Annotated in this window: 59 protein-coding genes and 2 tRNA genes (2 of these 61 only partly in view); 20 read left to right on the top strand and 41 right to left on the bottom strand. The window is 61.0% G+C overall.

The features are described 5' to 3' along the window. From FHS69_RS06730 to FHS69_RS06715, 4 genes are all read right to left on the bottom strand, one after another. A protein-coding gene (locus FHS69_RS06730) for a hypothetical protein (protein ID WP_166776997.1) crosses the window boundary here: on the bottom strand, window positions 1-31 show its beginning. Its footprint begins 392 nt before the window's first position; only the first 31 of its 423 coding nucleotides appear in the window; its start codon is at window positions 29-31; the stop codon falls past the left edge of the window. Between the two features lie 77 nt (window positions 32-108). Then, window positions 109-726 (bottom strand): hypothetical protein, encoded by a 618-nt coding sequence (locus FHS69_RS06725; protein ID WP_166776996.1) that lies wholly within the window; start codon window positions 724-726, stop codon window positions 109-111. Between the two features lie 2 nt (window positions 727-728). Next, a complete protein-coding gene (locus tag FHS69_RS06720) occupies window positions 729-1,223 on the bottom strand; it encodes a hypothetical protein (protein ID WP_166776995.1) in 495 nt (164 codons plus the stop codon). 610 nt (window positions 1,224-1,833) lie between these two features. Further along, window positions 1,834-2,190, bottom strand: a complete 357-nt coding sequence (locus FHS69_RS06715) for a thermonuclease family protein (RefSeq protein WP_166776994.1) — start codon at window positions 2,188-2,190, stop codon at window positions 1,834-1,836. 545 nt (window positions 2,191-2,735) lie between these two features. Here FHS69_RS06715 and FHS69_RS06710 point away from each other — a divergent pair. Further along, window positions 2,736-6,506, top strand: a complete 3,771-nt coding sequence (locus tag FHS69_RS06710) for an SIR2 family protein (protein ID WP_166776993.1) — start codon at window positions 2,736-2,738, stop codon at window positions 6,504-6,506. A gap of 477 nt (window positions 6,507-6,983) precedes the next feature. Here FHS69_RS06710 and FHS69_RS06705 read toward each other — a convergent pair whose 3' ends face one another. The 5 genes from FHS69_RS06705 to FHS69_RS06685 all read right to left on the bottom strand — a co-directional run bounded on the left by FHS69_RS06705 (window position 6,984) and on the right by FHS69_RS06685 (window position 13,284). Next, window positions 6,984-7,604, bottom strand: coding sequence for a TetR family transcriptional regulator (locus FHS69_RS06705; RefSeq protein ID WP_166776992.1), 621 nt, complete (start codon window positions 7,602-7,604; stop codon window positions 6,984-6,986). A 222-nt stretch (window positions 7,605-7,826) separates the two neighbouring features. Further along, window positions 7,827-9,278, bottom strand: a complete 1,452-nt coding sequence (locus FHS69_RS06700; protein WP_166776991.1) for an efflux transporter outer membrane subunit — start codon at window positions 9,276-9,278, stop codon at window positions 7,827-7,829. Beyond that, entirely contained in the window at window positions 9,278-10,873 is a 1,596-nt protein-coding gene (locus tag FHS69_RS06695) for a DHA2 family efflux MFS transporter permease subunit (RefSeq protein ID WP_166776990.1), read from the bottom strand. Before FHS69_RS06695 ends, FHS69_RS06700 begins: the two co-directional genes overlap by 1 nt. Continuing rightward, window positions 10,873-12,090, bottom strand: coding sequence for an HlyD family secretion protein (locus FHS69_RS06690; protein ID WP_166776989.1), 1,218 nt, complete (start codon window positions 12,088-12,090; stop codon window positions 10,873-10,875). Before FHS69_RS06690 ends, FHS69_RS06695 begins: the two co-directional genes overlap by 1 nt. Before the next feature lie 228 nt (window positions 12,091-12,318). Further along, window positions 12,319-13,284, bottom strand: coding sequence for an SDR family oxidoreductase (locus FHS69_RS06685; RefSeq protein WP_166776988.1), 966 nt, complete (start codon window positions 13,282-13,284; stop codon window positions 12,319-12,321). Window positions 13,285-13,452: 168 nt separating this feature from the next. Between FHS69_RS06685 and FHS69_RS06680 the strand changes: the two genes are divergently transcribed. The 4 genes from FHS69_RS06680 to FHS69_RS06665 all read left to right on the top strand — a co-directional run bounded on the left by FHS69_RS06680 (window position 13,453) and on the right by FHS69_RS06665 (window position 15,899). After that, entirely contained in the window at window positions 13,453-14,346 is an 894-nt protein-coding gene (locus FHS69_RS06680) for an AraC family transcriptional regulator (RefSeq protein ID WP_166776987.1), read from the top strand. 491 nt (window positions 14,347-14,837) lie between these two features. Then, window positions 14,838-15,053 carry a hypothetical protein gene (locus FHS69_RS06675; RefSeq protein WP_166776986.1) on the top strand — a complete coding sequence of 72 codons (216 nt, stop codon included), beginning with the start codon at window positions 14,838-14,840 and terminating at the stop codon, window positions 15,051-15,053. Window positions 15,054-15,372: 319 nt separating this feature from the next. Next, entirely contained in the window at window positions 15,373-15,609 is a 237-nt protein-coding gene (locus tag FHS69_RS06670; RefSeq protein WP_208380111.1) for a hypothetical protein, read from the top strand. Between the two features lie 29 nt (window positions 15,610-15,638). Next, window positions 15,639-15,899: a hypothetical protein gene (locus FHS69_RS06665; RefSeq protein WP_166776984.1), complete on the top strand. Its 261-nt coding sequence runs from the start codon at window positions 15,639-15,641 to the stop codon at window positions 15,897-15,899. Window positions 15,900-16,347: 448 nt separating this feature from the next. Here the strand turns inward: FHS69_RS06665 and FHS69_RS06660 are convergent, their stop codons facing one another. The 12 genes from FHS69_RS06660 to sppA all read right to left on the bottom strand — a co-directional run bounded on the left by FHS69_RS06660 (window position 16,348) and on the right by sppA (window position 25,202). Next, window positions 16,348-16,527: a hypothetical protein gene (locus FHS69_RS06660; protein WP_166776983.1), complete on the bottom strand. Its 180-nt coding sequence runs from the start codon at window positions 16,525-16,527 to the stop codon at window positions 16,348-16,350. 158 nt (window positions 16,528-16,685) lie between these two features. Continuing rightward, window positions 16,686-16,880: a hypothetical protein gene (locus FHS69_RS06655; protein ID WP_166776982.1), complete on the bottom strand. Its 195-nt coding sequence runs from the start codon at window positions 16,878-16,880 to the stop codon at window positions 16,686-16,688. 73 nt (window positions 16,881-16,953) lie between these two features. Continuing rightward, window positions 16,954-17,205 carry a cold-shock protein gene (locus FHS69_RS06650; protein WP_166776981.1) on the bottom strand — a complete coding sequence of 84 codons (252 nt, stop codon included), beginning with the start codon at window positions 17,203-17,205 and terminating at the stop codon, window positions 16,954-16,956. A gap of 275 nt (window positions 17,206-17,480) precedes the next feature. Continuing rightward, window positions 17,481-19,292: a relaxase/mobilization nuclease domain-containing protein gene (locus FHS69_RS06645; protein ID WP_166776980.1), complete on the bottom strand. Its 1,812-nt coding sequence runs from the start codon at window positions 19,290-19,292 to the stop codon at window positions 17,481-17,483. Further along, a complete protein-coding gene (locus tag FHS69_RS06640) occupies window positions 19,289-19,627 on the bottom strand; it encodes a plasmid mobilization protein (protein WP_166776979.1) in 339 nt (112 codons plus the stop codon). The genes FHS69_RS06645 and FHS69_RS06640 overlap by 4 nt, the downstream gene beginning before the upstream one ends. Before the next feature lie 268 nt (window positions 19,628-19,895). Then, window positions 19,896-20,567, bottom strand: a complete 672-nt coding sequence (locus tag FHS69_RS06635) for a hypothetical protein (RefSeq protein ID WP_166776978.1) — start codon at window positions 20,565-20,567, stop codon at window positions 19,896-19,898. After that, window positions 20,564-21,283, bottom strand: coding sequence for a P-loop NTPase family protein (locus FHS69_RS06630; protein ID WP_166776977.1), 720 nt, complete (start codon window positions 21,281-21,283; stop codon window positions 20,564-20,566). The genes FHS69_RS06635 and FHS69_RS06630 overlap by 4 nt, the downstream gene beginning before the upstream one ends. Window positions 21,284-21,332: 49 nt before the next feature. After that, complete coding sequence (locus FHS69_RS06625; RefSeq protein WP_166776976.1) at window positions 21,333-21,653, bottom strand: hypothetical protein; 321 nt, start codon at window positions 21,651-21,653, stop codon at window positions 21,333-21,335. A gap of 88 nt (window positions 21,654-21,741) precedes the next feature. After that, window positions 21,742-21,984, bottom strand: coding sequence for a helix-turn-helix domain-containing protein (locus FHS69_RS13970; RefSeq protein ID WP_208380109.1), 243 nt, complete (start codon window positions 21,982-21,984; stop codon window positions 21,742-21,744). Between the two features lie 53 nt (window positions 21,985-22,037). After that, on the bottom strand, window positions 22,038-22,802 hold the full coding sequence (locus FHS69_RS06615) for a hypothetical protein (protein ID WP_166776975.1): 765 nt from the start codon (window positions 22,800-22,802) through the stop codon (window positions 22,038-22,040). A 366-nt stretch (window positions 22,803-23,168) separates the two neighbouring features. Further along, window positions 23,169-23,243, bottom strand: a tRNA-Val gene (locus FHS69_RS06610). A gap of 78 nt (window positions 23,244-23,321) precedes the next feature. Beyond that, window positions 23,322-25,202: a signal peptide peptidase SppA gene (gene sppA / locus FHS69_RS06605; RefSeq protein ID WP_166776974.1), complete on the bottom strand. Its 1,881-nt coding sequence runs from the start codon at window positions 25,200-25,202 to the stop codon at window positions 23,322-23,324. A gap of 103 nt (window positions 25,203-25,305) precedes the next feature. Between sppA and FHS69_RS06600 the strand changes: the two genes are divergently transcribed. Next, window positions 25,306-26,331, top strand: a complete 1,026-nt coding sequence (locus tag FHS69_RS06600) for an aspartate carbamoyltransferase catalytic subunit (RefSeq protein WP_166776973.1) — start codon at window positions 25,306-25,308, stop codon at window positions 26,329-26,331. Continuing rightward, window positions 26,328-27,557, top strand: a complete 1,230-nt coding sequence (locus FHS69_RS06595) for a dihydroorotase (RefSeq protein ID WP_166776972.1) — start codon at window positions 26,328-26,330, stop codon at window positions 27,555-27,557. Before FHS69_RS06600 ends, FHS69_RS06595 begins: the two co-directional genes overlap by 4 nt. 60 nt (window positions 27,558-27,617) lie before the next feature. Here the strand turns inward: FHS69_RS06595 and FHS69_RS06590 are convergent, their stop codons facing one another. Genes FHS69_RS06590 through FHS69_RS06580 form a run of 3 tightly spaced genes read right to left on the bottom strand, consistent with a single transcriptional unit; the run spans window position 27,618 to window position 30,261 of the window. Further along, the gene (locus FHS69_RS06590) at window positions 27,618-28,943 is read right to left on the bottom strand and encodes an SPOR domain-containing protein (protein ID WP_166776971.1); all 1,326 of its coding nucleotides are present in this window, start codon (window positions 28,941-28,943) and stop codon (window positions 27,618-27,620) included. 35 nt (window positions 28,944-28,978) lie between these two features. Next, complete coding sequence (locus FHS69_RS06585) at window positions 28,979-29,521, bottom strand: hypothetical protein (RefSeq protein WP_166776970.1); 543 nt, start codon at window positions 29,519-29,521, stop codon at window positions 28,979-28,981. A gap of 23 nt (window positions 29,522-29,544) precedes the next feature. After that, window positions 29,545-30,261, bottom strand: a complete 717-nt coding sequence (locus tag FHS69_RS06580; protein ID WP_166776969.1) for a ParA family protein — start codon at window positions 30,259-30,261, stop codon at window positions 29,545-29,547. A 232-nt stretch (window positions 30,262-30,493) separates the two neighbouring features. Between FHS69_RS06580 and FHS69_RS06575 the strand changes: the two genes are divergently transcribed. The 4 genes from FHS69_RS06575 to bfr all read left to right on the top strand — a co-directional run bounded on the left by FHS69_RS06575 (window position 30,494) and on the right by bfr (window position 33,856). Beyond that, entirely contained in the window at window positions 30,494-31,630 is a 1,137-nt protein-coding gene (locus FHS69_RS06575) for an SPOR domain-containing protein (RefSeq protein WP_166776968.1), read from the top strand. A 65-nt stretch (window positions 31,631-31,695) separates the two neighbouring features. Then, on the top strand, window positions 31,696-32,985 hold the full coding sequence (locus FHS69_RS06570) for a DUF418 domain-containing protein (protein ID WP_243844536.1): 1,290 nt from the start codon (window positions 31,696-31,698) through the stop codon (window positions 32,983-32,985). A gap of 66 nt (window positions 32,986-33,051) precedes the next feature. Continuing rightward, window positions 33,052-33,240: a (2Fe-2S)-binding protein gene (locus tag FHS69_RS06565; RefSeq protein WP_067462624.1), complete on the top strand. Its 189-nt coding sequence runs from the start codon at window positions 33,052-33,054 to the stop codon at window positions 33,238-33,240. A gap of 124 nt (window positions 33,241-33,364) precedes the next feature. Beyond that, window positions 33,365-33,856, top strand: coding sequence for a bacterioferritin (gene bfr / locus FHS69_RS06560; protein ID WP_067462627.1), 492 nt, complete (start codon window positions 33,365-33,367; stop codon window positions 33,854-33,856). A gap of 51 nt (window positions 33,857-33,907) precedes the next feature. Here the strand turns inward: bfr and FHS69_RS06555 are convergent, their stop codons facing one another. The 3 genes from FHS69_RS06555 to der form a co-directional block, all read right to left on the bottom strand. Next, window positions 33,908-34,114, bottom strand: coding sequence for a hypothetical protein (locus FHS69_RS06555; protein ID WP_166776967.1), 207 nt, complete (start codon window positions 34,112-34,114; stop codon window positions 33,908-33,910). A gap of 117 nt (window positions 34,115-34,231) precedes the next feature. After that, a complete protein-coding gene (locus FHS69_RS06550) occupies window positions 34,232-34,726 on the bottom strand; it encodes a DUF2721 domain-containing protein (RefSeq protein WP_067462633.1) in 495 nt (164 codons plus the stop codon). An 8-nt stretch (window positions 34,727-34,734) separates the two neighbouring features. Then, on the bottom strand, window positions 34,735-36,135 hold the full coding sequence (gene der, locus FHS69_RS06545) for a ribosome biogenesis GTPase Der (protein ID WP_166776966.1): 1,401 nt from the start codon (window positions 36,133-36,135) through the stop codon (window positions 34,735-34,737). Window positions 36,136-36,257: 122 nt separating this feature from the next. Here der and FHS69_RS06540 point away from each other — a divergent pair, with 122 nt between their 5' ends. Continuing rightward, on the top strand, window positions 36,258-36,836 hold the full coding sequence (locus FHS69_RS06540; protein WP_166776965.1) for a CHAP domain-containing protein: 579 nt from the start codon (window positions 36,258-36,260) through the stop codon (window positions 36,834-36,836). Here FHS69_RS06540 and FHS69_RS06535 read toward each other — a convergent pair whose 3' ends face one another. From FHS69_RS06535 to FHS69_RS06525, 3 genes are read right to left on the bottom strand one after another with little or no spacing between them, the layout of a single operon-like run. Continuing rightward, window positions 36,837-37,121 (bottom strand): DUF3297 family protein, encoded by a 285-nt coding sequence (locus FHS69_RS06535; RefSeq protein ID WP_067462640.1) that lies wholly within the window; start codon window positions 37,119-37,121, stop codon window positions 36,837-36,839. It lies immediately after the preceding gene. A 39-nt stretch (window positions 37,122-37,160) separates the two neighbouring features. Continuing rightward, the gene (locus tag FHS69_RS06530; protein WP_166776964.1) at window positions 37,161-37,334 is read right to left on the bottom strand and encodes a hypothetical protein; all 174 of its coding nucleotides are present in this window, start codon (window positions 37,332-37,334) and stop codon (window positions 37,161-37,163) included. 21 nt (window positions 37,335-37,355) lie between these two features. Beyond that, window positions 37,356-37,562, bottom strand: a complete 207-nt coding sequence (locus FHS69_RS06525) for a hypothetical protein (RefSeq protein WP_151885363.1) — start codon at window positions 37,560-37,562, stop codon at window positions 37,356-37,358. A gap of 133 nt (window positions 37,563-37,695) precedes the next feature. Here FHS69_RS06525 and FHS69_RS06520 point away from each other — a divergent pair. Then, window positions 37,696-37,780, top strand: a tRNA-Leu gene (locus FHS69_RS06520). 63 nt (window positions 37,781-37,843) lie between these two features. After that, window positions 37,844-39,415 (top strand): trigger factor, encoded by a 1,572-nt coding sequence (tig, locus tag FHS69_RS06515; RefSeq protein ID WP_166776963.1) that lies wholly within the window; start codon window positions 37,844-37,846, stop codon window positions 39,413-39,415. Between the two features lie 80 nt (window positions 39,416-39,495). On the opposite strand, the gene FHS69_RS06510 is transcribed toward tig, so the two are convergent. Further along, complete coding sequence (locus FHS69_RS06510; protein ID WP_341801728.1) at window positions 39,496-40,854, bottom strand: cation:proton antiporter; 1,359 nt, start codon at window positions 40,852-40,854, stop codon at window positions 39,496-39,498. Between the two features lie 53 nt (window positions 40,855-40,907). Next, on the bottom strand, window positions 40,908-42,953 hold the full coding sequence (locus tag FHS69_RS06505; protein ID WP_243844535.1) for a TonB-dependent receptor plug domain-containing protein: 2,046 nt from the start codon (window positions 42,951-42,953) through the stop codon (window positions 40,908-40,910). A gap of 305 nt (window positions 42,954-43,258) precedes the next feature. Here FHS69_RS06505 and FHS69_RS06500 point away from each other — a divergent pair, with 305 nt between their 5' ends. Together FHS69_RS06500 and clpX are read left to right on the top strand one after the other, a co-directional pair. Then, on the top strand, window positions 43,259-43,954 hold the full coding sequence (locus FHS69_RS06500) for an ATP-dependent Clp protease proteolytic subunit (RefSeq protein WP_067462652.1): 696 nt from the start codon (window positions 43,259-43,261) through the stop codon (window positions 43,952-43,954). A gap of 187 nt (window positions 43,955-44,141) precedes the next feature. Further along, window positions 44,142-45,407: an ATP-dependent Clp protease ATP-binding subunit ClpX gene (gene clpX / locus FHS69_RS06495; protein WP_067462655.1), complete on the top strand. Its 1,266-nt coding sequence runs from the start codon at window positions 44,142-44,144 to the stop codon at window positions 45,405-45,407. 166 nt (window positions 45,408-45,573) lie between these two features. Here the strand turns inward: clpX and FHS69_RS06490 are convergent, their stop codons facing one another. The 5 genes from FHS69_RS06490 to mtgA form a co-directional block, all read right to left on the bottom strand. Then, the gene (locus tag FHS69_RS06490) at window positions 45,574-46,143 is read right to left on the bottom strand and encodes a fasciclin domain-containing protein (protein WP_166776962.1); all 570 of its coding nucleotides are present in this window, start codon (window positions 46,141-46,143) and stop codon (window positions 45,574-45,576) included. Window positions 46,144-46,237: 94 nt separating this feature from the next. Next, window positions 46,238-46,972 carry an anti-sigma factor gene (locus FHS69_RS06485; protein WP_166776961.1) on the bottom strand — a complete coding sequence of 245 codons (735 nt, stop codon included), beginning with the start codon at window positions 46,970-46,972 and terminating at the stop codon, window positions 46,238-46,240. Beyond that, the gene (locus tag FHS69_RS06480; RefSeq protein ID WP_067462660.1) at window positions 46,969-47,538 is read right to left on the bottom strand and encodes a sigma-70 family RNA polymerase sigma factor; all 570 of its coding nucleotides are present in this window, start codon (window positions 47,536-47,538) and stop codon (window positions 46,969-46,971) included. Before FHS69_RS06480 ends, FHS69_RS06485 begins: the two co-directional genes overlap by 4 nt. After that, window positions 47,538-48,461, bottom strand: a complete 924-nt coding sequence (locus tag FHS69_RS06475) for a cation diffusion facilitator family transporter (RefSeq protein WP_166777088.1) — start codon at window positions 48,459-48,461, stop codon at window positions 47,538-47,540. Before FHS69_RS06475 ends, FHS69_RS06480 begins: the two co-directional genes overlap by 1 nt. A 4-nt stretch (window positions 48,462-48,465) precedes the next feature. Then, window positions 48,466-49,134: a monofunctional biosynthetic peptidoglycan transglycosylase gene (gene mtgA / locus FHS69_RS06470; protein WP_166776960.1), complete on the bottom strand. Its 669-nt coding sequence runs from the start codon at window positions 49,132-49,134 to the stop codon at window positions 48,466-48,468. 110 nt (window positions 49,135-49,244) lie between these two features. On the opposite strand from mtgA, the gene FHS69_RS06465 reads away from it, so the two are divergent. Then, window positions 49,245-50,582, top strand: coding sequence for a M20 metallopeptidase family protein (locus FHS69_RS06465; protein ID WP_166776959.1), 1,338 nt, complete (start codon window positions 49,245-49,247; stop codon window positions 50,580-50,582). Window positions 50,583-50,652: 70 nt separating this feature from the next. On the opposite strand, the gene rpoH is transcribed toward FHS69_RS06465, so the two are convergent. Both rpoH and FHS69_RS06455 read right to left on the bottom strand, forming a co-directional pair. Next, entirely contained in the window at window positions 50,653-51,558 is a 906-nt protein-coding gene (rpoH, locus tag FHS69_RS06460) for an RNA polymerase sigma factor RpoH (protein WP_172603143.1), read from the bottom strand. A 122-nt stretch (window positions 51,559-51,680) separates the two neighbouring features. Then, complete coding sequence (locus FHS69_RS06455) at window positions 51,681-52,625, bottom strand: RluA family pseudouridine synthase (protein WP_166776958.1); 945 nt, start codon at window positions 52,623-52,625, stop codon at window positions 51,681-51,683. Window positions 52,626-52,641: 16 nt separating this feature from the next. Here FHS69_RS06455 and FHS69_RS06450 point away from each other — a divergent pair, with 16 nt between their 5' ends. From FHS69_RS06450 to FHS69_RS06440, 3 genes are all read left to right on the top strand, one after another. After that, entirely contained in the window at window positions 52,642-53,037 is a 396-nt protein-coding gene (locus FHS69_RS06450; RefSeq protein WP_166776957.1) for a M67 family metallopeptidase, read from the top strand. Between the two features lie 34 nt (window positions 53,038-53,071). Continuing rightward, the gene (locus FHS69_RS06445; protein ID WP_166776956.1) at window positions 53,072-53,731 is read left to right on the top strand and encodes a histidine phosphotransferase family protein; all 660 of its coding nucleotides are present in this window, start codon (window positions 53,072-53,074) and stop codon (window positions 53,729-53,731) included. A 98-nt stretch (window positions 53,732-53,829) separates the two neighbouring features. Continuing rightward, window positions 53,830-54,480 carry an N-acetylmuramoyl-L-alanine amidase gene (locus FHS69_RS06440; protein WP_067463126.1) on the top strand — a complete coding sequence of 217 codons (651 nt, stop codon included), beginning with the start codon at window positions 53,830-53,832 and terminating at the stop codon, window positions 54,478-54,480. Window positions 54,481-54,519: 39 nt separating this feature from the next. On the opposite strand, the gene FHS69_RS06435 is transcribed toward FHS69_RS06440, so the two are convergent. Beyond that, window positions 54,520-54,954: a BLUF domain-containing protein gene (locus FHS69_RS06435; protein WP_166776955.1), complete on the bottom strand. Its 435-nt coding sequence runs from the start codon at window positions 54,952-54,954 to the stop codon at window positions 54,520-54,522. 17 nt (window positions 54,955-54,971) lie between these two features. Next, window positions 54,972-55,008 carry the final stretch of a putative bifunctional diguanylate cyclase/phosphodiesterase gene (locus tag FHS69_RS06430; RefSeq protein ID WP_166776954.1) on the bottom strand. The gene runs 2,003 nt beyond the window's last position, so 37 of the gene's 2,040 nt are visible here — the last part of the coding sequence; the start codon falls outside the window, past its right edge — the gene reads right to left on this strand; it ends in the stop codon at window positions 54,972-54,974.

Below are 55,008 nucleotides of genomic sequence, written 5' to 3'. Positions count from 1 at the left end.
TCTGCCTGGCCAAATCGACGGTAGCCTGCATTTGCTGGATAGCGTCAGCTCCTCTTGCAGCAAGACGGCTTGCAGCTGCATGTGACGCCTCACTGGTGCTTGAAGTCCTCATGCTGCGCTACTCCAGGCGATCTTGTGCTCACGCCATGCGTCGAGCGCACTGGCGTAGCCCTTGTCGGAGCAGAGCCGCGCATCGACCTCGGTAAGACCATTGAGTGTAAGCCCTCGCGGAAGCACAACGACATGCACATGGCTCCCATTGCCGTGAAGCCCTGCGCAACTTGGAACATGGCCAATCAAGATCACTGGGAACCGGTGAGCAAAGTGCGACCGCGCGAATGCGCGAATCCGTTCATAAGCGTGGTGCCATGCCTCGTTCGGATCGAGGTAGATCTTGGTCTGGATCATGGCATGCTTCTCGAAGCTCGGCAGCGCTTCGTCGAAGCGCCGAGTAAGGAAAGCGAGGTTGACGTAATCAGCAGGCGCTGTTGGAGGCAGCAGGACTTCCACTTTCGTGGCTTGGCCGAACTTCGGATCATCGCCCAAGCGCACCTTGCGATCGATCCAACCGGAGATGCCCTCGCGATCCTTTTTGTCCTGGTACCAATACCGCGTGAAAGCAAAGTCTGGGTGCTCTTCGCGTACGTCATGCAGGAACGAGTTGAGCTTCCCCGGGGCAGGCGTTTTCTTGGCTGCGCTGCGCTTCTTTGCTGTTGAAGTAGCCATGCTCAGTACCCTCCTTCGAAGGAGGGTTTTTCGGCCGCTCGCATGATGCCGGCGTAACGCTGACATCCCGTCTGGAACGGGGGCAGTTCGCACGGTTCGAGCCCATCGGAACTCAGGCGAAAATAGGGGCCTGAGCCAGCGCACGGGATGAGCCACAGACCGCTAAGGTCGAGCCGCCACGCGACATAATGGTGCAGCCATTCGCCAGCCTCATTCAACAACACATCGAACGAGGCGCCGTACAAGGCATCGAAGCGAAGCAAGACAAGATCCATACCCGTGATCTGCGCCATGAGCTCGCATTCGGGATAAAGCAGCGGACGATCGCACGAGGTTGCAGCGAGCGCCATGTTCGCTGCCGAAGAGGTAACCACTCCGTGATTGAGCTGCTCGCCGAGAGGCTCGTCTCCTCGCAGCGACACGCCGCAGGCTTCGACGAGCGCCGCTAGGCGACTGCGCGTTCTGTGTGCTGTTTGCGGGAGCAGGGGTTCGCCCATCACCGGGCGTTTGAGTGTGACCAGATTCATATTCTATCTTCCTTGGAAAGAAGCCGTTCTGGCCGAGGGCGGCTTCCCCTATTTTCATCATCTTCTCGGCCTTACAGCCGATCACTTCCTCCATTGGATAGTTCGACGCGCCGGCTCTCGGCGCGCGAGGATCAATTGCACCTCTCTTTCGCGGAACGGACTACTGGCGCTGACTTAAGGCACCGCTTGCTGGCGCTGAGCCTCGCGTATGCGCAGTTCTGTCGGGGGGTGAAACGACAGATCACCGAAGAGGCTAGCCTCACAGCGCGGGGTCGCATTTCACACTGGATGATCTGCCGTTCCTCTATGAGGTAAGCGCGGTGATCACGCTTCACCACCTAGGTGTTCTGCACAGTGTCCCGATGTCGAACACCACGGCGACAGCCCTGCGAGCGCGTACGAATTGTTGTGTCCGCGTCTAAGCGGCAACCCCGCTCGACGGCGCGGTTTAAGCAGGAAGTTCGAACTGCGCAGAAGCCTCTAGGTGAACCACCAAGCCAGCCCTACGCCTACTGCAGCGAGGTGAAGGCTCAGGAGCACAAAGAACTCCAGCTTGGTTCCAAAGCGATCGCGGCTACGCTTAGCCAACGGGACACCACGGCTCGCGTCGGCCGGACCAGGTTCGCGCGAGACCCTCTGCGACTAATTGAGCACCAATAGAGCGGCCTGAACGATGTAGAGTAGCGAGCGTACGACCGTAGCGATCCTGGCCGGTACGGGCGATCTCGAAGGCGCCGGCATTTAGGAGCTGAATGAGCCTGTTCCTGGCCCGCAGGGCCAGCGCCCTCTCGTATTCGCAAGCTCCGTTTAGCTCAGGCGTATCGATATCAGCGATGCGGATTTTCTCGCCTTCAAGCCAAACTGTGTCGCCATCGTGGACGCAATGGTCGCGAGGACCGGGAGCACAGACGGCGAGCGCGGCAGCAATCAAAAGCATGTGTCCACTCTAGCTTGAAAGACAGCATTTTCCTACTTGGAACAAATATGGAACATGGTGCTCATCGAGTCGGAGATTTCCATGATCGTTCTAAGCCCATCGATGCTCGCGGCTATAGCGTGCATCATCACTGCCTGTGCTGCCCTCGTTTGGTCAGTGCGACGAAAGCCATGAGCTCGAAGCGTCTCGATACGATCGCCGATTATTCACGTCACGGCTACGCGCTGCGGGTGGACTGTCGTCACTGCCGCAGGGTAGCTGTGCTCAATCCACTCAGCATCGTGTTGCTCTGTCAGCAGCGCGGTTGGTCGAAGCAAATGTCTGCGCTCGAAGGTCGCTTACGCTGCTCTCGGTGTGGAAGCCGTGATACGAGGCTGGGACCAGCGTTCGGTCAATGAGAAAGCTTTTCATGAGTGACAGCTTTGCGCCCTAATTTCAGACGTTCGGACTCTCCCAGAGAATGCCTGAAAGCGGACGTCAGAATCGCGCAGGTGAAATTGCAGGAATCCTATCGAAAGAATTCAGGTTGTTGCTAATAGTCGGGAATGCGTTTCCTTTCTAATGGCCCGGTAATTCCTTCTCACCTGCTGACACAGCGAAAGGAGGGCAATGTCATCTTCTTTTGCGGGGCGGGGATTTCCCGGCGCGCCGGACTTCCTGACTTCGGCGGGCTGACACAGAAGGTGGTGGAGAAGCTGGGCGCAGAAAGGGCGCTCGCCGCGATGGAGCGCGGAGATAGTTCGGATCGCGTCTTTAGCCTTCTGGTTCGCGAGTTTGGCCAGTCTGAGATTGATCGAGAGATTTATGCTGCGCTGAAAGCGGCCAAAAAGCCTGACCTCTCCTGTCATCAGACGATTCTTGATCTTTCTAGAGGTGTGGACGGACGCCCTCAGTTGGTCACCACGAACTTCGATCTTCTTTTCGAAGCCGTCAAAAAACGCATTTCACGGGTTGTTCCTCCGGCACTGCCTGACCTGTCGCTACAGCAATCCATAGATGGCGTAGTTTACCTGCATGGCCGCCTCCGTAAGCCAGAAGTAGGCGTGCCGTCCGGCTACGTTATCAGCAGTGCGGACTTCGGTCGGGCATATCTGTCCGAAGGTTGGGCTACCCGCTTCGTCAAGGCTTTGCGGGAAAGATACACCATCGTTCTGCTGGGCTATCGAGCGGAAGATCCGCCGATGCGCTATCTGCTGGAAGGCCTCAACGCTGCTGATGGGGTCAGCTACAATTCACCGATCTATGCATTTACTCAAGGCGATGAGGGTGATGCGGAAGAGGAATGGCAGGATCGGGGCGTAACCCCGATATGCTATCGGAAAAGCGACGATCATGCCGCGCTGTGGGACACACTGTCAGCGTGGGCGGATGCTGTGCGAAATCCCGAAGGATGGACCGACAAGGTAATTGGCATAGCCCAAAAGCGTCCCATTGAGGTCAAGCCGCACGAGCGCGGGCAAGTGGTGGAACTGGTTAGCAGCAAACTCGGGGCAAAGCGTTTCGCTGATGCAAAGCCAGCTCCTTCTGCGGAATGGATGTGCGTCTTTGACCCAAATGTCCGTTATGCCGAGCCGAGGAAGCGGTCGTGGAACGATGAAGAGGAAATCGACCCGCTCGACCTTTTCGGCCTAGATGATGATCCGCCTCGCCCTCCCAAGGAGGCCAATGGCCAGCGGACCATTCCCGGCTTTAATCCGCTCAATTGGAAACTTGGCGATGCCAGCTTTCCCGAGAGGACCGGGCTGAGGGGGTGGAGCTCACAATGGGCGAACCCACTGCCAGAACGCCTTCACCACATTGCTAGGTGGTTCGGTGACGTGATGCATGAACCCGTCGCGGTTTGGTGGGCGGCGGGCTGGAAGCAACTCAACCCGAATATGCTTTGGTTCGTCGTTAGGCGGCTAGATCGCCGCGAAGGCGACATACCGCAAGAGGCGGTCACCTTCTGGCGACTGTATCTCGAAAGCTGCGACCATGGAGGCAATTTTGATCGAGACTATGGTTGGTTTGAATTTCGGTCGATGGTCGGCAAGGATGGCTGGTCGGGCGCGACGTTGAGGTTCTTCGAGCGCGTCTCCCAGCCGCGAGTTGAGTTCAGTCGGGACAGTTTCGGACTTAGTTATCCCGTCGAAGTAAGCTGGGATGACTTGCCTCTCCGACGATTGGTCGATGCAAAGGTTAGGGTGCTAGATCGGCACAACGAGAAGCTGGAAATTCCCGACGAGCAATTGGCCGGGGTCATTGGTGTCGTGCGGCGCAGCCTACTGGCCGCATCATCCCTTCTCGACGAGATAGGCACGGTCTGGTGGGACATGCCGACCCTTCACCCCACTGGGGAACGAGGGGAAACCTTTCACGGGCGAAAGACACAGTATTTTTTGTGGTTTCGAGACCTGTTTGTTCGCCTCGTCAAGCTTGACCCTGCGGCAGCTGCACTCGAAGTGAGGCAATGGCCGATCAATGATGGCTACTACTTCGGGAAGCTGTCCATTTATGCTGCTATGTTTCCGGGAGTCGTGTCCGCAAGCCAAGCCACTGCGCTTCTTTCAGAACTGAGGGATAAGATTTTCTGGGAGCCTCGCTGCCAGAGGGAGCTTCTCTGCACGCTACGAGCGCGCTGGCCTGATTTCACTAGCAAGCAACGCCGAGCAATAGAGCGGAGAATCGTCGAGGGCCCGACGAGGTGGGAGGGGGAGAAAGCTTCCGACTTCCGGCGGCGCAGAGCCGTTTATGCCGCTGAAAGATTGGCATGGCTGGAACTAAACGGCTGCCCGTTGACGCCTGTGACGACGAAAAAGCTTGATACGCTGAAACGTGTCGATCCCAAATGGTCCGACGAGTGGGCGGGCAATGCAGACCGCTCGCTTGATTCACGCGGTGGAATGGTCGAGAGGGTAACTGATACTCGTGGAATTGAATCAGCCCCCATCGGCAGGATTCTTGATGAGGCTCGAAGCAAGACTGAGAGCCGTCACGGTGAACTGCAGGACTTCCGCCCGTTTGAGGGTGTTGTCGCTGCCCAGCCTTTTCGCGCGCTAGCGGCGTTGCGCTTCGCATTGCGAAATGGTGATGTTCCTACTGGTTTCTGGGAAGCTCTGCTGTCGAACTGGCCCGAAGCGACATCCCTAAGGTTGCGCTGGCTCGCCGCTCATACATTGGCCAGCCTTCCTGAGGATGCGCTGGAAGCGCTGAGATATTATGTCCCAAGATGGTTTGAGCAACATCTGAAAGCGTTGGCCGAAGCGGATCGCTCGCGCGCTCTAGCCATCTTCGACAAGGTAATTGCCGTTTACATCGCGGCGGCCCCCGAGGTGACTAAGAGCGGCATAGGGCATACGACTGTCGGCGGTGTTATCCAGGATCACTCCGAGGTTTCTGTCAGCAAAGCAATCAACAGCCCGATAGGCGTTCTCGCCGAGGCGCTTTGGGATCTTATGCCAGACACGGCGACCGAAAAGGGGCCGATGCCGGATGGTGTAGGCGAACGCTTTGAAGCTCTATTCGGGGCCAATGGCGATGGTGGTGGACATGCCGCCTGCGTCGTGGCGCGACATTTCACATGGCTAGACCATTGGTTCTCGGAATGGACAGACCGCGCTGTGCGGCCATTGTTTGCGCTTGACCATCCGCTATCAGAAGCGGTCTGGCATGGCTATGCTGCCAGCTCCGGATGGCCGACGACAAGAACGCTGCGTATCATGTGTCCCCCACTGCTGGCGCTGCTTAAGGGCGAAGCAGCTTGGAAGTTGGATGAATCTGATAGGCGCTACTGGGTCCAAAAGATGGTGGTTCTCACCAGACCAGAGAATGACGGCGGCCCTTTGATCTCCTTCAAGCAAGCGCGTGAAGCGCTGATTGCTATGGATGACAAGGGGCGGGGTGACGCTTTGTGGATGCTAGGAAATATCGCATCTGAAGAGGGAACATGGGCCCCGTTCGTAAAGCCATTCATCGAACAAGCTTGGCCACGTCAGGTGAAATACCGGACGGAAAGCGCATCACGCAGCTTCGCACATCTGATAGAAAAGTCTGGCGATAATTTCCCGGATGCTGTTCGGTCCTTGCTAGGCTTGCTTCGGCCCGTGGCGCATCTCGACATGATAACCTATCGTTTTTCCAAAGAGCCGGAAGAAGGCACCAACGACTTTGCCCAGAGGTTTCCGGCAGAGACGCTTCAACTGCTTGATGCATTGGTCGCAGACGACAGGTCACAAATGCCGTATGAATTGAGCAAGGCCTTGGAAGTCATAGCAGAAGCTAACCCAGCGCTACGACGGACGCGGGAATGGCGACGCCTAAATGATCTGACCGTTTGATCGCACCTCCGTACGCCCTGTCCCTAAGTGTGGGCATCCACGCACTAGGATTGGTACCTTTCCACGGCGAGCTTAGCCGCTGAGACAGCTGCATTTCGGCCTGAGCCGACATCCAAACGCCTACCTCTGAATCTGGTGCTCTGGTCGTCAGCTGTCGCTTGCAGCGGTAATTGCCAATGGCAGCTATTCCGACCTCAGCTTCTGGAAGCTGCCAGTCTGCAGCCGGCCCAATTCCTGCCCGTCCGCAAAGCGCCCCAAGCCCGGTCATTGAAGGTCCGATATGGGTTACCCGAAACCAGTCGTAGGCCGAAGCCCAGCGGGATTAAGGCAGAGCTCTATAGTCATCCGAGCGCAGGCTCGACACTTATAGCGGTCAGTTGCGAAACCCGCATCCTGACGTGTTTGATCCGGTGAAGAATGTAGAGACCAAGGCAACTATGAGCGCGAGCGCCGAGTAGCCGAGCGCTGCCACTCTTGTTAGGCTGCAAAAGCCGTTTTCAGCATCACCCAGTAGCTGCGCGCCCATGTAATATGGGGTACCCGATCGAACGGGTCTTCGACCTTCGTCATGCGTCCATGCCCAATCACGCCTGCTGCCAGGAACTGCGATACCTCGTCGATGTCGGAAAGCTTGACTTCTCCGCGCTTAGAGGCGTCTCGCAGCAATTGCTGGACGCTCTGGATAGCTTTCTCTCCGGTCCAGCCCCTCATCGAAGGGCCACCATCCTCCGCTTCTATATCGAGCCAGTCGATAAGCCGGTCTTTCAGGCGCCCTTCGGGCGAATGGATATATTCAACGACATCGGCGCAGAGCGACGGGATCGCCTCATCGATATGCTGTCGCGAAGCTGCGTCAAAAAGATCCCGCGACCGCGTCTCGATGCTCTGAACGAGTAGGGCACGCAGCAATTCGACCTTGTTACCGAAGCGCGCATAGATCGTCGGTTTGCCGAAGCGGCCGTATCTGGCGAGCTTGTCGAAAGAAAAATTCTCGAAACCGACGTCGAGCAGGAGCTCCCAGCTCGCCTGCAGGATGCGATCGGTTAAGGCCTCAGCGTCTTCTGCGCTCGGCCTGCCGGAACGGATCTTGCATTTCACTATGTCGATGCCTCTTGGCTTTCTGGCTTGTCTTGCATCTGTGAATTGCACCGCAAGACAGCGTCAGACCCCGAAGGTACGACGCCCAGATCTTTCCCATGATCGAGCCTCGCCATGCCATATCGTCTCATCCTCTCCGCTTTTGCGGATGCATCCTGACCTATCAGGCGCTCTTGGGAATGAGTCAATATAGGGCACATTGTCGTCGACCTTACGCGGACCCTATTCGATATAGGACCAGCCGAACCCCATAGCCTTGTTTACCGCAATGTAGGCTTCGGCAAGTTCGGCCTTGGCCGTGATCGACGCGAGTTCTGTGCCTGCCACTTCGCGATCGGACGCGATGGCCTGCGAATGAGCAATGGTGCCTGCCTGGGCGCGCATAGTGTCCAGTGTCGCAACGCGCTGGGCGCTTTCACGCGTGTCGAGCGTGCGGGCAAGAGCGACCCTCGCTCCACCGAACCGCGTCAGGGCGTTTTCTGCATCGCCGAGGGCAGCCAGCACGGTCCCGCGGTAGTTGGCTTCGGCTTCTGCGAACGCACCACGGCTCGCCTCGATACGGGCTTCCGTGCGCCCGCCATCGAATACGCTCCAGCTGATGCGCGGAAGAGCTAGCCCGATCAGGTTGGCAGGATCCAATGCTTCTCCAATCGATCCGCCACCAAGGCCCAGCAGACCGAGAAAGCTGACCTTGGGGAAGCGGTCTGCCACGTTCACGCCGATGTCGGCATTCGCAGCAGCGAGATTACGCTCCGCCTGTCGGATATCCGGACGCTTGCGCAACAGGTCTGCCGGGGAGCCGATGGCGATTTCCGCAGGCGGAAGGGGGGCTGCGCCTTGATCCGCCAGTCGATCGTTCAGCGCGCCCGGCTCGAAGCCGGACAAGACCGCAAGCTGGTCCATCGCCACGGCGATTTCGACTTCGTTGCGCGCAATGTCCGCCAGCGTCTGCGCTTCTGCCGAGCGGTATTGCTCGACCGGATGCAATGTCGCCGTGCCCTGCTCATGGCGCTGCCGGGCCAAGACGAGGAGCTGCCGGTCCATTCCCAACTGCTGCTGGAGGACCGAAGCCATCTCCTGCCGCGCCCGCAAGCCGATGTAAATGCGGGCCACTTCGGCAGAGAGAGATACCTGCGCATCGGCAAGGCTTGCCTCACTCGCGCCGAGCCGGGCGGCGCCGGCCTCCAGGCGGCGGCGATTTCCGCCGAACAGGTCCAGCTCCCAGCTGGCATCGAACCCGACGCTCAGGCTTTCGGCCGAGTAGCGGTCACGATTGCTGTCCGAATCAACCAGGTCGGCAGGAACGTTGATATAGGGCGTAGAAACCGAGCTTCCGACAGAGGGAAGCGCTGCGGTGCGGGCCGTTTGCAAACCAGCGCGCGCCTGTGTGACGCGGGCAAAAGCTGCGTCGATCGACGGTGCATTGGACAGGGCATCCTCGACTAGCTGCGTGAGGACCGGATCATCAAATTGGGTCCACCAGTCGCTCGCCGGGGCCTGGCGGCTGGCCTCGTCCGGGGCGCGCAGGAATGTTCCGCGCTCCACACTGACAGGGGCCATTTCGGGCGCGCCGCCATAGTCGGGTCCAACGGTGGTGCACGCGGTTACGGCTAGCATGGACACGGAAAGCAGCGCCATGCGAAGCGGGCGAGCATGAGTGTTGAAATATGTCATTAGTGCATTGCCATTTTTAACTGCCCCTTGGGCAGCGGTTTGAGAAACAGGACGAGCGGGGTCACCAGCAGAGTGCCGATGGCCAGTATCCAGAACTCGTCATTAAATGCCATCACCAGCGCTTCGCGGGTAATCGTCGCGTCGATCATGCGGTAGGCGGCAGCCAGTCCCTCAGCTCCGCCGCCGAATTGCTCGGTGAGCGAGGAAAGCCAGCCCTGTGTCGCGGGATCGTTCGCCTGCAAATTGGAGTGCAGCGTCCAGCGGTGATATTCCCAGCGCGTATCCTGTACAGTGGCAAGAAGCGCGAGACTGATAGAGCCACCGAGGTTACGCGCTGCATTGAACAGGCCCGATGCGTCACCCGCCTCATCCATTTTGACCGCGCTGATCGCGGCCTGGTTCAGGAACATGAAGCCCAGGATCTGGCCCACACCGCGCATCAGCTGGCTTTCGGTAAAGTCCGCGCCGCTTGTCTGGGCGGTCAGGGCAGCGTCCCAGATCGATGAGAATGCCATCAGGCCAAAGCCCAGCGCCACCGCTACCCTAATGTCGAGCGAGCGCATCAGCAGCGGCACAAGTGGCATCATGAGCAGGGATGGCACGCCCGACAGGAAGACGACCTGTCCGGCTTGCAAGGCATTGTAATCGGCGATCGCCGCGAGGAACTGCGGGATGACGTATGACGTGCTGTACAGCACTGCGCCAAGGATCAGCACCATCACCGATACGGCTGCGAATTCGCGGTTGCGTAGTAGCGCCAGCTTGATGACGGGCTTTTTCGCGATAAATTGCCCTACCGCCATCATCGCAAAACCGATGATCGTAAGGATAGTCAGCTGCCAGATAAGCGCGGAATCGAACCACTGTTCCTTGTGACCATCTTCCAGCACCACCGTCAGACCGCCGAGTCCCAGCGACATGCCGATGATGCCCAGCCAGTCGGCTGATTTCAGTTCGTCCAGGTTCATCTTCTCATCGGGGAGCCCGAAGAAAAGTAAGGCGAGCAGGAGGGCGCCGACGGGCACGTTGATGAAGAAGGCATAGTGCCAGCTCAGGTTTTCTGTGAGCCAGCCACCCAGAAGCGGGCCGAGAACTGGTCCCAGGATCACCGTCGCGCCGAACATGGCTGTGCCGATGGGCTGCTGCGAAGGCGGCAGACGTGTGGCGATGATCGTCATCGCCGTGGGTATCATGGCGCCACCAGTGAAGCCCTGACCGATACGCCCGATGATCATGGTGTTGAGGTCAGTCGCCATCCCGCACATGATCGAAAAGGCAGTAAACAGGATCGCCGCGATCATGAGGAAACGACGCAGGCCAAAGACGCGTTCGAGCCAGCCGGTCAGTGGGATAACAATGATCTCGGCCACCAGATAAGCCGTGGCGACCCACGTGCCTTCCGATGCCGATGCGCCGATCTCACCCTGGATCGTGGGGAGCGAAGAATTGACGATCGAGATGTCGAGCGTCGCCATAAGCGAACCGAGCGAACCGGCTGCCACGCCGAGCCACGCTGTCAGACTCGCCTTCTCCTCACGCGGAGCGGATGCACCCACGGGCATATCGCCCGCCCCCAGTGTTGCAGCGTCGCTCATTATTCGCCTGCCTGCTCGCGTTCGATGGCCTCAAGCGCAGCGCGACCGGAGCGGGTATCGACCGATACTTCGAGCGACAGGCCTGGAACGAGAAGGCGGCGCGATTCCGGCCCTGCCTCGATCCTGATGCGGACTGGCACGCGCTGGACGATCTTAGTGAAGTTGCCGGTGGCGTTCTGCGGCGGGATGAGCGAGAAATTCGCTCCCGTGCCCGGCGTGATGCTTTCCACTACGCCGTGGAATTCTACGCCCGGCAGCGCGTCCACTTCAATGGTCGCAGGCTGGCCAGGTCGCATCAGCCCGATCTGCGTTTCCTTGAAATTCGCGGTCACATAGATGTCGCCGGTCGGCACGATGGTCATTAGCCGTTGACCGGGGGAGACGAACTGGCCCGGACGCGCTTCAAGGCTTCCGATGCTGCCCGCAATCGGTGCGGTCAGGCGCGTGTCGGACAAGTCGGTACTGGCTCGGTTCCGCTCAACCTGGGCGGCGCGAATTTGCGCCTGTGACGCGCCAGTCTGCGCCTGCAGGGTTGCCACTCGCTGACGCGCCTGCAACACCGCTGCTTGGCTTGCTCTTAGCGAGGCCTGCGCTTGTGCGCGCTCGCTGGTCAGCTCATCGAGCCGTGTCGCGGGTTCTGCACCTGAGGCAACGAGCGGACGATATCGCGCTATCTGCTGGTCGAGGTAGCCAAGCCTCGCTTGCACCGATGCCACCTCGGCTTGCGCGGCGTTTACGGCCGCCTCCGCCTCTGCGATGTTGGAGCGCGTTACCGCTCCGTTTGCGCGAGCTAATGCGATCTGGCTGTCAGCAGCATCGATCTGGTTTGTGAAATCCGATGCCCTTATCTGGAGGAGCAGTGTCCCCTCTGCGATTGTTGCATTCTCAGCCACCTCAACGCTTTCGACAAAGCCTGCCAACTTGGACGAAATCGCGACATCGTCAGCGCTGACGAAGGCGTCGTTGGTCGATTCCTGATACTGGCCCACGGTTTGGTACTGCCAGAACTGGTACGCTCCGAACGCCACGGCAAGAATCGCCACGGCGATCAACAGGGGGCGCAACCAAGGACGCGTGCGCGCTGCGCCTTTCGGCTTTTCGTTACCCGGGGCATTCTGCTCCAACCCCTCCGAAGAGGATACTGCAAGGTCAGCTTCGGTGCATTCTTCTACCCGATCCTCGGCGGCATACGGTGCTCGAAAAGTGGTATCTGTCATTTCTCAATCCTGAAACGAAACGGTATCGTTCTATTAATTGGGCGCGCATCTGGGCGCGATGGGCTGCCCTGTCAACTGCTATCTGCTTTTGCGGGTCAGGGGACCGTATTCATCGCAACTGGAAGTTATCGGTCGACCCTGACAGACCAGATACTTCTTCCCGACCGCTCCACATTCGCGTTGCTGGCGGACAGTATGCGGGCGGCTTCAATGCGACTGGTCGCTGCCTTATCCCTCGCTAGAACGTATCTTCCATTGAAAGCCGACCGCCTTTTCTGAAACCTTCCACAGTCGGCTCATAACCTGCTTGTCATAGGCATGCGGGTTCAGCGTTCCTCGGCCGACCGGGCCGACGCTTTCCATACGACCAGTCGGACCGTAAAGTGCGCGCTGCGGCCGCCCTTCCTCAGTTGCACACATGACCTGGGGATACGCACCCTCCCGTGCAGTCTGGACGAAAGGTGTCTTTGTCATAAACCACCATACAGCACGCATCATCCGGCTTCCGCTCGTGGAAATGAGAGACGTAGCCGAAGCACCAGGATGGCATACGTACACGTCTACATCAGTGCGCCCAGCAGCGCCGAGCCGATCCTGAAGTTCGTAAGCGAACATCATCTGGGCAAGCTTGCTCTGCGAATAGGCGATGTTCGGACCGTAATCCTTCTCCCAATTCATATCGTCGAATTTGATTGTCTTGAGCCCCATATTATACCCGAGGCTCGCCACGACGACTATGCGTCCGCGCGATTGTTCGATCCGATCGAACAGCAGTCCGCTGAGAAGGAAATGGCCATAATGATTGGTGCCGAGTTGGCTTTCGAACCCGTCCTCGGTCAACTCGCGCGATGGAACCTGCGCGATGGCAGCGTTGCAGATGAGGGCGTCGATCTGTGGAACCGTTTCATTCACCTTGGCTGCGGCTTCACGTACGCTGGAGAGCGAAGCGAGGTCCATGCGAATGAACGACACGTCCGCTCGCGCGCCAAACTCTTCCTTGAGCTCAGTGACTGCGGCAACTGATTTTTCGGTTGAGCGATTGAGCATCACCACCTTTGCATTTTTGCTCAGCAAAATGCGGGCCGCCTGAAAACCAGTTCCGGAATTCGCGCCGGTAATGAGGTAGGTCTTCCCGGCCTGATTACCGAGCCGTTCGGGCGTCCAGCCCTTGGGGCCAAACTGGGTGTCGGTCATCGTCATTCTCCTTTGGCCCGGCGCTTCCTTGCGCCAGGCGTTGATCGTGTTTGATGCAGCAGCATATAAATGACCAAAATGCGGAGAATAAGTGATGATTATCGCTAATTCTTGCCTAATCGTATCGCGCGGGTTGGAAAGTCATCTGGCGCGGGCTAGATGGAGGCCATGAGCAAGGATCGGATCAAACAATTAATCGAGGGGCGCATTCGCTCCGATGGCTTGTTCGAGACGGGTATCGAAGGCGTTAAATTGTTCCGCTCGACCGAAGCGGTTCCGTGCGCGCCGGTAGTGTATGAGCCAAGTGTTATCGCGATCGTCAGCGGTTCCAAGGAGGCTGCGCTCGATGGGACCCGATACATCTATGACGATAGCCGATATCTGTGTTGCCCCATATCTATGCCAATCGAGGCAGGCACGCCGAAGGCCTCTAAAGAAAACCCGCTATACGGTGTCTACATATCCCTAGATCCGCGACTGATGACCGAGCTGACGGTCGAAATGGCGAATGTCGGTAGCGTAGGTTTTGCTAAGAAGCAGCAAACTGAAAGTCGCGGAATCGGATTGGCAGAATGGGATACAGGGTTTGCCGACGCCTTGCTGCGGCTCCTGGAGCTGGATCGAGACCCAGTTGATCTGGCGGTTTTGGCTGGCGTGCGTATCCGCGAGCTGTATTTCGCCATTTTGAAAGGCGGGGCCGGTCATTTTGCCCGACAGTCCTTTGGTGTCGGCAACGCTATCACACGCTCCATCGCCCACATATCCGCGAACTTGGCCGAGCCGTTTTCGATTGACGATCTTGCCGACAAGGCCGGCATGAGCCGCGCTGTCTTCCATCGCAAGTTTAAGGCTGCGACAACTATGTCGCCGGGCCAGTTCGCGAAGTCGATGCGTTTGAACCATGCAGCGTTGAAAATCGCCGGCGGGATGACGGTGAGCGAAGCCGCTATGGATGTGGGATATATCAGTCCTTCCCAGTTCAGCCGCGAATTCAAACGAATGTTTGATAAGTCCCCCCGCCAATGGGGAAATTTGCCTCACACATCGGCTATGCTAAATTGAGGGGCTAGAGGGTCATCCTCCTGCATGGTTGACCTTGCGACGAGGGATGCGGGCGACTGTTCGATGTAAACTCGACTCGCTGAGTGAATGCGCAACGTGGAATGATGCCGACCGCCTGTATCCGAGTATTTGGGCAATATCGGCTTTACGTAGCAACGCTACCAACAGCAGGCCGACCGCTATCGGCCCAAAAAGTGGCCGGTCGGCAACGCGCCCTAATCTCAGCCATCGGGCTAGTCACGCGTCCCTCCTGAAAGCGGTCTTTGCCGATACGCCCTAGTGCTATCCGCCTTCGGACTTTTCGGTCAGGCCATGAATGTGCAAAATGGGGCAGGAAGCCGCCTTTGATCGTAATTTCACGAAAAGGTTACGCCGAAGGCTTGTAACAGATAAGGTTCGGCTCCATCTAGAGCTTATCGCAGTGGTTTCGTTTTCCGTGAGCGCCCGCGACTGAGAGACTTTGGGCTCCCGCTTGCTGCTGGGAGCATCTCATGCCTCAACCTCCTAAAGATAGCACCGCAGTAGCCCGTTTTAATGACTGGGAAAATGAAGGCGGCAGCATGCCCTCCGCCGAACTGGCCGAGCGGCTCGGCGTCACTCGTCACATGACGGAGACCTACTCCGTCGGCGGCTTTCGCTACACCAGGCTGACCGACGCGATCGCTCAGGCGCGCCGGATGGCCACGCTCGACCGCGAACTAAAATGAACGTGCACCTCAATTCAAGGCCCGGAATTTCAAGGCCCGGAGTTGGAGAGGCTTGGCGCGTCCCCGCGGCCTTAAACGCACCGCGCGTAGAATAGCCGCTCCGCGGTCAGATAAAGGAGACAGAAGATGAACAAGAGCCGGAGAAGATCGAACAAGGAAATTCGCAAGCCCAAGGCGGAAAAGCCGAAGACTAACGCGTCGCAGCCCAGTCAGAAGGTGGGTGCCGTCAAGGGTTTAGAAACCATTAGCTCTAGTTAAATCTCGCGGTGCGAGCCCAAGTTCGGAGATACGAATGTCTATACGAACGACCCGAACCCAAGTGACCTTTAAGGCGCCGTTCTCGCTTCCCGAACTCGACGGCTTGCAGCCTGCGGGCACTTATGAGGTCGATACCGACGAAGAGTGCATCGAGGGCAACGAGCACACGGTTTACCTGCGAGTTGCGACGGTCCTCCAAATTCATTCGCTCGGCTCTACTCGCTTCGTGACAATCAACCCAGCAGGTCTCGAAGCGGCGTTGGAGCGTGACGCTGCAACCGTCCACCTTGGGCACTAGGCCCCCCGCCCCTCAACGGAGATTGCCTCATGTCGAACGTTAAAATTGTGCAAGGCACCGCAGAACAGTTTTCGATCATCCATGAAGCAGATTGGCCTACGATCCCGCGGATCGGAGAATATATAACATACCCGGGCGTCGGCGACGAGTTGTTCGAATGGGAAGTGACCCGCGTATCATTTGTGGCAGACCGGACGGAAAATCTCGCGGGGGCGTTGGTCTGGGTCGAAACTTCAGTAATGCGCCCGCCACGTCAGACCTATCAGGCAATGGGATTCGACATCTCTTGAGATCAGTTGGGGCCAAGCGCGCAGGAATTTCCTGGACGTTTGTTCGAACGTCAACGATTGCTCGGATGCGGATCGTCAGCTGCCCGTCCGATCATGGCACATCGCTAGCTCGGTGAACACGACTTCCGACGGATGAAAAGCGATTTTTGGCTCTAGAAGCTATCATCGGTAAAGTGTCCAGCAGGCCCGATGGGCTGCTCACATTCCCCGAACAGGATATATCTCGCCAGAGGCTTCGACGTCGCTCTTTGCCAAGTGAAGTCCGACGTTCGCTCGACTTAGTTCATTATATTCAACGATTACCATGCTCCTCCCGCAGTCGCGTATGCCGTCCGCCCTTAATCGATCCCAAAGTCTATTTGCCGTAGTTTGCGGCATGTGAATTTCAAACTGACGCATTTTGGCTCTGCCTTCATATAAACTTGTTTAAAATAGTCAGCGTTTCGAGCTATTTGGTTTGCAGGGATGCAAGATAGAAGCCGTCCCGTTCGATTGAGGCGATGATCTCCGCTTGGTCTACCCCAAACCTTTGCCTACCGCCGACGACAACCGTAGTGAGGCCGTCAGCCTTCCATACCGAACCTAAATCGGGAAGTATTGCCCCGGAACGCTCATCGGTAATGGCCACCGCCGGTCCTTGTGATTGATGAAATCGGTAATACGGCATGACCCTATGACTCTTCGGGAAAAGCGCTTGGGCGATCGGGCTAAAGCGATCTATCCTCGTTTCCCCATTCGCCCGTTCTAGTCTGAAGCGCAGGCGTTGCGTCGGAAACGGTAGAAACCTTATCCGACCTCATGTGGCGGGAGGCGTTCGTCACGAGGCCACCCAAGATCTGTGAGGCCATTCGTTTTTCGCCAGTTAGCAATCCGCTGTGCGCGATTTCCCATCGCTTCGAAGGCTTCCTTGCGCTCTTCAGCCGACCCAGAGCGGTCGACCTTCATCGCAGCAAGCTGGTGATCGAAGAGGAATTTGTTCATCGGCATGGTGTGAAATCCTCGTAAGGGAGCGAGAAAGAGCCGGGGAGGGTGATCCCCGGCTCTGCTGTCGGCGTCAGCCCTGCTGATTGCGTGCCCGTTCCTTCTGGCTCTGGCCCGCGCCCTGCTGCTGCAAGTTAACGGCGCTCTTCTTGCCTCCATCGACTTCACTGGTGTCGTAGCTGAAACGCTCGTCGACCTTGGGCACCTGGCCTTCCTGCCGCAGGTCTGCCTTCTTGAAGCGGAGCGCGTCACCACCCTTCTCAGTGGTGATCGAGCCAGTGCCCGAGCTGCTGTCGTAGCTCTTGATCTTGCCGTAATGTGTCATCTGTCATTCCTTCGAACGAGTGTGCAGCGCGCCAGAATTGACCCGGCTGCGACTAAGAGGCGAAACTGAAGGAAAGAGCTTCCGGTAGTGGAAGCGGTGACCGTCGATTGCGACTGGTAGTTGAATTATAGATGGCTACGGAGGGCCCAAAATACAACCGCACTGGGCAGTAATTTGTCTCGCGTCGGCAACCGGGTCGTTAGCAGAATGTCGGCTTTGCCATGTTCCCCGCGCTGAAAGCGGGCTGTCAGCAATCGGCCCAATTTCGGACTAGATCACAATCCAGATCGCGTCTTTCCGCTTTTCAGAGCAGCCCAACTTATTGCATCACTCAGATAATCATCGGCTTCCTTGTGAGGTTGATCTGGGTTCGAGCCTTTCTGCAAATTAGACGGTGGCGAGGCGCGCTTGCCCGTAGGCTTCGCCGAATTCCCTCCCCTGTCAGTTCGTAACCTTACTGAAGGCGGTGCTGGCTTGCTCACCGTTTCCAACACTGGCTTTGGTTCGACGACCTTTCGGCGCTGTTCGGCAGGATCGTAAAGAACCTCCCCCGAATGCAGTGTCAGCTTGTAGCCCCTCGCTATCGCGATCTCTCGGCAAATCCCCTGGAAATCCTTTGAACCCGTGATTGGAATGTGACCTCCACGCGTGTGGGCCAGAGCCAATCCTGCAGCGATCGCATTCTTGTCGATTGGATCGACGATCAAGGCGACACCAACATCGCGAATGGCGAGGCGTCCGTCCTCGCGGCGATATTCAACGATTTGGTTGCATTGAGATCCAGCCAGACCAAACTCCTTCGCTATTCCCTTATCGCGCCGGAGATTTGGGGTGAAAATTAGTTCGGGCAGTGCGACCCGATCAGGTTTTGGGCAGTCGGCCTTATACCAGACATCACGGCGTAGCTTATTGGCGGCTATCGTGGCTCGGGCCCGATCAAATGCTTTATTGGTCTCGGCTTCGGCAAGATCGAAACAAAGCTTGAGGCGAGCTTCATCGATGATGGTTTCGTAGCTTTCCTTCTCTAGGCGGGCCTTCTTTAACAGTAGTTTGCGCCGCGCTTTGATATCGGCCAACGCCTCATTCCAAGCCTCGCGCACTCGCTCGCGTTCTATCCGAGCAGCTGCGAGATAGTCTTGATATGGGTCGCATTCGCGAAGTGGATCAGACGTGAATTCACCCAATTTCTTGATCATTCTGCCATACGAAAACTCCCGGCCAAACGACGTTGCTTTCATGCGGACCGAACCGATGGCGATCTCTGCTCCCGAACCTTTCTGACGGTACTCCGCATTCAGCTTGCTGAGACGATTGTGAAGGTCCTGCCAGCTGACGGCCGCTCTAAGTTCATCGGCAATCTTATGATGGCTGTCTTCGCGCCATCTCTCAGGAGCATTCTTTCTGCGATGGTAGCATCCCTCACGGGAACCGTTTGCCAGGCGCACCACTTTGTCGGTCACGCGCTCGCGAACTTCACCTGTTTTAGACTCGTAGATCGCATTTGGTTCAGCAGCCCAACCCTGAGCATCCTCAATGAGTGCCGTGACCTGGTGAAGTCTGTCGATCTCCCACCCATCGCCGGGGGACGCGACCTTTTGTCTGACGAGATCAATCCGGTTCACGACAAGATGGAGGTGGTAGTTCGCCGTATTGGAATGGGTCGCCCAAATGATCTGGCAATTCTGGTAACCCATTTCTCCTGCAAAGATGTCGACCGCCTCCTCGACTTGATGCGGGGTCGGGAATTCGTCAGCCTGCCAACTGAGCATGTAATGTTCGATCGGGTCTTTCGCATGCGGTACGAGAAGGGAGGCTGCTAGGATTTGTTGTTGGTGCAGCGCCAGCTCGTGTCCAATCAGACACCGCGTCCCGTGAATGTCGACCTTCTCGCCAGGTTGGGCGGAATGACCTGCCAGAACTTGAGCGTCGAGAACGTACTGCGCGAGTGCATTCTCTCCGTCCCGAACCAAAGCTGGATCGGCACTCGCATTAAGCACATAAGCTGAAAGCACGTTCGCGATCGTCGAGATTTCGGAAAGCGAACGATGCCGACGCTTTGCGTGTTTGCGAATGCGTTTGATGATCATGCAAACTCATCCGACGGTGATGAGGGTTCGGCTAACACCGCAGCCAGTTCACGAAGCTCATCTATTAGGTGAGCTTCACCACGACCTTCGACTTCGAGCTTTTGCAGTAGACTGATCAGCTGAGCCAATGCTGCCAACCTTGGCGTAGATATGATCGGCGAAGCGGTTACGCGCTTATACAGATAGGTCCCGACGGGAAGGTGTGCAGCTTGTGCGGCGACCTTGATCTCTTCGAACTCAAGCTGCGTAAGTCGCAGTGACGCTGTTCTTGTCATCTTGGATAACACCTGCTGCGAGAAGGCGCCCGCCGAGCACAGGGCCGAGCGTGTAAACACGCTCCATCCTGCCTTTTATTTTCCTCCTCGAATGGGAAGAAAACGCCTTCTTGTTGAGAATCAGCGAGCCCCGTCGGCTCGCCTCGGAGATTGCGGAATTGGTTCGATGAGAACCGATCCCAAGGATTTGTAGATCGCTATCGCTGCGATCTTACATCTGCTGGGAAACCCTCCTGCCTTCTGTAGCCCCAACCCTACGGTGGACGAGAATACAGAAGGCAGCTTCAGGTGTTGCACCCCCAAGGACAGTGCCTGCGCATTGAGGGTATCAATTCCGCGGCAAATCGTACCGGCATCTATCCTGCCCGCGAGACCGATAAGGGATCTGTCCGGGAGCTCGGCAAGCCTCATGAAGGCTTAAACGATGATAGGGATCGGCACTCGTACCCCGTGCTTCGGCATAATTGACGACTGCTACGAGAGATTCATCGAATGGGTCCTCACGCCGTGTCCAATCGACATCGCCGCCTACGGCTTCTTCGACGACCTCTGCGAAATGGATCTTCGCGTAGTACTCTTGCGAGAACCACTGAGGCCTGATCCAACCCCAGGCGACGACGGTCACTAGAAACAGGGCCGCCAACGTGAATGCCGCCAGAAAGAGCCAAAGACCCCTCAGGAACGCTTTGTTCGCTGCCGCCTCCGCCGAAGGTGAAGACTTGTGAATGCGCTCGACGGTTTCTCCCACAAGAGCATTGACGACCGAGTCCGACCTTTTCTGTACCTGCTTGAGGATTTGATCCCCTGCGGTGGAGATCGTTTCGCACAGTATCCGGTTCTGGGCCTGCCGGATCATGATGTCAGCAACGTAGGTCGCTGATTGTGCGAGTGCTGGTGGTGCGAGACGCAGAAAGCTGCGCAGTTCTTCCCTGTCCTCGGACGACATTTCACGCCCCGTGGCCTCTTTGTAGAGTGTCGGATGGTCCAGTCGCTCAGTCATTGCGAGATCCTTCCGATAAGGGGAGCAAAAGCTGTTCGGACCTCGCTGAGGTAGGCTTGAACATCGTAGTAGAACCATGCCGGCAGAGTATCCAAAGACGCGTGGATGAATGGCGTGTCCTCGCGTTCAAGCGCTCTCGCGGCTCCGACGGATAGCTCAGGCATAACCAGTTCGGTACCGCCGGCAGCAAGCAACGATGCACGCGTATTGCTCAAATCCCATTCGCGGAAATCCTCCTTGGTCGCAGCGCGCATGTTTTTGACTGCGAAAGTGCGATCGCAACTCACCTGCTCCAAGGTCTGATTGAGGATGTTCAAACTGTCGTATTCGGGCGACGCGGTCCAAAGGCGGAAGAGTTGCCGTCCGAGATGATCTGCAGTGGCCTGCATGCGCGGATACTGGACTGGCAGAACACTACCGATCTGACTGGCGAAATCGATCAAGATGCACTTTTCAGGATCGACTTGGGAGATCAGCGAGAGCATTCGATCCCACTCGCCAGGTATCGTCCAATCGATAAACGTAATGTCATCATTGGCATGAAAGCGAATAAAGTTTTGGTTGGTGGGATCGACATCGAACCCCACCCACCCGATTTCGTTGATGGTCAAAAGGAAGGCAAGGAGGCGAACTAGCCAGGACTTTCCGACACCGCCTTTTCCTCCGTCGATTGCAAATATGGCGTACGTGATCTCACGCCGAGTAAGCTGACGCATGGGTTTTCTTTCGATCTTGGGGAGAGGTTGGTCGCTTTAGCGACCGCGCTTAAAGCGTGCTGCGAGGAACATTCTTCATTGCGGCAGAGCCGCCGAGAAGGTCCTTCTGTTCACCCTGCGCCGCATCAGGCGGCGAAACTTTCGTCGCCGAACGCGCCTTGGTTTTGCGGCGGGGTGATGGAGCCCGGGGTGGCTTCGTCAACTCTTGGCGCACAGCGCTCAGGGCCTTCTTGAAGGTGGCGAGACCAATGGTCTCGCTCTCGAGAATCCTTAGAATCTCGGGATCTCGCAATTCGGCCGCGCCGAAATTGGGCGCTTCCTCTAGAACCAGCCGCGCGAGCTCCTGCGCGCGGTATTTGCTCGAGTTCATCGCAAGGTCTCGCGTGCGGCAAAGCATAGCACTTGCTGTAGAGGCGAGACTTTCGGAATTTGACGCCTTAGTAATCGCTGCCGTCATCTCATTCACCCCCTTCGCTAGCGCGACCAGGGAATAGGGGCAGGCCATCGATGAACCGCTGAAGGTCACTCGGACATATGATCGTCCGACGGCCGGCCTTTCTGGCGGTCAGCGTGCCAGAACGCAGTGCCAAATAGATTGTTGATCGCGATACTCTTGCAACTTTGGCCGCCTCCTCGACGGTGAGAGCGAAAACGAGTTGTTGAGTTTCGCCGTTTTCTGACGGTAGTTCGGTCCTGATCACGTTTGTTTCCTCTTCTGTGGATACAAACGAGCTTAGCTGGACAATCGGCTGAGCTAGAGCGCGAACAAATGCTCGATTTCAAGGCAATCTATGCACGCTATAGGTTCGTCCGCGGTTTTCGGCTTCAATAGACAGCGACCCGTCGTCTCGTGCTCAAGGTTCAGAGAATTGCTCGCTGTAAACGGGGCCCTTTTATACGCATAAATTACCTGTCTGGGCTGTATTGGACGATTTATGATCTTCGCGATCGCCCACTGCATGAACCTGACACCAGGTCCCCCTTCTCCGTGAACGTTCAAACCCAAAGGTACTTTTCCGCCGCCCCAGTACATCTTGTATTGATAGCCGACGCGCCCCGCTAGCACATGAAGATCTACGTCCGGAATGTCGCCTCGCTTGGCTTCACCATCTTCGCTAAGAATGCCAGCCTCACACAATGATATCATCAGAGGTAGGATTTCGACAAAGCGGTTTGCCAAGGTGAAGTTCTGGTCGAACATACCATTATCGTAGAAATGAGCTAAGTTTATCCCAGAAGATATACTTTCTTCATCCACTGATAAGAGCTTTAGTAGGGCTTCGCTGTGAAGCTTAACCCCTTCGTAAAGTTCAATTCTTTGGCTCGAGGTGTTTATTGATTTAGATAGTCCGCCGATAGAGTAGAATTCGGAAATAGAATCTAATTTCATCGAAAGTTCCCGCAATTCCTTTTCCGAAAGGGCTTCTTTACGATAACTTCGATTATTTCTCCGCACTAATTCATCGACTTCGCGACAGTCCTTCGTGCTGAATTTTGTGTATTCTACATCACTAATCATAAAATTCTCAAGTCCGAGATTTCTTTATAGAATCGATAGAATTGGCTTAGGCGCCGATCATGCCCGTGACCCAAACTCCGATTTGAAGAGTATCGGATTGTCGAGGGGTGCTGCATCTCGCGAGGTTAACGCCTTCGGCCCAGAGGCGTTTAGTAAACCAGCGTGCTTTTCGCTTTCCAGTCGGAAATGAGTTCGCCGCTCGTGAGAAAGCGGTAGCCTTCTGGTTCATGGCTGAGATTTTGCGGGATCGATCCGCCGACAGCGCGCATTGTTTTCAAGCCCCGCCAGTGTTCACAGACGTCTGCCAAAGTTTTTCATGTTTTTTTCATGGAGCCGCGAGCCGCCTCTTCTAAGTCATTGAAAAGGTGGTGGGCGCGGCAAGGATTGAACTTGCGACCCCACCCGTGTGAAGGGTGTGCTCTACCACTGAGCTACGCGCCCGCCCGTCGCATCTCCGCGCGCCGTGGCGGAGGGGCAGGAGCGCGCCTCTACTGCGCGAATCGCATCAAGGCAAGCGCCCTATCCGAACAGCAGCGCCGCCAAGCGTGCGAGCCAGCCGTCGGCGCTTCGCATCTGTGCGTCGCCCGGGCGGGGCGCAGGGCAGGCAAGGCAATAGGCCTGCGCGCCGCGGGCGCCCAGCAGGCGCTCGGCATCCGCGGCGATCTGTCCGCTGATCGCGGATTGGCCGCGTGCCATTCGCGCGAAGATGTCGCCGCCCGTGGCTGCCCGCTCACTATCGCCGATCAGCCATTGGCGCAGCAGCGTGTCATAGGTCGAAGCGCTCGTGCCGAGGTAGAGTGGATGCCAGTCCTCTCCCAGTTCGGCCTGCGTGGCGACCCAGGCGAGGGCCTCTTCCATCCCGCCATATTCGTCGACCAGCCGCAGCTGGCGCGCGGTGCCGCCATCCCACACCCGGCCTTGGCCGACCGCGTCGACCTGGTCGCGCGTCATTCCGCGTGCTTCGCCCACGCGGGTGAGGAAGTCCTCGTAGCCGTCTTCGATATAGGCCTGCAGCATGGCGTCGGTTTCGGGTGTTAGGCCCCCCACCAGATCGGGTTGGCCGGAAAGCGGGGTGGTGCGCACTCCATCGCTGGTGACGCCGGCCATGGCGGCGGTCTCCTCGAAAGTGGGAATCACCGCGAAGATGCCGATCGAACCGGTGATCGTCTCGGGTTCGGCGAAGATGCGGTCGGCGGGCGTGGAGACCCAATAACCGCCGCTGGCCGCGACATTCGCCATCGATACGACGATGGGAATGTCACGCTCCTTGTGCCGCATCACCGCATCGCGGATCATCTCGCTCGCAAGCACCGAGCCACCCGGCGAATCGACCCGGACCACGAGCCCGGCGAGATCTTTCTCCAGCGCGTCGTCGAGCAGTTCGGCGATCCGGTCGCCCCCTGCCGTTCCCGGGCCTGCGTCGCCGTCGACGATTTCCCCGGCCACGGTGACCACGCCGATCGGCCGGCCCGGGGTGTCGAGCGGATTGTCCTCGAGCCACGCGGCCAGTTCGGTGTGCGGATAGGCGTTGGGCCCGTCCTGCCAGCTGTCCTCGCCAACCAGTTCGACCACGCGCTGCTCGAACTCGGCGCGCGTGCCCAGTGTGTCGACCAGTCCCGCCTGCAGCGCCGCCGTCGCCAGATCGCCATTGGCCGATTGGATCCATTCGACCGGGGCGTCGGTAACGCGCGCGATATCGGCGCCGGGGCGGGCCTTCTTCAGATTGGCCCGATATTCCTCCCACAGAGTCTCGTAGAGAGCGCGCGCGTTTTCACGCGCCGCATCGGACATGTCGGCGCGGCTATAGGGTTCGACCGCGCTCTTGTACTCGCCCACCTTGTAAACGCGTGCATTGACCTTGAGCTTCTCGAGCAGGCCGGCGTAGTACAGCTGCTGGCCGCCCGGGCCGGTCACCAGCGCTCCGCCCAGTGGATTGACCCAAACTTCGCTGGCATGCGCAGCCAGCAGCATGCCGTCGTCCGTATAGGCGGTGGCATAGGCCAGCACGGGTTTTTCGGCCGCCCGCACGCGGTCGAGCGCTTCGCCGATGGCCTGCATGTGGACTTGCCCGCCCCCGAGGAAGCGGTCGAGATCGAGGACCACTGCAGTGATGCGTTCGTCGCTGGCGGCCTCGTCGAGTGCATGCACGAGGTCACGTGCCTGGTATTCACCCATCGGTGCTTCGCCGGACAGCAGCGCCTCGATCGGGTCGATCTCTGCCCGCTCCTCGACCACGACGCCATCGAGTTCGAGCACCAGCGCACCGTCGCGCACGGCGGCAGGGCTGGGGCGGGTGGTCAGCACGGCGAACAGCGCAGAGAAGAACAGCAGCATGAAAACGAGCACCAACCCGTCCTTGATGCCCACCAAGAGGCGCCAGACCTTACCAGCGAATTGCATCCTAATAATCTCCTGTTGGCCCCGGAGGTAGAGAAGCCGCCGCGCCATTGCCACTGGAAAGCGCTTGAGCGCCCCATCGTGCTCGACTAAGGGCGTGGTCTCAATGACATCGACGCAAAACCCGCCCCATGCGGCCCGTTATCCTGCGGGTGCGCTTGCATTCCCGCATCGCGATCTGATCGGCATCGGCCAGCTCGAACGGCACGAAATCCTGTTTCTGCTCGACGAGGCCGAACAATGGGTTACGCTCAACCGGCAGGCGACCAAGCGCGAGAATGTGCTTTCGGGGCTCACCGTGATCAACGCCTTCTTCGAAAATTCGACGCGCACGCTGCTGAGCTTCGAGATCGCGGGCAAGCGGTTGGGGGCGGACGTAGTCAACATGCATGCCGCGCAGTCGAGCGTGAAGAAGGGCGAGACGCTGATCGACACGGCGATCACGCTCAACGCCATGCGCGCCGACGCCATTGTCATCCGCCACGGGTCGAGCGGGGCGACGCAGCTCATCGCCGACAAGGTCGATTGCCCGGTGCTCAATGCGGGTGACGGCCAGCATGAACATCCCACGCAGGCGCTGCTCGATGCGCTGGCCCTGCGGCATGCGCTGCGCGCGCGCGGCGAGGCGGGCGACGATTTTACCGGCATGGTGATCGTGATCTGCGGGGACATCCTGCACAGCCGGGTCGCGCGTTCGAACCTGCTGTGCCTGCAGGCACTCGGCGCGCGCGTACGGCTGTGCGCGCCTCCTGCTCTGATGCCGGCAGGGATCGAGGCGATGAGCGCCGAGGTCTATCACGATTTCGATGCCGCACTCGACGGGGCGGATGTGGCGATGATGCTCCGCCTGCAGACCGAGCGGATGAGCGGGCAATTCATTCCGTCGGCGCGCGAGTATCACCATCTTTACGGGCTCACGAAGACGCGTCTCGAACGCGCTGCGCCCGACGCGCTGGTGATGCATCCGGGGCCGATGAACCGGGGGGTGGAAATCGATAGCGACGTCGCGGACATGATCGACCGGTCGATCATTACCCGGCAGGTCGAAATGGGGGTCGCGATCCGCATGGCGGCGCTCGATGTCCTCACGCGCCGTGCGCGCGGGGTCGAAGGCTGGGGAGACGCGGCATGAAGCAGCAGCGCCCCGCGACCATCGCCAACGGCCGGCTGGTAACCCCCGACGGTCTGCGCGAAGGTACCTTGCGCCTCGTCGACGGCATGATCGACGCGATCGATGCCCCGGCGCAGGATGTCGATGAGATCATCGACGCCAACGGCGCGCTTGTCGCCCCGGGGCTTGTCGATCTCGGCGTATTCGCGATCGACAAACCGGCGTTTCATTTCGGCGGGATCACTCGCGCGGCGCTGATGCCCGACCAGTCCCCGCCGCTCGATCTGCCGAGCCGCGTGTCCTACATCGCCAAGAGCGGGAAGCCCGATTTCTGGGTGCATCCGCTCGCTGCCGCGACACGCGGGCTCGATGGCTGCGAGATCGCCGAACTGGGTCTGATGCGCGAAGCGGGCGCGCGGGGTGTTGCCACGGGGCGTCGATGGATCGCGGATTCCGGCGTGATGCTGCGCTTGCTCCAATATGCCGCCATGCTCGATCTCGTGGTGGTCGCGCATGCCGAAGATGCAGCGCTGGTCGGCAGCGCGGTGGCCACCGCAGGCGAAATCGCCACGCGGCGCGGCTTGCCGAGTGCGCCCGTGCAGGCGGAAGCGCTGGCCCTGGCGCGCGACATCGCGCTTGCGGAAATGGCGCGTGCCCGGATCCATTTCCGTCAGGTGACGACCCGCGCGGGCCTCGCATTGGTGCGCGAGGCCAAGGCGCGCGGCGTGCAGGTGACCTGCGGTGTCACGCCCGCGCATTTCATGCTGAGCGACCTCGCAACGGTCGATTTCAGGACCTTCGCGCGTCTCTCGCCCCCGCTGCGCAGCGAAGAGGATCGCGAAGCGGTGCGCGAGGCGATCGGCGACGGGACAATCGACGTGATTGCCAGCGGCCACGATCCGCGTGGCCCCGAAGACAAGCGCCTGCCGTTCTCCGATGCGGAACCGGGCATGGCGGGCGCCGAGACATTGCTCGCGATGACGCTGTCGCTGGTCCGCGACGATGTGATCGACTTGCCGCGCGCCTTCGATCTCGTTGCGCGGCGACCCGCGGAGATCCTTGGTGTGCCTGCCGGGGTGCTGAAGCCGGGATTGGAAGCGGATATCGCGATTATTGATCCCGAGCGCCCGTGGGTCATCCAGAGTGCCAAAATGGAGGCCAGCGCGGGCAACACGCCCTTCGACGGCCAGCCGACGCAGGGGCGGGTGACAAGGTTGTTCAAGGGCGGCGTGGCGATCAAGCGCTAGACACGAAAACCCCGCCCGGATCGTCCGGACGGGGTCACTCGGTGGTTTGTGTGTCTGGCGTCAGCGTGCGGCGACACGCATGCCGGTGTCGACCACGTCGATCGCGCCCGGTAGAGGGCGGCTAGAGGCGTAAGCGATGCAACCGCCACCCTTGCCCTTGACCGAACGGCAGAGCGTTTGCGCCGAAGACTTGGCGAAGCCTGCCGCGGCGACGCGGTAGTAGATCTTGCCATTGACGCGTGCCTTGGTGATCACGCGCTCGGCATCGCCCATTTCCGGATAGCGCTTCTGGAACTGCTTCCAGGCCTCGTTGGCATCGGACATCGAGAAGTAGGAGCCGAGCTGAACGTTGTAATCGCCGCTTGCGCCGGTGTTCGCCGCGACCCGCTGCGGCACTGCGGTTCCGGCGATCCGGGGTGCGACGGGCTGGCGCGTGCGGGCGGGGGTCTTCTGGACTACCTCGCTCGAGACATAGCGGATTGCCCCCTGAGCAGAGGCGAAGCCGGCATCGGCCAGCGCGACATCGCTGTCGTCGACCGTGCCTTCGCTGGCGGCGACCGGTGCGAGTTCTTCGGCGAAAGCGAAGTCGGTCTGCTGCTCGTCGGTCAGCGGATCGAGTTCGCCCACTTCCTGTGCGGCGAGCATGTCATCACTGGGGTGATTGGCGAGGGCGAGCATGGCCGGCTGGCCGGGATCGGCTTGCGGCTTCACGCCCAGCAGGCTGGCAACGCGACCGGTATAGGCTTCGGGGCGAACCTGAGCGGCCCATTGGGCCATCCGGTCGCCGACTTCGCCGGCGGGCACGTCCTCGGCTGCCATGACGCGCGCCGCGCGCCAATTGCCCTGCAGGGCATAGGCATAGGCGAGGTTCTGGCGAACCTTGGGCGTGTTCTGTCCGGCGCGCAGCGCATTGCCGAGCACATGGACGCCCCGATCGGGACGGCCGGATAGCGCGATGGCGAGACCGTAGTCGGCCGGATCCAGCGCCGCTTCGAAGCGATCGAGCGTTTCCAGTGCGCCGCGCTGGTCACCCACGGCGATCTGCGCCAGCGTGAAACTGATAACCGTCCGCGGTGCGGTGTCGCCAAGTTCGACCGCCTCGGCGAAGGTCGTGGCGGCCGAAGCGAAGCGGCCATCCTCGAGATAGGCATTGGCCAGCAACGTGCGCGTGGCGGCGTCACGCGGGCTGGCGAGTACCGCCGCTTCCGCGTGCCGCACGGCCTTCGATGCCTGGCCCTTGTCCAAGGCTTTTTCGGCATGCGCCGCCGATGAGGCGTGGCCGGGTGCAGACTTGCCGGTGCACGCCGTCAGCGCGGCGCTCGCCAGCGCCGTGGTGACGGCGAGCTGGACGAACCGCTTGTTCCTTGCTTTCGTCTCGATGCTCATTCTTACCCCCTTGAGGCGATTCCGCGTCGTTCGATTTACTGGTCGCCGCGCTGTACTTGCGCGGCGAGACTTGCGATTTCGGGCATTTCGGCGAGCAATGCGTCGAGCGCATCTGTCACCAATTGCTGGGCACTGCGTCCGCGTACGGTACACGCGAGGCGCAGCATCAGATGGCGTTCCTGGTCGAGCCGCAGCGTGAAGGCCGCGCGCTTGCCTTGCGTTGCGGCAGGGCGGCGCATCGCGGGACGCTCGCGAGCGGGCTTGTCGAGCTGCGCCTGAATCCGGTCGAGCGACGTACGCACCTGGTTGGGCGCGGCTCTTTCGTTCGCGGCCTGCGGAGCAATCGCCACGACGTTCTCGGCCGGGGCTTTCGCTTCGGTCGCGTCTTCGGCTTCGCGCGCCGGCAGGTCTGCCTGCGCCTCGCCCATGTCGTTCCAGCCGAGATCTTCCAGATTGGCGGCGGCCTCCTTGCCATCGACCGGACCGACGATACCCGATTGCGGGCGCATGGCAGGCTTTGCCCCGCCCTTGCGAGCCAGCAGGGTGGAGGACAGAGAGGCGAAATTGGCGTCAGTCATCCGGCTATCTCGGCCTTGCGCGATCACTGGGCCACGCGGCGGCCGAAGCCACCGGCGGGACGATGGACACCCGGCATCGCGGATTGCGAATTGGGGGCGGCGAAGACCGTCCGGCGGAAGTTTTTCTCCAGCCGGTCGGCGATGTATTTCCACAAAGCGGTGACTTCGGCAGCCGACCGGCTTTCGGGATCGACTTCCATGACCGTGCGCCCGTCGATCATCGAGGCGGCGAAATCGGTGCGGTGGTGCAGCGTGATCGGAGCGACCGTACCGTGCTGCGACAGCGCGACGGCGGCTTCCGAGGTGATCTTCGCCTTGGGCGTCGCGGCATTGACCACGAAGACCAGCGGCTTGCCGGCGCGTTCGCACAGATCAACCGTCGCGCCGACGGCGCGAAGGTCGTGCGGGCTGGGCCGGGTCGGGACCACGATCAGTTCCGCGACCGAAATCACCGACTGGATCGCCATGGTGATTGCGGGCGGCGTGTCGATGACCGCAAGCTTGAAACCCTGCTGGCGGAGGATCGCGAGATCGGTGGCCAGACGCGCGACCGTGGTCTGCGCAAAGGCCGGGAATTCGTCGGCACGCTCGTTCCACCAATCGGCAAGCGACCCCTGCGGGTCGATATCGATCAGGACGACCGGGCCGGCGCCGGCGCGTTGCGCCTGAACCGCCAGATGTCCCGAGAGGGTGGTCTTGCCCGATCCGCCCTTCTGCGATGCCAATGCCAGTACACGCAAGACTTGGTCCCCCTGGGTTGCGCCTGAATCCTGTTCGTTCTGCTGCGATCGTCTGCAGCTGTCTTGCCGTGGAAATCGCAGACTACCCCTAATTTTGGGTTAACCGGGGCACACTTTGACTGGTCTCGAATCCCGTCGGATCGGCAGCAACACTTTGCTAACGGGCGATTTACTATAGGATGGCGCGGAAGCGGCGCATTCGTTCGCGTCGGCGCATGGGAAGGTGAGGCAAATGCTACGTTCGGCAAAAGCAGCATGGTTGGCAGGGGCTCTGGTACTGACGGGCATGGCTGCAGCCCCCGCGATGGCCGAAGTGAAGGCGGGGGTGGATGCCTGGACCGCCGGGGATTTCGCCACTGCGGTGCGCGAGTGGGCGGGGCCTGCTGCCGAGGGTGATCCCGATGCGCAATTCAACATGGGCCAGGCCTACCGGCTGGGCCGGGGCGTGGAGACCGATGTCGCGCAGGCCGAGGCACTGTATGCGCGCGCCGCCGCGCAGGGCCACGTGAAGGCCGCCGACAATTACGGGCTGCTGCTGTTCCAGCGTGGCGCACGCGAGGAAGCACTGCCCTATATCTCGGCCGCGGCGATGCGCGGCGATCCGCGGGCGCAATACGTGCTGGGTATCGCCCATTTCAACGGTGACCTGGTCAAGAAGGACTGGCGCCGCGCCTATGCCCTGCTGACGCTCGCCAATTCGGCAGGCCTGCCGCAGGCCCGCGGCGCGCTGGCGCAGATGGACGAGTATATCCCGCTCGAGGATCGCGAAGCCGCGCAACCCATGGCTGCCTCGCTCAAGGCCGAAGCCGAGGCCGCGCGTGCTCGGCAGCTGGCTGCAGTCGACCTTGCGCTTGGCACCGATGCACCCACTGTGCCGGTGGTCACAACACCTGCCCAGCCGCAGCCCGTCGTGCGACCTGCGGGAACGCCGCGGGTAGCCGGGACGGCTTCGACCGCCGGTTCGGCCGGAGCCGATTATACGCTGCCGTCAGCGCAGCCGACGGTGGTGGCCGCGCAGAAGGCGGAGGACCTTTCACGCGCAGCGGTGACCGTCGCTGAAGCACCCGAGGCTACACGCGTTACCACCCCCGTGCCTCAGGCTGCACCCGCACCCGCACCCGCAGCCGCTGTGGAGCGGTTGAGCGGGCCGTGGAAAGTCCAGCTTGGTGCGTTTGGCGTGCCGGGCAATGCCGAGAAGCTCTGGAGCCAGCTTGCGGGACGCAGCGAAATTGCGGGGCGCGAGCGCGTTTTGCTCAAGTCTGGCAGGCTCACCCGATTGCTCGCGGGTGGTTATGCGAGCCGCGAGCAGGCAAGCGCGGCCTGTGCCTCGCTGAAGCGGAGTGGACAGGCCTGCCTGGTAACGCGCTAAATCCCTGACGCGGCGGGTTTCCATTCCCCGGGACGGCGGATAGAACGCCGGGCAAGGGGGGCTTCATGAATCAGCACGAAACGACCACGCCAGGAGCGGACGCCGCGCCCGATCAGGCGGTTCCGACCGCCTTGTCGGGCAACAGGATCGCCAGCCTGGATTTTATCCGCGGGATAGCGGTGATGGGCATTCTGGCGGCGAACATCGTCTCGTTCGGCCAGCCTTTTGCCGCCTATATGTATCCCGACGCCTTCCTGACCGGTCATAGCGCCGCGGAAGAATCGATGTGGATTGCCCAGTTCGTGCTGATCGACGGCAAGATGCGGGGCCTGTTCACACTGTTGTTCGGCTCCGGGCTATATCTGTTCATGGAGCGTGCCTGGGCACGGGGTGAAGGGCGCTTGTTGCAGGCACGGCGGCTCTTCTGGCTGTTGTTGTTCGGCCTGGTGCATTTCTACCTGATCTGGCGCGGCGACATTCTCATATTCTACGCGGTCTTCGGATTCATTGCCCTGGCCTGCATCCGCTGGGCAGCCAAAACGCAATTGGTGGTCGGGCTGGTAGGCTATACGCTGGGGATCCTGCTGGTCGGGAGTTTCGCGCTGTCCCCCTATCTGATTGCGGAAACCAGCTTTGGCGATCAGCCCGACTTTTCCGAGACACGCGAACAGTTTGCGGCAGACAAGGCAAGCACGCTGGCTGCGGGCGAGACCGAATATCGCATCATCACCGAGGGTTCATACCTCGAGTACGTCCAATACAACCTGACCGAACATGCCGCCGACCCGCTGTTCGGCCTGTTCCTGTTCGCCTTCGAATCGATCCCGCTGATGTTGATCGGGATGGCGCTCTATCGCTGGGGTTTCTTCAGCGGCGGCCTGGATTCGCGCAAGATGCTGCGCTGGGGGATTGCCGGGATCGTTCTTGGCAGCGTGGCTACGCTGCTGGTCGCGCTATGGGTCAAGGGCACGGGTTTTTCCTATTGGAGCACGCTGGCCGCGTTCATGAGCGTTTCTCTGCTCCCGCGCCTGCCAGTGGTGCTGGGTCTCGCCGCCGTGCTGGCCGTGATCGGGCAGGGCGCTACGGGTTGGCTTGCAGAGCGCATTTCCGCTGCCGGTCGCGCCGCCTTCACCAATTATCTCGGGACGTCGATCGTGATGCTCGTGCTGTTTCATGGCTGGGGTGTCGGGCTCTACGGTGCGCTCGGCAGGACCGAACTGTATCTCGTCACTTTAGCAGCCTGGGCCCTCATGCTGGCATGGTCGAAGCCATGGCTCGAACGCTTCCGCTTCGGCCCGCTCGAATGGCTCTGGCGCTGCCTCACATACCTACGGGTGTTCCCTCTCCGACGATGAGGGGGTTGATAGTGAGAACGACTCTCATTAGAACGGCTTCTGCGAACCAATCGCAGGAGTGTTCGAGTGTACGTCTGCATCTGTAACGCGATCCGCGAAAGCGAACTCCGCCAGGCCGCACGGCATGTCGCCGGCGATGCCGAAGCCTGCTACGCGGCGCTTGGCAAATCGCCGTGCTGCGGCAGCTGCCTGAACGAGGCCGACGGCATCCTCGATGACGAGCGCGAACGCGGCTGTATGGCTGCGGCAGCCTGAACCGGCGCTAACGAATATCGCTCGCAACTGGCGGAAATCCGCCGATTTTTAGCATTTCGACCTTGCCAGATTGCCACTGCCGGGCGTAGGCGGCACTCGCGTGCAGCAGCAAGGAGTCGGTAGCATGAAGGGCGATCAGAAGGTCATCGAGTACCTCAACAAGGCACTCACCAATGAACTGACCGCGATCAATCAATACTGGCTGCATTATCGCGTTCTCGCCGATTGGGGCGTCAGCCGTCTTGCCGATTACGAACGGCACGAATCGATCGACGAGATGAAGCACGCCGACATTCTCGCGGAACGGATACTGTTCCTGAGCGGGCTGCCCAACTTCCAGGCCATCCACAAACTCAAGGTCGGCGAGACGGTCGAGGAAATCCTCAAGGCCGACCTCGCGATGGAAATGGAAGCGATCCCGTTGCTCAAGGAAGCCGCGGAATATTGCCAGCAGGTCCGCGATTTCACTTCCGGGCAGATCTTCGAGGACATCCTCGCGAGCGAGGAAGAGCATGTCGATTTCCTCGAAACCCAGTTCGACATGATCGCACGAATGGGCCTCGAGAACTACGTCCAGCTCAACAGCAAGCCCGCCGGCGAAGGCGAGGCCGGCTGACCGGTCGGTCATTGCCGAAACAGGAAAGCCGGGTCTTGGCGAGCGTACAGCTTAGCTGACCCGCCAGAAGGTCGCGTGACGACCCGCATGCTTGGATAGCCGCGCCAGCCGCGTTTCACCGTCCCAGATTTCGGCATCCCCAGACCCGACATTGATATCGGCGATCGTGAGAGCGGTGGCGATATCGAGCGCTTCGAGCGCGATGGCCGCGTCCGGATCCCGTGTAGACCCGTGAATTGCGATGCGTAGCCGGTTCATTGCCTGCCTCCGTGTCTGCGAGGCGTTATGACATGGCTTGATGAACCGCAGCGGACGGGTGTGCGCCAACCGTCGCGCGAATGTCTTCATCCTGTCCGAACCGGTGCGAAAATCGCGTTAGGCCGTTGATCGGGCCCGCCGCTCGCGCATGCGTTCGCGGTTGCGCTTCGCCGCGGTACGCGTTTCCATGAGGAAAGATCCCAGCCCGGCGACAAGGAACCCCATCGAAATCACCCACATGACCGCCACGAGCGTGCCCAGCGGTGTGGTCACGAAAGCGGAAATGAACAGCAGGACGATCACCACGCTGATGGTGAGCGCGGAAGCGGTGCTCAGCATCACCGCGCGCTGCGCGAAAATCCGGCGCAACTCCAGTGCGGGCAATTCGGCGCGCATGGCCTCGACATCGCCCTCTTCGCCCGCGTTGAGGATGCGTTCGATCTTGTTCGCCACCCAGATCAGCCGGTTGGTCATGACATTCATCACGGCGCCGATCCCGGCGAGCAGGAAAGCGGGCGCGAGGCTCAACTGCACCACCTGCTGCACGCGCAGGGTGGAGCTCGTACGCTCGATCAACTCGATCGCCCCGATGCCGGACAGGATATCGAGCATGGTTGGCCTCAGTCCTTCTGGAAGGGGTTCTTGGGGCTCTTGAGCACCACGCGCACGGGCACCGCATCGAAGCCCAGCTTGTCACGAATGCCATTGACCAGATAGCGTTCGTAGCTCTTGGGAAGCATGTCGAGACGCGTGCCGAACACCACGAAGCGCGGCGGGCGAATGCTGGCCTGGGTGATGTAGCGCAGCTTGATCCGCTTGCCCTTGGGGGCTGGCGGCGGATTGGCTTCCAGCGCGTCATCGAACCAGCGGTTAAGCGCAGCGGTCGGTACGCGGCGGCTCCAGGCTTCGCGCAGTTCGAATGCGCCGCCGAGCATCTGGTCCAATCCCTTGCCGGTTTTTGCGCTGACCGCGAACAGAGGCACGCCGCGAACCTGTGCGAGCCCTTCATTGAGCGCGTCGCGGATACCATTGAAAAGCGCGCTCGCGCCTTCGGCGACATCCCATTTGTTGATCGCGATCATCAGGGCACGCCCTTCTTCGAGCACCATGTTCGCGATGCGAAGATCCTGCGATTCGAGCCCGCGCGTGGCATCGAGCAACAGCACGACGACCTCGGCGAAATCGACCGCACGCCGCGCGTCAGCCACCGACAGCTTCTCGAGTTTGTCGATGACCTGCGCCTTTTTGCGCATGCCGGCGGTGTCGATCAGGCGGATTTCGCGATCCTCACCGCTGCGCGGATCGTGCCATTCCCAGTCGATCGCGATCGAATCGCGCGTGATCCCGGCCTCCGGGCCGGTCAGCAGGCGATCTTCGCCCAGCAAGCGGTTGATCAGGGTAGACTTGCCCGCGTTGGGACGGCCGACGATGGCGAGCTTGAGTGGCCCTGCAAGCAGCGCTTCCTCGTCCTCCTCGTCGATTTCGGCCTCGATCTCCGCCGCTTCGGCCTTGGCGCCGATGATCGGCCAGAGGTGGTCGAACAGATCGGCGATGCCTTCGCCATGTTCAGCACTGATCGCCGCCGGTTCGCCGAAGCCGAGCGAAAAGCTCTCGAAGATGCCCGCATCGCCCTGGCTGCCCTCGGCCTTGTTGGCCACCAATATGACCGGAACCGCCTGTTCGCGCAGCCAGCGCGCGATTTCTTCGTCGAGCGGGGTCAGCCCGATCCGCGAATCGAACACGAACATGGCCGCATCGGCGCCTTCGAGGCTGACCTCGGTCTGCTTGCGCATGCGACCCGGCAGGCTTTCCTCATCCTCGTCTTCCCACCCGGCGGTATCGACGATCTGGAATTCGAGCCCGGCTATGGCAGCATCGCCGAAGCGCCGGTCGCGCGTGACGCCGGGCTGGTCATCGACCAGCGCGAGGCGCTTGCCGACCAGACGATTGAACAGCGTCGACTTGCCGACGTTCGGCCGGCCGATGATGATCACCGTGGGCTTGGATGAATTGGGTACCATATTGCCGCGGCAAGTGGCGTTTTGCGCGGGGTAATGCAAGCCGCAGCAGTACTGATGGTTAATTCGCGTTAACCATAAGGCGAAGGGTGTCGGCAAGGATAAGCGGCATAGTCCTGCCGCCCATGAGGAAAGAACTTGCCGCTCTCGCCCTGGTTGCATGCGCTTCCCCCGCGCTGGCCGACGGTTACGATGGTTACCGCAGCCACGCCGCCGAGCTCGACGCATACCTGCAATGCGTGCCCTATGCGCGCGACGTATCAGGCATCGAACTGTATGGCGATGCGCATACCTGGTGGAGCCAGGCGCAGGGCCGCTATGCCACCGGCAATACGCCGCGCCCGGGCGCGGTCATGGCTTTTCGTCCGCATCGCAACATGCAGCTTGGCCATGTGGCCGCGGTGAGCCGCGTGCTCGATTCGCGCCGTGTGCTGCTCGACCATGCGAACTGGTCGCCGATCAATGGTCGCCGTGGGCAGGTCGAGAAAGACGTGCTCGCCATAGACGTTTCGCCCGCCAATGACTGGACCGAAGTGCGTGTCTGGTATGCCCCGCTGGGCGATGTGGGCAGAACTGCATGGCCCGTGCATGGCTTCATCTATGGAGATGGTCGTGCCGAGCCCCGCCGGCAGATCGCCATGGCGCCTGCGCGCAAGCAGACGTCGCGCCGGTTCCTCAGCGCCTTTGCCGAGTTTTCCGACTGATCAGTCGGCCTTGGCAACGGGCGCGTCGTCGCCCAGATCTTCGTACCAGGCTTCGACCGGCCCCGTCAGCTTGAGCGTCAACGGGTTACCTCGGCGATCGACGGTCTTGCCCGCCTGAACCCGCACCCATCCTTCGGAGATCGAATATTCTTCGATATCTGTGCGCTGCTTGCCCTTGAACCGAATACCCACGCCACGTTTGAGCACTTCCACCTGGAAGTGCTCGCTTTTGGGGTTGACCGAGAGACGGTCGGGCGGGGTCTGGCTGGTGGTTTCTTCGCTCATGGCGCGGGCCGATACTGCGGCGTGCTCCGACGGGCAAGATCAATCGGGAGGCGGGGGCGTTTCCAGCGGGCTGCGATCGGGCCTGTCGAAATCCGGCTGCGGCGGTTCAAAGCCCGGCGGATCTTCCATCGGCGCCTCGTCCGGCGGGCTCGCCGGGGGCATTTCGTCGGGCGAACTCGGATCTATCGTATCGGGGTCGGGCTGCGTAGCCATGGGCTGTCCTCTTGCGGTAACTCAGTCGGAGCGCGACTTGTCGAGGTCCGCCTCACCGGCGCCATCGCGTCCGCCCTCCTGCGCGGGAGCCAAGGCGCGCTCGGCAGCGCGGTCGTTTTCACCGCGCTTGTTGTCGGAAGGTCTTTCCGCGCCCTGCCGACGTTTCTTGGCGGGATCGACGACCGGCGGCGTGCCGTCGGGTGTTTCGGGTGTTTCGTAGTCGCGCATGCCTTTGAAACGCTCGCTGGCCTCTCGCTGTTCCGCTATCGGTCGCCGCGCTTGCGCAATCCGTCGCATCCTACTAGAGGCACGCGCCTACACGCGAAGGACTAGCGCCTCTCGCGCAGCTTCGTTCGGGTTAGCGGGCGTGGCGGAACTGGTAGACGCGCTGGTTTTAGGTACCAGTATCGAAAGATGTGGGGGTTCGAGTCCCTTCGCCCGCACCAGTGCCGCCGCGGCGTGAAGCCCCTTGCACCAATTCGCTTTTGGAAAGTCACGAGTTTCAACCCATGCAGATCAAAGAGACCGCCAACGAAGGCCTGAAGCGCGCCTATACCGTCACCATTCCGGCCAAGGATATCGACGAGCGCGTCACCAGCGAAGTGAAGAAGATCGCTCCGCAGGTGAAGATGCCCGGCTTCCGCCCGGGGAAGGTGCCGGCCAACCTGGTGCGCAAGATGCACGGCGAGCAGGTTCACGCGCAGGCGGTCAACGACATGATTCGCGAATCGGTCGACAAGGTGATGGCCGACAACAAGCTGCGTCCCGCTATGCAGCCCAAGGTCGAGCTCGACGAAGGCTATGAGGAAGGCAAGGATGTCTCGCTGAGCGTCGATGTCGAAATCCTGCCCGAAATCGAAGCTCCCGAAGTTGATGGCCTCCAACTCGAACGCCTGACGGTTCCCGTGACCGACGAGCAGGTGGGCGAAGCGGTCGAGCGCATCGCCTCGAACAACAAGAGCTACAAGGATGCCGCCAAGACCAAGAAGGCTGGCGACGGCGATCAGCTGATCATCGATTTCGTCGGCAGCATCGACGGTGTCGAATTCGAAGGCGGCAAGGCGGAAAACACGCCGCTGGTTATCGGTTCGGGCCAGTTCATCCCCGGCTTCGAAGAGCAGCTTACCGGTGTGAAGACGGGCGACAAGAAGACCATCACGGTCACCTTCCCCGAAGATTACCCGGCCGAAAACCTCAAGGGCAAGGACGCGCAGTTCGACGTCACCGTCCAGCAGGTAAAGGTCCCGACCGACACTGCCATCGACGACGAATTCGCCAAGAACCTCGGCCTCGAGAATCTCGACAAGCTCAAGGAACTGCTGCGCGGCCAGCTCGAACAGGAGACTTCGGGCCTCACCCGCACGCAGATGAAGCGCCAGCTGCTCGACACGCTCGCCGCCGGCCACGACTTCCCCGTGCCGCAGGGCATGGTCGATGCCGAATTCGAACAGATCTGGGCACAGCTCCAGCAGGAAGCAGCGCAGTCGGACGATGCCGAAGCGATGCTCAAGGAAATGGAAGACGAGAAGGACGACTATCGCAAGATCGCCGAACGTCGCGTCCGCCTCGGCCTGCTGCTGTCGGAAATCGGCCAGAAGAACGGCGTCGAGGTCAATGGCAATGAGATGAACATGCTCATCCAGCAGGCGGCCCAGCAGTATCGTGCCGAAGATCGCGAGCGTTTCGTCCAGTATGTCCAGCAGGACCCGATGGCTGCTGCCCAGCTGCGCGCACCGCTGTATGAAGACAAGGTCGTGGACTTCCTGTTCGACAAGGCCGAGATCACCGACCGCGAAGTGACCCGCGAGGAACTCGAGGCGGCGATCGAAGCCGAAGAAAGCACCGACGAAAAGCCGAAGAAGAAGGCTGCCGCCAAGAAGAAGCCGGCGGCCAAGAAGGCTCCGGCGAAGAAGGCAGCTGACAAGGATGCGGACGAAAAGCCCGCAGCCAAGAAGGCTCCCGCGAAGAAGGCTGCAGCCAAGAAGCCGGCCGCGAAGAAGGCGGATGACGGCAAAAAGGCTCCGGCCAAGAAGCCTGCTGCCAAGAAGGCGCCCGCCAAGAAGGCAGCGCCGAAGAAGTAAGCCGCGGATGGCACCGACATGACCAAGGGGCGGCGAACTCGGGTTCGCCGCCCCTTTTCGTTACCGGAGCAAGAGCCCCCTTATGCCGAGCGTCGGCGGTGCCTGTGTGGTTCGTCAGGCGACAGCGAGGCCATGCTGCTGTCTTGGCCGGCATGGATATGCGCGCGGCGGTTCTCGACGTGACGGATAAAAGGTCCCGACACCACGCCATGCACCACGATCGAGGCGAGGATGGCGAAGCTGACCGTCGCCCATAGCAGATCCACCTGTTCGAAATCGGCGTGGTTCTGGCCATAGGCGAGGTAATAGATCGAGCCCATGCCGCGCACGCCGAGGAAGGCCACGGCAAGCTTGCCGATCATCGGAAGGCCGCTTCTGAGCTCGGCCAGAAGGCCCGCAATCGGGCGAATGACGAAGAGGAGCGCCAGTCCGACCAGCGCGGCCTGCCATGTCAGCGCGGCGAGAACGCCACTGGCCAGCATTGCGCCGAAACCGAACAGGACCGCGACCAGCACGATCTGCTCGATCTGGTCGATGAAGTGGTGACTGATCTTGTGATAGCGGCTGCGATTCTCGCGCTGCCGCGCGGTCACGGCTCCCACGAAAACCGCGAGGAAGCCGTAGCCCTCCGCCATTTCGGCCAGTCCATAGGCGAGCAGCAGCGTGCCCAGCACGATTAACCCCTCGCTGGTCGAATAGCTGGGCTGTGCGGCCAGATCGTCTTCTTCGTCGATCTCCTTGATCGGCGCGTCGGCTTCGCGCTCGAACACATACCACGCCCCGATGCGGCCAACCGCCCAGCCGACTGCGCATCCGGCGAGGATACGCCAACCGAGGTCGAGCCATGCCCATTCGATGGTCCATCCGCCCAGAGCGGTCATACCCACCGCGGCGATGGCAAGGTAGGTGAAGGGGAAGGCGAAACCATCGTTGAGGCCTGCTTCGACCGTCAGGCTGAAGCGGACGTCATGGCGCTGGTCTTCGCCGGGAGGGCCGACCTGCACGCTTCGTGCGAGCACCGGATCGGTTGGCGCCAACGCGGCGCCCAGCAGTATCGCACTGGCTGGAGCGAGCCCCAGTGCCCACCATCCGAGCAGCGCCACCGCGCCGATGGTAAGCGGCATCGCGATCAGCAGGAGCGGCCAGATCTGACGCCAATTGCGCCAGCTTACCGGCCGGTCGATCGCGATCCCCGCTGCCATCAATGAAGCGATGACAATGAATTCGGTCGCATATTCGAGCGTGATCGCATCGAAGCCATCCACCGTCGGATTGAAATGCGGCAGCCCCAGCGGCAGCGACCAGATGACGAAGCCGACCGCGACATAGAGGATCGGTAACGACAACCAGTACCGCGCAAGCCAGCGCTCGAGCATCACAGCCAGCGTCAGCCCCACGCCGAACACGACGAACATCAGAATACGCGGATCGATTTCCACCGGGGTCTCCCTTGCGTGCTCAACGCGCGAAGGAGGGGCGGGGTCCCCCGGGGCTAGAAATCGCCGCTGACGGTCAGCCGGAAGATCGGCCCGATCCGGCGGCTCCGGTATTCCTCGAAGCGGACAGCGCCTTCCGGCCGCGGGCCGTCAAAGACCGTCCGTTGGAAGTAGTCGCGCGCGCCGAGCAGATTGTTGGCGCGCGCGCGCACCGTCAGCCCGAGGACATCCTTGTGCTCGATGAACAGCGAGCCGAACACCTTGCCTTCCCATTCGCGCCCGATCTCGAAGCGGCGGGCGTAGGGCGCCTGGTCGAAATGATCGAGATTGGCGCCCCACGCCCAATCGGTTCCTGGAACGTCATGGCGGAAATCGATTTCGAACGACCCTTCCTGGTCGTAGGAGAACGGGCGGTTGAGACCCGTGAAGGGATCGATCACATTCATGTCGCGCTTGACCACTTCGAGATCGACCCGGGCCCCGCGAAACCCGAGCGGGTCGAGGTTGATCGTCGCATTGGCCTGGAGGTGCAGTCGGTCGGCATCGCCGATATTACCGCGCGCTTCGCCTCCGCCGGGAAGCGGAAACCAGTCGATGAAATCCTCGAACCACGCTTTGCGGGCTTCGAGCTTGAGCGAGCCCCATGCACCGAAGGTCTTGTTCGCCTCGATCTCGACGTTGTAACTCTGATATGGGACCAGTTCGTTGTTGCCGCCGTTCTGGTTGTCGTTGTTGAGCGACACGGAGGCGAGAAAATCGCCAAAGGACAGCTGGCTGACGCGCTTGGCCAGCGTGACCGAAATGTCGAAATCGTCGCGGGGCTTCCAGGTCGCGGCGAAAGATCCTTTGGGCCGCTTGAAGCTCCGCGAATTGACGGCGAAGCCGGTTTGCTCGATGGTCGAGAATTCCATCGCGCCGATGACCTGCACCGACAGGGTGGACGATAGCGAACGGGAAATGCTGAGGCTGGCATCGTAGCGATCTTCGGTCACACCGCCATTGCCTTGCGGGAAGGCAAGCTGGACGAACTCGCCACCCGGGGCCAGTTCGAACAGGCGGGATCGGCGGTCGAGCCGGTTGAAGGCGGCTTCGCCCGATAGCTGCCAGTCGGCCCCCCACAGTTTCCAATCGTATTCGAGCCGGCCGATGCGCTCGCCTGCGCCATTGGTCTGCTCGAAGCGGAAACCGCGTGGCGGGCTATCGTCGGAGAGGCGATCAATGACGGTCGAGCTGTAATTGTCGCGTTCGAACCGCTCGAGCAGGATGAGCTTGAGCGAGCCGGGGCCAAAGGGGAACTGGATATCCCCGCCGAGTTCGTATTCGGGGCCGTCTTCCTCGACCAGCGCCTCGCGAGTGCGTGTGACCCCGGCGCTGTCGATTGCGGTTTCGGGCTCCTTGCGCGAAAAGAAGTCGCTGCCATAGCTGAGATTGAGGTTGGCGGTCACATTGCCGCCGAAATCGTAGGAAAAGGCGGTCGAGATCTTCGGGTTGTCGAACTTGCCCGACAGCTTGCTGTACTGGCTTTCGATCAATGCGCCGTCGCGATCGGTGATGCTTACCGGCCCATCCGCACCGAAGCGGTTGTTCTCGTTCGACAGCGAGACCGTGTAATCGAGCGCCCCGCTGCTGCCGATGACCGAGATCTCGCCCCCGAAAAGCTGGGCTTCGGTATTGTGCGGGCGGAAGCCGGTGGTCCATTCGAACTGCCCGGACGCGCCGTTGCTGGTGTAGACCACATTGGCCACCTGTCCGGTCAAACCGGGGATGCTGGTGGCATTGCCGTCGAGTATTTCGATCCGCACCACGTCGGTTGCGGGGATACGACGCAACTGGTCACGCACGCTTTCCGACTTGCTCGACAACCGCTCGCCATTCACGATGACGTTCTGCGTCGCCTGACCCAGGCCGCGCTGACCCTGATCGTTGCCTCCGCTGATGCTGAATCCGGGAATCCGGTCGACCATATCGAGCGCATTCCGCGGTGCGAACTGCGCGAAATACGCGGGCTCGAATACCTGCGCATCGCCATTCGCTGCGGCCGGGGCAGGCTGCTGATCATCTTGCGCATATGCCGGTACGGTGCCCATGACGGCGATTGCCATCGTTGAAGCACCGATCAGCGCCTTGCTCGACCTGATAAGAATTGAACCCTCCCATATTCTCGTATCGAGCTTCCGTTTACGCTTGTAGGCGGTCGCGCCAATTCGCCCTCGACCGATAGCGTTCGGGGGCCGACAAACGGATTCCGAACGGTAAGCCCTCGGTCGGCGAAGGGCGGTGCTCCGGAGAAACCGGCCCGAAATCCCCCGTGGTCGACATATCCGCGGCTTTCGAGGGTTAAGACCCTTGAACATCGCCCGCAGCATGGCGACATAGGCGGCCGATTGACCCGATAAGAGGAATTTTCATGATCGACCTGTTCGGCAGCGATGCCCACGGCACCCAGGGCCAGTTCACCCGCGACCCCGTTACCGGTGCGCTGGTGCCGGTGGTCGTTGAGCAGACCAGCCGCGGCGAACGCAGCTTCGATATTTTCAGCCGTCTGCTGCGTGAACGCATCGTCTTCGTCACCGGGCAGGTCGAAGATGGCATGGCATCGCTGATCACCGCGCAGCTGCTGTTTCTTGAAAGCGAGAACCCCAGCAAGCCCATCAGCATGTACATCAACTCGCCCGGTGGCGTGGTGACGGCCGGCATGGCGATCCACGACACCATGCAGTATATCAAGCCGCGCGTTTCGACGGTGTGCATGGGTCAGGCCGCCTCGATGGGCAGCTTCCTTTTGGCCGCGGGCGAGCCCGGCATGCGGATCGCGCTTCCGAACGCCCGCATCATGGTGCACCAGCCTTCAGGCGGTGCGCGCGGCATGGCCTCGGATATCGAGATCCAGGCCCGCGAGATCCTGCGCATCAAGAAGCGCATGAACGATCTCTATGTTAAGTACACCGGCCAGAGCCTCGACGATATCGAGAAGGCGATGGACCGCGACACCTTCCTCGAGGCCGACGAAGCGATGAAGTTCGGTATTGTCGACAAGGTGTTCGAAACCCGGCCCGAAACTGAAGGCGGCGAAGCCGAAGGTTCGGGCGGCGCGCCCGAGTAATCGGGTGCGGCAGTGACCCCGCAGGCGCGGGCCTGCGGGTAACTGTTGCAAGAATGTCGTAGGACTTTGGCAACCTTGCCGCTTCAGCCTGCAGCAAGGGCTGGGTGTTACCTATGATATTGACCCAAATCCCATGACCCCTACAGTCGGAAATCTGCCGACGGGGGCGTGGGAAAGACGTTAGGATATGACCAAGTTGAGCGGAACCGACAGCAAATCGACCCTGTATTGCAGCTTTTGCGGCAAGTCGCAGCACGAGGTGAGGAAGCTCATCGCGGGCCCGACGGTGTTCATCTGCGACGAATGTGTCGAGCTGTGTAACGACATCATCCGCGAGGAAACCAAGGCGGGGCTGACCGGCAAGAAAGAGGGCGATGTTCCCACGCCGGCCGAAATCTGTGCCACGCTTGCCGATTACGTGATTGGCCAGGACCGCGCCAAGCGCGTCCTGTCGGTCGCGGTGCACAACCACTACAAGCGGTTGAAGCATGGCGCGAAGGCGGGCGATGTCGAACTGGCGAAGTCGAACATCCTGCTCGTCGGGCCGACCGGATCGGGCAAGACGCTGCTCGCACAGACGCTCGCACGCACCTTCGATGTTCCTTTCACCATGGCCGACGCCACCACGCTGACCGAAGCGGGCTACGTGGGCGAGGATGTGGAAAACATCATCCTCAAGCTGCTGCAGGCATCGGACTACAACGTCGAGAAGGCCCAGCACGGCATCGTCTATATCGACGAGATCGACAAGATCACCCGCAAGGCGGAAAACCCCTCGATCACGCGTGACGTGTCGGGTGAAGGCGTGCAGCAGGCGCTGCTCAAGCTGATGGAGGGCACCACCGCCTCGGTCCCGCCGCAGGGTGGCCGCAAGCACCCGCAGCAGGAATTCCTGCAGGTCGACACCACGAACATCCTGTTCATCTGCGGTGGCGCATTTGCCGGTCTCGACAAGATCATTGCCGATCGCCTGCAGAAGCGCTCGATCGGTTTCGGCGCGCATGTGTCCGATCCGGACAAGCGTCGCGTTGGCGAACTGCTCGAGAAGAGCGAACCGGAAGACCTGCTCAAATTCGGCCTGATCCCCGAATTCGTCGGCCGCCTTCCGGTGATCGCGACGCTGCACGACCTCGATGTCGACGCGCTCGTCACGATCCTGCAGGAACCCAAGAACGCCATTGCCAAGCAGTATCACAAGCTGTTCGAGCTCGAAGACGTCGAACTAACCTTCACCGACGAGGCGCTGCGCGCGATTGCCGAGAAGGCCATCCTGCGCAAGACCGGCGCACGCGGCCTGCGTTCGATCGTCGAAGCGATCCTGCTCGACACGATGTTCGACCTGCCCGACATGGACGGGGTGACCGAGATCGTGATCGACAAGGACGTGGTCGAAGGCAAGAAAGAGCCGATCCAGGTCCATGGCGGCAAGAAGGACGAGGAAGAAGCTGCCTAGCTGATCGCTCTACGAGAAATTCAAAGCGCGTCGCATGTTCTGGCATGCGGCGCGCCTTTGATTCGTCATGTGTAAAAATCCCCGCCCGGCCTCTGCGGAGCGCCGGACGGGGACAGGAGGGTGCCGCACCGTGATGGGTGGCCCGGAGCGGCACTCGGGGGACTTTTTAGCCGGGCAGGAACACACCATCGGTGACGTGGATCACGCCGTTGCTCGTCATCACATCGGCTTGGACGACCTTGGTCTGGCGGCCCGCGCCATCGGTGACCACGATGGCGTGGCCGTCGAAGCTCGCGCTCAGCGTTTCGCCGGCCACGGTCGCGAATTCGTAAGTGTCGCCGGCTTCGCGAATGGCCTTGGCCAGCGTGGCGGAATCGATGTTTCCGGCCACCGCATGATAGGTAAGGATACGCGTCAGCTGGCCCTTGTTCTCCGGCTGGAGCAGGCTGTCGACCGTGCCGGCAGGCAGCGCGGCAAATGCGTCGTCCGTGGGTGCGAACACGGTGAAGGGACCGGGTGAGCTCAGCGTCTCGACGAGGCCTGCTGCCTTCACCGCGGCGACCAGTGTGTCGTGGACACCGGTGCTCATGGCGGTGGCGACAATGTTCGGCTGGCTCTGTTCGGCTTTCTTGCCGTGATGATCGGCCAGTGCAGGACTTCCCGCTGCAAGCGCGAACGCGCCCATCGCAGAGATCGAGGCAAATGCTGCGGCTTTGAGCTGCTTTGAAATCGACATGGTGTAACTCTCCTTTTGCACATGGCCCCGTCCAGCCTGTGCGCCGAGTTACGAAGTCGGTGCCGCTGCGGATGCGGCGACCCCGAAAAAAATGTCAGATCGTGGTGAAGCGCGCTTCCGCGACGACGGGCCCGGCAGCGGTATCGGGCGGTTTTCCGCCCAGCGGTTCGCGGGTCAGCACCAGTTGCGAACCCTCGTGCAACGTCCGCGCCACCCGTTCCGGCACATCATGCGCCACCACGCGGCCCGGAGTGACCACACCCAGCGAAACCAGGTCACCGCCACTATCCGGCACGAACCAGATCTCGTGGTCGTGGACGCCATCGGCTGCAAGGCCGACCGCGCCGACAAGCAGGCTGTCGTCTTCGGGCAGATAGGTGAGGGCAAGGCTAAGCGAGGTGCCTTCGATCGGCATGGTGGCGGCAAGCCGCGCCTGCTGCACCGCAGCCGGCAGTGGTTCGTCGGTATCGAGGCCGGGGGAGATGAGCTGGGGCAGTGCGAGGAAGGCGAGCACGATTGCGGCGGCCGCGCTGAAACCCCCGGCCCATTGCCAGCGCCGCAAATTCTTGCGCAGCGATATGATCTTCGCGCTTTCGCTTCCAGCCGCTTCGCTCTCCGATGCAAGCGCTGCTTCGATACGCGGCCACAGTTCGGCGCGCGGTGTGCGCGGCGCGATCGTATCCGCCAGCGGTGCCAGCCGATCCTGCCAAATTGCGATCTCTTCGGCAAAGGCCGCATCGGATTGCGCACGCGCACGCGCCGCCAGGAGCTCCTCGCCCTCCAGCAGGCCCAGAACGAATTCGGCGGCGAGCAGTTCGTCGCCGGTCATTCGCCCGCCTCCATACAAGCCTTGAGCTTCGCGAGGCCGCGCCTGATCCAGCTCTTCATCGTGCCGAGCGGGACACCCATGCTCTCGGCCAGTTCGGCATAGGTCCGGCCCTCGAAAAAGGCGGTGCGGATCGCATCACGCGGGGTTTCGTCCAGCGTGTCGAGACAGCCGTGTACGCGGGCTTCGCGCTCGGCGTCGATCAGCATCGCCTCGGCTAGCGGGCTGGCGTCGGCAATCGGCGCAGCCTCGCTTTCAGGGACCGCGCTGCGGCGGGCCTTGCCCGAACGCAGGCGATCGATCGCGCGATTGCGCGCAAAGGTCGCCAGCCACGAGATCGGGCTTGCCCTTGCGGGATCGAACCGGTCGGCCCGTCGCCATAGTGTGAGATAGACGTCCTGCAACGCGTCCTCGGCTTCCTTCTCGTCGCCCAAGATACGGTAGCAGATGCCGAATAGTTTCGCCGAAGTCGCTCGATAGATGTCTTCGAGCGCGGCACGCTCGCCCGCCGCCAGCCGCAGCATCGCCGCCTTCAGGCGTTCGCGCGCTTCGGTGCTGGCGGCTCGCATCAGCAGCCCGCCCCGCAGTCTGCGCGGCTGGTTTCGATCTGGATGGTGGGATGCCCGATCCGGTGGTGGTGTTCGAGGTCGTGCGCCACGTCGCGCAGGAAGGCATCCCCCGGGTGCCCCTGCGGCATCACCAGATGCGCGGTCAGTGCGGTTTCGGTCGTGCTCATCGGCCAGATATGCAGGTCGTGCACCGTTTCCACACCGGGAAGCGCGGCAAGGTAAGCGCGCACATCGGATTCCGCGATGCCGCGTGGGACCGCCAGCATGCTCATCGCGACGCTGTCCTTCAGCAGGCCCCATGTGCCCCAACCGATGACCGCCACGATCACAAGGCTGACGGCGGGATCGATCCAGCGTGCCCCCGTCCAGATGATGGCCAGGCCGGCGATCACCACGCCCAGGCTGACCAGTGCGTCCGCCGCCATGTGCAGGAAGGCGCCGCGGATGTTGATATCGTCCTGCCCGCGCATGAACAGCGCGGCGGTGCCCGCATTGATGGCGATTCCGATCCCGGCGACCACCACCATGGTTTCGCCCTGGACCGGGGCGGGTTCGGCCATGCGGTGAAGGGTCTCGAACAGGATCGCGCCGATCGCCACCAGCAGCAGCCCGGCATTGGCCAGCGCGGCAAGGATGGTCGAGCTCTTGTAGCCATAGGTAAAGCGCTGCGATGCAGGGCGCTTCGCCGCGACGCTTGCTCCCCAGGCAAGCAGCAGGGCGAGGACGTCGGAAAGATTGTGGCCCGCATCGGCGATCAGCGCCATCGAGCCGGAAATCCAGCCGTAGGTGGCTTCGATCACTACGAATGCAGTGTTGAGGACGATGCCGATCAGGAAGGCATTGCCGAAATCCGCGGGCGCATGGCTGTGCGTGTGGCCATGCACGTGCCCGTGATCATGCGAATGGCTGTGGCCCGCTCCCATCGCGCTATCGATAGACGCAGGAATCGAGCCCGTCACGGCCGACCGCACCGATGCGCGCGGAAATGGTATTGCCGTGACGTGCAAGCCACCCGCGCGGGTTCCTGACCGAACGTTCCTTGGGCAGCGGCAGTGCAGCCGCCATCCGCGCGGCCTCGAGCGGGGTCAGCGAGGCGGCCGATTTGTCGAAATAGCGCTGCGCGCCGGCTTCAACGCCATAGGTACCGATCCCGGTTTCGGCGACGTTGAGATAGACTTCCATGATCCGGCGCTTGCCCCAGATCTGTTCGATCAGCACGGTGAACCAGGCTTCGAAGCCTTTACGCACATAGCCGCCGCCCTGCCACAGGAAGACGTTCTTTGCGGTCTGCTGGCTGATTGTCGATCCGCCGCGGATGCGGCCGCCCTGCCGATTGCTCTCGATCGCTTTCTCTATTGCTTCGCGGTCGAAACCTTCATGCAGGCAGAACTTGCCGTCTTCGGCGGCAATCACGGCGCGGACCATGCTGCGGTCGATATTGGACAGCGAGGTCCAGTCCTTGGTGATCCCGTTTTCGTCCATCAGCATTGTCGCAGTGACGGGGACGGGCAGGAATTTGAACAGCAGCACCAACCCGAGGCTGAGGCCTAGAAACCCGACCAAGGCCTTGAACAGGAAACGGATCAGCCAGCGCATGCGCCGCATCTAGCGCCGCGCCGGGCGGCACGCAATCTGGCAGCTTGCAGCCTTGCTCCGCGCATGCTTACCTTGCGCCGCAGCCACGGGGAGCTGTGAGGGAGTATTCTATGCGCAAAGCATTGTTCGCTATCGCCACTTCGGTGGTCGCTCTTACCGCCGGCGCAGCGCCTGCCGCCGCCGATCCGGCAGCGGTGAAACAAGCTGTAGCTGCGGATTACGACAGCCATCTCGAGGATTTGTTTGTCCACTTCCACGTCAATCCGGAACTCTCTTTTCTCGAGGTCGAAACTGCGAAGCGCATGGCGGTGGAACTGAAGGCAGCCGGGCTCGAGGTGACCGAGGGGGTCGGCGGTACGGGCGTGGTCGGCATGGTGCGCAATGGTGACGGTCCGCTGATTCTGCTGCGCGCGGACATGGATGGTCTGCCCATGCCGGAAAAGACCGGCCTCGACTATGCCTCCATCGCGACGCAGGTCGGCCGGGACGGGAATGAATATCCGGTCATGCATGCCTGCGGCCACGATGTGCATATCACCTCCATGGTGGGCACCGCGCGGCGGTTGATGGCGATGAAGGACCAGTGGGCAGGGACGCTGATGTTCGTCGTCCAGCCGGCCGAAGAACGTGTCGGCGGTGCGGCCGCCATGCTCGAAGACGGGCTCTATGAACGGTTCGGCACGCCCGATTATGCGCTGGCGTTCCATGTCGCTTCGATCCTGCCGACCGGGAAAATTTCGGCGTCGGAAAGCATCCAGTATTCCAGCGCCGATTCGGTCGATATCAAGGTGCCCGGTGTCGGCGCGCATGGCGCCAGCCCGCATATGGGGCGCGACCCGGTCTACATCGCCTCGCAAATCGTCACCGCCATGCAATCGATCGTCAGTCGAGAAATCGAGCCGCTGTCACCTGCTGTGATCACGGTGGGCGCCTTCCATTCGGGGACCAAGCACAACATCATCTCGGACCGGGCGGACCTGCAGCTCACGGTCCGCGCCAATGACGAGGCCACCCGCGCGCAATTGCTGGCCGCGATCGAACGCGTCGCCGTCAATATCGGCAAGGCGCACGGTCTGCCCGACGCTACGCCGGTGGAAGTCGCGGTTTCGGAGGGAACGCCCGTGACCAATAACGATCCGGCACTCGCCCGCCGGCTCAATGCGGTGATGCAACGCGATCTGGGTGAAGACGTGCTCGTTCCCTGGCAGCAGCGCGGCATGGGCGCGGAGGACTTCGCCTATTTCGTCGCCGAGGATTACGGCGTGCCGGGCTATTATTTCGCAGTCGGTGGTACGCCGCAGGAAGCCTTTGATGCGGCCGCGAACGGCGGGCCGCCGGTGCCGTCGCATCACTCGCCGCTGTTCAAGATCGCGCCGCGCGAGAGCGTGACGCTGGGCACTGAGGCGATGGTCGCAGCGGTTCTCGATCTTGCGCCTGCAGGCGGATGAAGATCACGAAAAAGCCGCCGTGCCGTTGGGGGCGGCGGCTTTTTCGTTTCCTGTTCTATCGGGCTATGGCCTAGGCCATTCCCGGCAGCAACTTTTCGCCAGCGATGGTCTTCATCGCCTTCTGCAGTTTTTCGAAGGCACGCACTTCGATCTGGCGGATGCGTTCGCGGCTGACGTCGTAGACCTGGCTCAGTTCCTCGAGCGTCTGCGGATTCTCCGTCAGGCGGCGTTCGGTGAGGATGTGCTTCTCGCGGTCATTGAGGCTGTCCATCGCCTCGACCAGCATGTCGTGGCGCACTTCGGATTCCTGCGCGTCGGCAACCAGCTCGTCTTGCAGCGGACCATCGTCCTTGAGCCAGTCCATCCATTCGCCCGAACCGTCTTCGCCATTGCGCATCGGGACGTTGAGCGAACCATCGCCGCCCATCATCATCCGCCGGTTCATGTTGACGACTTCCTGCTCGGGCACGCCGAGATCGGTCGCGATCTTGTTCACGTCCTCGGGATGAAGGTCGGTGTCCTCGTAAGCGTCGAGGTTCTTTTTCATGCGGCGCAGGTTGAAGAACAGTTTCTTCTGCGCGGCGGTGGTGCCCATTTTGACGAGGCTCCACGAACGGAGGATATATTCCTGTATGCTCGCCTTGATCCACCACATCGCATAAGTCGCGAGGCGGAAGCCACGATCGGCTTCGAATTTCTTGACGCCCTGCATCAGACCGACATTGCCTTCGGAAATGAGATCCGACACGGGCAGGCCGTAGCCGCGATAACCCATGGCGATCTTTGCCACCAAGCGAAGGTGCGAAGTGACGAGCTGCGCGGCAGCTTCGGGATCGTCATGTTCCTCGTAGCGCTTCGCGAGCATGTATTCCTGCTCTTGCGTCAGCACGGGGAATTTCTTGATTTCGGAAAGATAGCGGTTGAGGCTCTGCTCACCGCCGAGCGCCGGAACGCTCAAAGTTTTGGTATTGCTCACTTGTACCCTGACCTTTCTTGCGTCGACCTCGTTTGCCGGACCCCTGATGGGCATCCGGGCTTCGGGCCACTGCGGTTACATATAGCGAACTGAGCCCAAATTGCACACACGTTTCGTCGATTTCAACGTGCGGTTTGGTCGATCAGTTCCCGCATGTCGCGGGGCAATTCGGCGCAGAAATCCAAGGTTTCAGCGCTGATAGGATGTTTGAATCCGAGCCTCGCCGCATGCAATGCCTGACGCTTGAAGCCCAGCTCATCGAGCAGTGGTTTCAAAGCCTTGGGCGCACGTCCGTAGACAGGGTCTCCCAATAGCGCATGACCGATTGACGCGCAGTGAACACGCACTTGATGCGTGCGGCCGGTCTCCAGCCGGCATTCGAGCAGCGATGCGCCATCGAGACGCTCCAAGGTCGTGTAATGCGTGACCGCATGCTTGCCGCGATTGGAGGCGTCGGGAAGCACGGCCATCTTCTTGCGATCTCGATCCGAGCGGCCGAGTCGTCCTGAGACGGTGCCCGAGGACGGGTTCGGGTGACCGGCGCAGACCGCGAGATAGCGCCGGATAATCGAATGATCGGCGAATTGCGCGGCAAGCCCCTCGTGCGCGGCATCGGATTTGGCCACCACCAGCAGCCCCGAGGTATCCTTGTCGATCCGGTGTACGATACCCGGGCGGGCCACGCCATTGATCCCCGACAAGCGGCCGGCGCAATGATGGAGCAGGGCGTTGACCAGCGTCTGGTCCGGATTCCCGGCCGCGGGGTGCACCACCATGCCTGCAGGCTTGTCGACCACGATCAGGTGATCGTCCTCGAACACGATATCGAGAGGAATGTCCTGCGGTTCCGCATGCAGCGGTTCGGGCGGGGGCAGGGCGAGCGCGAAGCGGTCCCCCGCGGCAATCTTGGCAGAACCGCTCGTGATGATGTTCCCGCCGACTTCGACCGCCCCCGAAGCTATCAATCCCTTGACCCGTTCTCGCGACAGGCCGGAAGCCTCGGCCAGCGCCTTGTCGAGCCGTCCACTCGTAGCGAGCGTTCCGGTGATGATTTCGCTCTCGGCCATGCTAGGGCCATGCGCGATGAAGATCGAAGTCTCAAGCAATGTCGTGTCCATGCTGCTGGGAGAGGCACAGGCGGCAGATCCATGCGAATGCTGCGGTATCCTGCTAGGGACTGGCGCGCGGATTTTCGAGGCGCGGGCGGCGCGCAATGTCCACGACGCTCCCGAACAGCATTTCGAGATCGACCCGCAGGCACTGGTCGATGCCCATCGCGCGGCGCGTCAGGGCGGGCTTCAGGTCATGGGCTATTACCATTCGCATCCCAATGGTTTGGCGCGGCCATCGTCCACCGATCGGGCGCAGGCGGCGCGTGACGGGTCGGTATGGGCGATTATCACGGCGGACCGAATCAGCCTGTGGCGTTCGGGGGATGCGGGGTTCGAAGCGCTTCCCTATGAAGTCGCCCCCCGCTAAGAGCGTAACCCTTAATTCACCAATCGGGATATCAATGGACGACCGCCAATCGATCGATCTTGCCGCAATGCTGTGCTCGCGGCTGTGTCACGACATGCTCAGCCCCGTCGGGGCCCTGTCCAACGGGCTCGAATTGCTGGCGATGGAAACCGATCCCGAAATGCGCGCCAATGTCGTCGAACTGCTCGAACAGAGCGCGACGATCAGCACCAACAAGCTCAAGTTCTTCCGTCTCGCCTTTGGTGCGGCGGGCGGCTTCGGTGAACGGGTCGAAGTGGCCGAACCCAAGGCGTTGATCGAAGCGCTGGTGAGCGACAAGCCCAAGGTCACGATCAATTGGGCGCTGGCCGATGCGACATTGGCCAAGCCGGCGGTCAAGGTGTTGCTCAACTTCGCACAGATCGCGATCGATGCGCTGGTGCGCGGCGGTTCGCTCGACATCGGTGCCGAACGCCGCGACGGTGCCTGCGAGATCGTGGTGCGCGCCGCCGGGCCCAAGATCGCATTCGACGAGATGATCGGCCACGCGTTGGACGGCTCGCTCGCGCGGGCCGAGCTCACCAGTCGTACTGCAGCAGCGCACATGACCCATCTGCTCGCGAGCGAGAATGGTGGCGGGTTGCAATACCATCGGACCGCAGAGACGCTGGTCCTCGGGGCGGTTCTCCCCGAAGGCGAAGGGCTGATCGGTTGAGCGGTTCGGACTTCGGCAGGACCGGCGAACAACTGCCGGCGAGCGATGACGAACTGGTCGATCGCGAAGTGCTTTCGCCCAATCACGACGAACGCACCATGCCGATCCAGATGCTTGTCATCCATTACACCGAGATGGAGGACAAGGGCTTCGCGATCGAGCGCCTGTGCGATCCAGAGGCAAAGGTTTCCGCGCATTATCTGATCGGAGAGCAGGGCGAAGTCGTCCGGCTGGTGCCCGAAGAAAAGCGCGCATGGCACGCGGGCGTTTCCTATTGGCGTGGTCACAAGGACGTGAATTCTGCCAGCATCGGGATCGAGCTCGACCATCCCGGCCATCGGTACGGCTATCGCGAGTTCAACGAAGCGCAATTCCAGGCGCTGGTCCCGCTGGTGGCGCGGATCGTCAAGCAATATGACATCCCGCGAGCGAATGTGGTCGGCCATTCGGACGTTGCGCCTGCGCGCAAGATCGATCCGGGCGAGCTTTTCCCGTGGGAACGGCTGGCCGAATACGGCCTGTGCCTGCCCCGTCCGCGCAAGCTCGAGCGCGGCGATCCGTTCGACAATGATGCAGCGTTCTACCTCGCGCTCGAACGCTATGGCTATGACGTCACCGACGGACGCAAGGCTGTCGAGGCGTTCCAGAGGCGCTGGCGGCCGGAACGGATCGATGGCGAGATAGATGGCGAAGTGCGCGCGATCCTGTTTCAGCTGTTGCTGGACCGCGATCGCGGGACGACACGATAGGGTAAGTCGAACGCAGCGCGCGGAGCTTCCCCCAACCGGTCAGGGTACGACTTCCTCATACGAAAGCAGCGTCTCGTGCATGCGCTCAACTGCCACGCGCGCATTTACGCCGAGCAGGTAGCGTATGTTGCGCAGGTCATCGTCGAGCGAAGAACCGGGATCGTCGCCCTCGCATAGCCGGGCCATGTGCCAGCGATCGAACAGCCGTTCCTTGACCGAAACGAGATCGATCAGCCGGACCTGCGCGTGACGGAAATCGCAGCAGATACGCTCGAAGATTTCCTCGACCACTTCTGCTTCGCCTTCGAGGATCTGGATGAACTGGTCTTCCACGAAAACCAGTATGCCGGTGATGCCGGCCTCCTCGTTGAGCAGCGCGGCCTCGCCCGCGATCCGGGTGATCTGCCTGTCGATGGTCAATGCGCCGGGTTCGAGGCGCGAAACGCTGGAATAAAGCAGCCTGCTGATCGGCATGGTATTTTCCCCGGGGTTCAGGCGTCGACGGGCTGCACGGTGCGGCCTGCAAGC

This window comes from Qipengyuania flava, from assembly GCF_011762005.1.
GTDB classification, from domain to species: Bacteria; Pseudomonadota; Alphaproteobacteria; order Sphingomonadales; family Sphingomonadaceae; genus Qipengyuania; species Qipengyuania flava.
Note: the sequence above shows the minus strand (reverse complement) of the source record. Positions and strands in the feature narration are given on the sequence as shown.

Excerpts from the sequence above, each read along its gene's own strand:
- FHS69_RS06725 (WP_166776996.1), bottom strand. The coding sequence starts at position 726 with ATGGCTACTTCAACAGCAAAGAAGCGCAGCGCAGCCAAGAAAACGCCT.
- FHS69_RS06720 (WP_166776995.1), bottom strand. The coding sequence starts at position 1,223 with ATGGGCGAACCCCTGCTCCCGCAAACAGCACACAGAACGCGCAGTCGC.
- FHS69_RS06715 (WP_166776994.1), bottom strand. The coding sequence starts at position 2,190 with ATGCTTTTGATTGCTGCCGCGCTCGCCGTCTGTGCTCCCGGTCCTCGC.
- FHS69_RS06710 (WP_166776993.1), top strand. The coding sequence starts at position 2,736 with ATGCGTTTCCTTTCTAATGGCCCGGTAATTCCTTCTCACCTGCTGACA.
- FHS69_RS06700 (WP_166776991.1), bottom strand. The coding sequence starts at position 9,278 with ATGACATATTTCAACACTCATGCTCGCCCGCTTCGCATGGCGCTGCTT.
- FHS69_RS06695 (WP_166776990.1), bottom strand. The coding sequence starts at position 10,873 with ATGAGCGACGCTGCAACACTGGGGGCGGGCGATATGCCCGTGGGTGCA.
- FHS69_RS06690 (WP_166776989.1), bottom strand. The coding sequence starts at position 12,090 with ATGACAGATACCACTTTTCGAGCACCGTATGCCGCCGAGGATCGGGTA.
- FHS69_RS06685 (WP_166776988.1), bottom strand. The coding sequence starts at position 13,284 with ATGACCGACACCCAGTTTGGCCCCAAGGGCTGGACGCCCGAACGGCTC.
- FHS69_RS06680 (WP_166776987.1), top strand. The coding sequence starts at position 13,453 with ATGAGCAAGGATCGGATCAAACAATTAATCGAGGGGCGCATTCGCTCC.
- FHS69_RS06675 (WP_166776986.1), top strand. The coding sequence starts at position 14,838 with ATGCCTCAACCTCCTAAAGATAGCACCGCAGTAGCCCGTTTTAATGAC.
- FHS69_RS06665 (WP_166776984.1), top strand. The coding sequence starts at position 15,639 with ATGTCGAACGTTAAAATTGTGCAAGGCACCGCAGAACAGTTTTCGATC.
- FHS69_RS06655 (WP_166776982.1), bottom strand. The coding sequence starts at position 16,880 with ATGAACAAATTCCTCTTCGATCACCAGCTTGCTGCGATGAAGGTCGAC.
- FHS69_RS06650 (WP_166776981.1), bottom strand. The coding sequence starts at position 17,205 with ATGACACATTACGGCAAGATCAAGAGCTACGACAGCAGCTCGGGCACT.
- FHS69_RS06645 (WP_166776980.1), bottom strand. The coding sequence starts at position 19,292 with ATGATCATCAAACGCATTCGCAAACACGCAAAGCGTCGGCATCGTTCG.
- FHS69_RS06635 (WP_166776978.1), bottom strand. The coding sequence starts at position 20,567 with ATGACTGAGCGACTGGACCATCCGACACTCTACAAAGAGGCCACGGGG.
- FHS69_RS06630 (WP_166776977.1), bottom strand. The coding sequence starts at position 21,283 with ATGCGTCAGCTTACTCGGCGTGAGATCACGTACGCCATATTTGCAATC.
- FHS69_RS06625 (WP_166776976.1), bottom strand. The coding sequence starts at position 21,653 with ATGAACTCGAGCAAATACCGCGCGCAGGAGCTCGCGCGGCTGGTTCTA.
- FHS69_RS06615 (WP_166776975.1), bottom strand. The coding sequence starts at position 22,802 with ATGATTAGTGATGTAGAATACACAAAATTCAGCACGAAGGACTGTCGC.
- sppA (WP_166776974.1), bottom strand. The coding sequence starts at position 25,202 with ATGCAATTCGCTGGTAAGGTCTGGCGCCTCTTGGTGGGCATCAAGGAC.
- FHS69_RS06600 (WP_166776973.1), top strand. The coding sequence starts at position 25,306 with ATGACATCGACGCAAAACCCGCCCCATGCGGCCCGTTATCCTGCGGGT.
- FHS69_RS06595 (WP_166776972.1), top strand. The coding sequence starts at position 26,328 with ATGAAGCAGCAGCGCCCCGCGACCATCGCCAACGGCCGGCTGGTAACC.
- FHS69_RS06590 (WP_166776971.1), bottom strand. The coding sequence starts at position 28,943 with ATGAGCATCGAGACGAAAGCAAGGAACAAGCGGTTCGTCCAGCTCGCC.
- FHS69_RS06585 (WP_166776970.1), bottom strand. The coding sequence starts at position 29,521 with ATGACTGACGCCAATTTCGCCTCTCTGTCCTCCACCCTGCTGGCTCGC.
- FHS69_RS06575 (WP_166776968.1), top strand. The coding sequence starts at position 30,494 with ATGCTACGTTCGGCAAAAGCAGCATGGTTGGCAGGGGCTCTGGTACTG.
- FHS69_RS06570 (WP_243844536.1), top strand. The coding sequence starts at position 31,696 with ATGAATCAGCACGAAACGACCACGCCAGGAGCGGACGCCGCGCCCGAT.
- bfr (WP_067462627.1), top strand. The coding sequence starts at position 33,365 with ATGAAGGGCGATCAGAAGGTCATCGAGTACCTCAACAAGGCACTCACC.
- FHS69_RS06555 (WP_166776967.1), bottom strand. The coding sequence starts at position 34,114 with ATGAACCGGCTACGCATCGCAATTCACGGGTCTACACGGGATCCGGAC.
- FHS69_RS06550 (WP_067462633.1), bottom strand. The coding sequence starts at position 34,726 with ATGCTCGATATCCTGTCCGGCATCGGGGCGATCGAGTTGATCGAGCGT.
- der (WP_166776966.1), bottom strand. The coding sequence starts at position 36,135 with ATGGTACCCAATTCATCCAAGCCCACGGTGATCATCATCGGCCGGCCG.
- FHS69_RS06540 (WP_166776965.1), top strand. The coding sequence starts at position 36,258 with ATGAGGAAAGAACTTGCCGCTCTCGCCCTGGTTGCATGCGCTTCCCCC.
- FHS69_RS06535 (WP_067462640.1), bottom strand. The coding sequence starts at position 37,121 with ATGAGCGAAGAAACCACCAGCCAGACCCCGCCCGACCGTCTCTCGGTC.
- FHS69_RS06530 (WP_166776964.1), bottom strand. The coding sequence starts at position 37,334 with ATGGCTACGCAGCCCGACCCCGATACGATAGATCCGAGTTCGCCCGAC.
- FHS69_RS06525 (WP_151885363.1), bottom strand. The coding sequence starts at position 37,562 with ATGCGCGACTACGAAACACCCGAAACACCCGACGGCACGCCGCCGGTC.
- tig (WP_166776963.1), top strand. The coding sequence starts at position 37,844 with ATGCAGATCAAAGAGACCGCCAACGAAGGCCTGAAGCGCGCCTATACC.
- FHS69_RS06505 (WP_243844535.1), bottom strand. The coding sequence starts at position 42,953 with ATGGCAATCGCCGTCATGGGCACCGTACCGGCATATGCGCAAGATGAT.
- FHS69_RS06500 (WP_067462652.1), top strand. The coding sequence starts at position 43,259 with ATGATCGACCTGTTCGGCAGCGATGCCCACGGCACCCAGGGCCAGTTC.
- clpX (WP_067462655.1), top strand. The coding sequence starts at position 44,142 with ATGACCAAGTTGAGCGGAACCGACAGCAAATCGACCCTGTATTGCAGC.
- FHS69_RS06490 (WP_166776962.1), bottom strand. The coding sequence starts at position 46,143 with ATGTCGATTTCAAAGCAGCTCAAAGCCGCAGCATTTGCCTCGATCTCT.
- FHS69_RS06485 (WP_166776961.1), bottom strand. The coding sequence starts at position 46,972 with ATGACCGGCGACGAACTGCTCGCCGCCGAATTCGTTCTGGGCCTGCTG.
- FHS69_RS06480 (WP_067462660.1), bottom strand. The coding sequence starts at position 47,538 with ATGCGAGCCGCCAGCACCGAAGCGCGCGAACGCCTGAAGGCGGCGATG.
- FHS69_RS06475 (WP_166777088.1), bottom strand. The coding sequence starts at position 48,461 with ATGGGAGCGGGCCACAGCCATTCGCATGATCACGGGCACGTGCATGGC.
- mtgA (WP_166776960.1), bottom strand. The coding sequence starts at position 49,134 with ATGCGCTGGCTGATCCGTTTCCTGTTCAAGGCCTTGGTCGGGTTTCTA.
- FHS69_RS06465 (WP_166776959.1), top strand. The coding sequence starts at position 49,245 with ATGCGCAAAGCATTGTTCGCTATCGCCACTTCGGTGGTCGCTCTTACC.
- FHS69_RS06455 (WP_166776958.1), bottom strand. The coding sequence starts at position 52,625 with ATGGCCGAGAGCGAAATCATCACCGGAACGCTCGCTACGAGTGGACGG.
- FHS69_RS06450 (WP_166776957.1), top strand. The coding sequence starts at position 52,642 with ATGAAGATCGAAGTCTCAAGCAATGTCGTGTCCATGCTGCTGGGAGAG.
- FHS69_RS06445 (WP_166776956.1), top strand. The coding sequence starts at position 53,072 with ATGGACGACCGCCAATCGATCGATCTTGCCGCAATGCTGTGCTCGCGG.
- FHS69_RS06440 (WP_067463126.1), top strand. The coding sequence starts at position 53,830 with ATGCCGATCCAGATGCTTGTCATCCATTACACCGAGATGGAGGACAAG.
- FHS69_RS06435 (WP_166776955.1), bottom strand. The coding sequence starts at position 54,954 with ATGCCGATCAGCAGGCTGCTTTATTCCAGCGTTTCGCGCCTCGAACCC.